Source organism: Cohnella mopanensis (genome assembly GCF_022352055.1).
GTDB classification, from domain to species: domain Bacteria; phylum Bacillota; class Bacilli; order Paenibacillales; family Paenibacillaceae; genus Cohnella; species Cohnella mopanensis.
The window spans coordinates 1-57671 of record NZ_JAKRWM010000023.1 but is presented as its reverse complement, the minus strand read 5'-3'; the positions used below and the strand labels follow the sequence as shown (position 1 = coordinate 57671).

The 57671-nt window shown below is 47.3% G+C and carries 59 protein-coding genes (1 of these 59 running past the window's edge); 30 read left to right on the top strand and 29 right to left on the bottom strand.

All coding sequences use genetic code 11. The features are described 5' to 3' along the window. From L3D05_RS24070 to L3D05_RS24060, 3 genes are all read right to left on the bottom strand, one after another. On the bottom strand, positions 1–580 hold the 5' portion of the coding sequence (locus L3D05_RS24070; protein WP_239618931.1) for an ABC transporter ATP-binding protein. Its footprint begins 113 nt before the window's first position; the window shows 580 of its 693 coding nt (coding positions 1–580); its start codon is at positions 578–580; its stop codon lies off the left edge, out of view. A 115-nt stretch (positions 581–695) separates the two neighbouring features. Next, entirely contained in the window at positions 696–2009 is a 1314-nt protein-coding gene (locus tag L3D05_RS24065) for a sensor histidine kinase (protein ID WP_239618930.1), read from the bottom strand. After that, positions 1997–2686 (bottom strand): response regulator transcription factor, encoded by a 690-nt coding sequence (locus tag L3D05_RS24060; protein WP_239618929.1) that lies wholly within the window; start codon positions 2684–2686, stop codon positions 1997–1999. Before L3D05_RS24060 ends, L3D05_RS24065 begins: the two co-directional genes overlap by 13 nt. Positions 2687–2925: 239 nt before the next feature. Between L3D05_RS24060 and L3D05_RS24055 the strand changes: the two genes are divergently transcribed. Next, a complete protein-coding gene (locus L3D05_RS24055; RefSeq protein ID WP_239618928.1) occupies positions 2926–3180 on the top strand; it encodes a Spo0E family sporulation regulatory protein-aspartic acid phosphatase in 255 nt (84 codons plus the stop codon). On the opposite strand, the gene tadA is transcribed toward L3D05_RS24055, so the two are convergent. Continuing rightward, complete coding sequence (gene tadA, locus L3D05_RS24050) at positions 3112–3567, bottom strand: tRNA adenosine(34) deaminase TadA (RefSeq protein ID WP_239618937.1); 456 nt, start codon at positions 3565–3567, stop codon at positions 3112–3114. The two genes, L3D05_RS24055 and tadA, sit on opposite strands and share 69 nt — an antisense overlap. 241 nt (positions 3568–3808) lie before the next feature. On the opposite strand from tadA, the gene L3D05_RS24045 reads away from it, so the two are divergent. Together L3D05_RS24045 and L3D05_RS24040 are read left to right on the top strand one after the other, a co-directional pair. Further along, positions 3809–4588 carry a glucosaminidase domain-containing protein gene (locus L3D05_RS24045; RefSeq protein WP_239618927.1) on the top strand — a complete coding sequence of 260 codons (780 nt, stop codon included), beginning with the start codon at positions 3809–3811 and terminating at the stop codon, positions 4586–4588. A gap of 22 nt (positions 4589–4610) precedes the next feature. After that, the gene (locus tag L3D05_RS24040) at positions 4611–5273 is read left to right on the top strand and encodes an oxidoreductase (RefSeq protein WP_239618926.1); all 663 of its coding nucleotides are present in this window, start codon (positions 4611–4613) and stop codon (positions 5271–5273) included. Positions 5274–5337: 64 nt separating this feature from the next. Here L3D05_RS24040 and L3D05_RS24035 read toward each other — a convergent pair whose 3' ends face one another. Beyond that, positions 5338–6171, bottom strand: coding sequence for a flagellar motor protein MotB (locus L3D05_RS24035; RefSeq protein ID WP_239618925.1), 834 nt, complete (start codon positions 6169–6171; stop codon positions 5338–5340). Next, positions 6152–6958, bottom strand: coding sequence for a flagellar motor stator protein MotA (motA, locus tag L3D05_RS24030; protein WP_239618924.1), 807 nt, complete (start codon positions 6956–6958; stop codon positions 6152–6154). Before motA ends, L3D05_RS24035 begins: the two co-directional genes overlap by 20 nt. Before the next feature lie 248 nt (positions 6959–7206). Here motA and L3D05_RS24025 point away from each other — a divergent pair, with 248 nt between their 5' ends. Beyond that, on the top strand, positions 7207–7497 hold the full coding sequence (locus L3D05_RS24025) for a 4a-hydroxytetrahydrobiopterin dehydratase (protein WP_239618923.1): 291 nt from the start codon (positions 7207–7209) through the stop codon (positions 7495–7497). A 64-nt stretch (positions 7498–7561) separates the two neighbouring features. Here L3D05_RS24025 and L3D05_RS24020 read toward each other — a convergent pair whose 3' ends face one another. Together L3D05_RS24020 and L3D05_RS24015 are read right to left on the bottom strand one after the other, a co-directional pair. Further along, entirely contained in the window at positions 7562–7765 is a 204-nt protein-coding gene (locus L3D05_RS24020) for a DUF378 domain-containing protein (RefSeq protein ID WP_239618922.1), read from the bottom strand. A gap of 104 nt (positions 7766–7869) precedes the next feature. Beyond that, positions 7870–8358, bottom strand: a complete 489-nt coding sequence (locus tag L3D05_RS24015; RefSeq protein WP_239618921.1) for a GNAT family N-acetyltransferase — start codon at positions 8356–8358, stop codon at positions 7870–7872. A gap of 250 nt (positions 8359–8608) precedes the next feature. On the opposite strand from L3D05_RS24015, the gene L3D05_RS24010 reads away from it, so the two are divergent. The 3 genes from L3D05_RS24010 to L3D05_RS24000 all read left to right on the top strand — a co-directional run bounded on the left by L3D05_RS24010 (position 8609) and on the right by L3D05_RS24000 (position 11491). Then, a complete protein-coding gene (locus L3D05_RS24010; RefSeq protein WP_239618920.1) occupies positions 8609–9247 on the top strand; it encodes a DUF975 family protein in 639 nt (212 codons plus the stop codon). Positions 9248–9381: 134 nt separating this feature from the next. Beyond that, entirely contained in the window at positions 9382–10578 is a 1197-nt protein-coding gene (locus L3D05_RS24005; RefSeq protein WP_239618919.1) for an MFS transporter, read from the top strand. A 58-nt stretch (positions 10579–10636) separates the two neighbouring features. After that, positions 10637–11491: a sulfurtransferase gene (locus L3D05_RS24000; protein ID WP_239618918.1), complete on the top strand. Its 855-nt coding sequence runs from the start codon at positions 10637–10639 to the stop codon at positions 11489–11491. 334 nt (positions 11492–11825) lie between these two features. On the opposite strand, the gene L3D05_RS23995 is transcribed toward L3D05_RS24000, so the two are convergent. Then, complete coding sequence (locus L3D05_RS23995) at positions 11826–12662, bottom strand: methyl-accepting chemotaxis protein (RefSeq protein ID WP_239618917.1); 837 nt, start codon at positions 12660–12662, stop codon at positions 11826–11828. Positions 12663–13292: 630 nt separating this feature from the next. Here L3D05_RS23995 and L3D05_RS23990 point away from each other — a divergent pair. Beyond that, complete coding sequence (locus L3D05_RS23990) at positions 13293–13967, top strand: hypothetical protein (RefSeq protein ID WP_239618916.1); 675 nt, start codon at positions 13293–13295, stop codon at positions 13965–13967. A 192-nt stretch (positions 13968–14159) separates the two neighbouring features. Here the strand turns inward: L3D05_RS23990 and L3D05_RS23985 are convergent, their stop codons facing one another. Further along, entirely contained in the window at positions 14160–15860 is a 1701-nt protein-coding gene (locus tag L3D05_RS23985) for a M20/M25/M40 family metallo-hydrolase (RefSeq protein ID WP_239618915.1), read from the bottom strand. Between the two features lie 389 nt (positions 15861–16249). On the opposite strand from L3D05_RS23985, the gene L3D05_RS23980 reads away from it, so the two are divergent. Both L3D05_RS23980 and yidC read left to right on the top strand, forming a co-directional pair. After that, positions 16250–16519, top strand: a complete 270-nt coding sequence (locus L3D05_RS23980) for a hypothetical protein (RefSeq protein WP_239618914.1) — start codon at positions 16250–16252, stop codon at positions 16517–16519. A 12-nt stretch (positions 16520–16531) separates the two neighbouring features. Further along, positions 16532–17362, top strand: coding sequence for a membrane protein insertase YidC (gene yidC / locus L3D05_RS23975; protein ID WP_239618913.1), 831 nt, complete (start codon positions 16532–16534; stop codon positions 17360–17362). A 181-nt stretch (positions 17363–17543) separates the two neighbouring features. Here the strand turns inward: yidC and L3D05_RS23970 are convergent, their stop codons facing one another. Beyond that, positions 17544–19004 carry a WG repeat-containing protein gene (locus L3D05_RS23970; protein ID WP_239618912.1) on the bottom strand — a complete coding sequence of 487 codons (1461 nt, stop codon included), beginning with the start codon at positions 19002–19004 and terminating at the stop codon, positions 17544–17546. A 96-nt stretch (positions 19005–19100) separates the two neighbouring features. Further along, positions 19101–20165, bottom strand: a complete 1065-nt coding sequence (locus L3D05_RS23965; protein WP_239618911.1) for an iron chelate uptake ABC transporter family permease subunit — start codon at positions 20163–20165, stop codon at positions 19101–19103. 727 nt (positions 20166–20892) lie between these two features. Here L3D05_RS23965 and L3D05_RS23960 point away from each other — a divergent pair. Continuing rightward, positions 20893–21357 carry a GNAT family N-acetyltransferase gene (locus L3D05_RS23960; protein ID WP_239618910.1) on the top strand — a complete coding sequence of 155 codons (465 nt, stop codon included), beginning with the start codon at positions 20893–20895 and terminating at the stop codon, positions 21355–21357. Between the two features lie 42 nt (positions 21358–21399). Here the strand turns inward: L3D05_RS23960 and L3D05_RS23955 are convergent, their stop codons facing one another. Together L3D05_RS23955 and L3D05_RS26835 are read right to left on the bottom strand one after the other, a co-directional pair. Beyond that, the gene (locus L3D05_RS23955; protein WP_239618909.1) at positions 21400–22014 is read right to left on the bottom strand and encodes a hypothetical protein; all 615 of its coding nucleotides are present in this window, start codon (positions 22012–22014) and stop codon (positions 21400–21402) included. A gap of 20 nt (positions 22015–22034) precedes the next feature. Beyond that, positions 22035–22178 (bottom strand): matrixin family metalloprotease, encoded by a 144-nt coding sequence (locus L3D05_RS26835; protein WP_369418006.1) that lies wholly within the window; start codon positions 22176–22178, stop codon positions 22035–22037. A 214-nt stretch (positions 22179–22392) separates the two neighbouring features. Between L3D05_RS26835 and L3D05_RS23950 the strand changes: the two genes are divergently transcribed. The 6 genes from L3D05_RS23950 to L3D05_RS23925 all read left to right on the top strand — a co-directional run bounded on the left by L3D05_RS23950 (position 22393) and on the right by L3D05_RS23925 (position 31141). Further along, positions 22393–24456 carry a beta-galactosidase gene (locus L3D05_RS23950; protein ID WP_239618908.1) on the top strand — a complete coding sequence of 688 codons (2064 nt, stop codon included), beginning with the start codon at positions 22393–22395 and terminating at the stop codon, positions 24454–24456. Between the two features lie 117 nt (positions 24457–24573). Beyond that, positions 24574–25929 (top strand): extracellular solute-binding protein, encoded by a 1356-nt coding sequence (locus L3D05_RS23945; protein ID WP_239618907.1) that lies wholly within the window; start codon positions 24574–24576, stop codon positions 25927–25929. Between the two features lie 71 nt (positions 25930–26000). Continuing rightward, on the top strand, positions 26001–26900 hold the full coding sequence (locus L3D05_RS23940) for a carbohydrate ABC transporter permease (protein ID WP_239618906.1): 900 nt from the start codon (positions 26001–26003) through the stop codon (positions 26898–26900). Beyond that, a complete protein-coding gene (locus L3D05_RS23935; protein WP_239618905.1) occupies positions 26897–27736 on the top strand; it encodes a carbohydrate ABC transporter permease in 840 nt (279 codons plus the stop codon). Before L3D05_RS23940 ends, L3D05_RS23935 begins: the two co-directional genes overlap by 4 nt. Before the next feature lie 52 nt (positions 27737–27788). Further along, complete coding sequence (locus tag L3D05_RS23930; protein WP_239618904.1) at positions 27789–29561, top strand: cache domain-containing sensor histidine kinase; 1773 nt, start codon at positions 27789–27791, stop codon at positions 29559–29561. Then, positions 29543–31141: a response regulator gene (locus L3D05_RS23925; RefSeq protein ID WP_239618903.1), complete on the top strand. Its 1599-nt coding sequence runs from the start codon at positions 29543–29545 to the stop codon at positions 31139–31141. The genes L3D05_RS23930 and L3D05_RS23925 overlap by 19 nt, the downstream gene beginning before the upstream one ends. Positions 31142–31200: 59 nt before the next feature. Here the strand turns inward: L3D05_RS23925 and L3D05_RS23920 are convergent, their stop codons facing one another. The 4 genes from L3D05_RS23920 to L3D05_RS23905 form a co-directional block, all read right to left on the bottom strand. After that, positions 31201–32088, bottom strand: a complete 888-nt coding sequence (locus L3D05_RS23920) for a CPBP family intramembrane glutamic endopeptidase (protein WP_239618902.1) — start codon at positions 32086–32088, stop codon at positions 31201–31203. Between the two features lie 196 nt (positions 32089–32284). Then, complete coding sequence (locus tag L3D05_RS23915) at positions 32285–32971, bottom strand: response regulator (protein ID WP_239618901.1); 687 nt, start codon at positions 32969–32971, stop codon at positions 32285–32287. Beyond that, the gene (locus L3D05_RS23910) at positions 32958–34127 is read right to left on the bottom strand and encodes a sensor histidine kinase (protein WP_239618900.1); all 1170 of its coding nucleotides are present in this window, start codon (positions 34125–34127) and stop codon (positions 32958–32960) included. The genes L3D05_RS23915 and L3D05_RS23910 overlap by 14 nt, the downstream gene beginning before the upstream one ends. Before the next feature lie 221 nt (positions 34128–34348). After that, entirely contained in the window at positions 34349–34981 is a 633-nt protein-coding gene (locus L3D05_RS23905) for an FMN-dependent NADH-azoreductase (RefSeq protein ID WP_239618899.1), read from the bottom strand. Between the two features lie 134 nt (positions 34982–35115). Here L3D05_RS23905 and L3D05_RS23900 point away from each other — a divergent pair, with 134 nt between their 5' ends. Continuing rightward, complete coding sequence (locus L3D05_RS23900; protein ID WP_239618898.1) at positions 35116–35475, top strand: winged helix-turn-helix transcriptional regulator; 360 nt, start codon at positions 35116–35118, stop codon at positions 35473–35475. Positions 35476–35707: 232 nt separating this feature from the next. On the opposite strand, the gene L3D05_RS23895 is transcribed toward L3D05_RS23900, so the two are convergent. Continuing rightward, on the bottom strand, positions 35708–36601 hold the full coding sequence (locus L3D05_RS23895) for a ketopantoate reductase family protein (protein WP_239618897.1): 894 nt from the start codon (positions 36599–36601) through the stop codon (positions 35708–35710). Positions 36602–36761: 160 nt separating this feature from the next. Between L3D05_RS23895 and L3D05_RS23890 the strand changes: the two genes are divergently transcribed. After that, a complete protein-coding gene (locus tag L3D05_RS23890) occupies positions 36762–37349 on the top strand; it encodes a TetR/AcrR family transcriptional regulator (protein WP_239618896.1) in 588 nt (195 codons plus the stop codon). Between the two features lie 156 nt (positions 37350–37505). Here L3D05_RS23890 and L3D05_RS23885 read toward each other — a convergent pair whose 3' ends face one another. Beyond that, positions 37506–37931 carry an exosporium protein C gene (locus L3D05_RS23885; RefSeq protein ID WP_239618895.1) on the bottom strand — a complete coding sequence of 142 codons (426 nt, stop codon included), beginning with the start codon at positions 37929–37931 and terminating at the stop codon, positions 37506–37508. A gap of 155 nt (positions 37932–38086) precedes the next feature. Between L3D05_RS23885 and L3D05_RS23880 the strand changes: the two genes are divergently transcribed. After that, the gene (locus L3D05_RS23880) at positions 38087–38680 is read left to right on the top strand and encodes a hypothetical protein (RefSeq protein ID WP_239618894.1); all 594 of its coding nucleotides are present in this window, start codon (positions 38087–38089) and stop codon (positions 38678–38680) included. Positions 38681–38763: 83 nt separating this feature from the next. Here the strand turns inward: L3D05_RS23880 and L3D05_RS23875 are convergent, their stop codons facing one another. From L3D05_RS23875 to L3D05_RS23855, 5 genes are all read right to left on the bottom strand, one after another. After that, positions 38764–39780 carry a hypothetical protein gene (locus tag L3D05_RS23875; RefSeq protein ID WP_239618893.1) on the bottom strand — a complete coding sequence of 339 codons (1017 nt, stop codon included), beginning with the start codon at positions 39778–39780 and terminating at the stop codon, positions 38764–38766. Positions 39781–39991: 211 nt separating this feature from the next. After that, on the bottom strand, positions 39992–40756 hold the full coding sequence (locus L3D05_RS23870) for an ABC transporter permease (RefSeq protein ID WP_239618892.1): 765 nt from the start codon (positions 40754–40756) through the stop codon (positions 39992–39994). Continuing rightward, positions 40753–41697: an ATP-binding cassette domain-containing protein gene (locus L3D05_RS23865; RefSeq protein WP_239618891.1), complete on the bottom strand. Its 945-nt coding sequence runs from the start codon at positions 41695–41697 to the stop codon at positions 40753–40755. Before L3D05_RS23865 ends, L3D05_RS23870 begins: the two co-directional genes overlap by 4 nt. A gap of 12 nt (positions 41698–41709) precedes the next feature. After that, positions 41710–41949, bottom strand: a complete 240-nt coding sequence (locus L3D05_RS23860) for a DUF1048 domain-containing protein (RefSeq protein WP_369418007.1) — start codon at positions 41947–41949, stop codon at positions 41710–41712. Positions 41950–42056: 107 nt separating this feature from the next. Continuing rightward, positions 42057–42386: a PadR family transcriptional regulator gene (locus L3D05_RS23855; protein WP_239618889.1), complete on the bottom strand. Its 330-nt coding sequence runs from the start codon at positions 42384–42386 to the stop codon at positions 42057–42059. 210 nt (positions 42387–42596) lie between these two features. Here L3D05_RS23855 and L3D05_RS23850 point away from each other — a divergent pair, with 210 nt between their 5' ends. The 3 genes from L3D05_RS23850 to L3D05_RS23840 all read left to right on the top strand — a co-directional run bounded on the left by L3D05_RS23850 (position 42597) and on the right by L3D05_RS23840 (position 46046). Beyond that, complete coding sequence (locus L3D05_RS23850) at positions 42597–43286, top strand: response regulator transcription factor (RefSeq protein WP_239618888.1); 690 nt, start codon at positions 42597–42599, stop codon at positions 43284–43286. Continuing rightward, a complete protein-coding gene (locus tag L3D05_RS23845; protein WP_239618887.1) occupies positions 43283–44710 on the top strand; it encodes a sensor histidine kinase in 1428 nt (475 codons plus the stop codon). Before L3D05_RS23850 ends, L3D05_RS23845 begins: the two co-directional genes overlap by 4 nt. Positions 44711–44825: 115 nt before the next feature. Further along, complete coding sequence (locus tag L3D05_RS23840) at positions 44826–46046, top strand: S-layer homology domain-containing protein (RefSeq protein WP_239618886.1); 1221 nt, start codon at positions 44826–44828, stop codon at positions 46044–46046. A gap of 120 nt (positions 46047–46166) precedes the next feature. Here L3D05_RS23840 and L3D05_RS23835 read toward each other — a convergent pair whose 3' ends face one another. After that, positions 46167–48242 (bottom strand): serine hydrolase domain-containing protein, encoded by a 2076-nt coding sequence (locus L3D05_RS23835; RefSeq protein ID WP_239618885.1) that lies wholly within the window; start codon positions 48240–48242, stop codon positions 46167–46169. Between the two features lie 264 nt (positions 48243–48506). Here L3D05_RS23835 and L3D05_RS23830 point away from each other — a divergent pair, with 264 nt between their 5' ends. From L3D05_RS23830 to L3D05_RS23805, 6 genes are all read left to right on the top strand, one after another. Beyond that, complete coding sequence (locus L3D05_RS23830; RefSeq protein ID WP_239618884.1) at positions 48507–49529, top strand: hypothetical protein; 1023 nt, start codon at positions 48507–48509, stop codon at positions 49527–49529. Beyond that, positions 49489–49890 carry a VOC family protein gene (locus L3D05_RS23825; RefSeq protein ID WP_239618883.1) on the top strand — a complete coding sequence of 134 codons (402 nt, stop codon included), beginning with the start codon at positions 49489–49491 and terminating at the stop codon, positions 49888–49890. Before L3D05_RS23830 ends, L3D05_RS23825 begins: the two co-directional genes overlap by 41 nt. A gap of 119 nt (positions 49891–50009) precedes the next feature. Further along, complete coding sequence (locus L3D05_RS23820) at positions 50010–50582, top strand: TetR/AcrR family transcriptional regulator (RefSeq protein WP_239618882.1); 573 nt, start codon at positions 50010–50012, stop codon at positions 50580–50582. Positions 50583–50600: 18 nt separating this feature from the next. Then, entirely contained in the window at positions 50601–51449 is an 849-nt protein-coding gene (locus tag L3D05_RS23815) for a CPBP family intramembrane glutamic endopeptidase (RefSeq protein ID WP_239618881.1), read from the top strand. Positions 51450–51545: 96 nt separating this feature from the next. Further along, positions 51546–54581 (top strand): MBG domain-containing protein, encoded by a 3036-nt coding sequence (locus L3D05_RS23810; RefSeq protein ID WP_239618880.1) that lies wholly within the window; start codon positions 51546–51548, stop codon positions 54579–54581. 280 nt (positions 54582–54861) lie between these two features. After that, positions 54862–55491 carry a 2OG-Fe(II) oxygenase gene (locus L3D05_RS23805; protein WP_239618879.1) on the top strand — a complete coding sequence of 210 codons (630 nt, stop codon included), beginning with the start codon at positions 54862–54864 and terminating at the stop codon, positions 55489–55491. A 91-nt stretch (positions 55492–55582) separates the two neighbouring features. Here L3D05_RS23805 and L3D05_RS23800 read toward each other — a convergent pair whose 3' ends face one another. The 3 genes from L3D05_RS23800 to L3D05_RS23790 are packed head-to-tail and all read right to left on the bottom strand — an operon-like array spanning position 55583 to position 57043. Then, positions 55583–56311 (bottom strand): DUF4386 domain-containing protein, encoded by a 729-nt coding sequence (locus L3D05_RS23800; protein ID WP_239618878.1) that lies wholly within the window; start codon positions 56309–56311, stop codon positions 55583–55585. A gap of 59 nt (positions 56312–56370) precedes the next feature. Continuing rightward, positions 56371–56595 (bottom strand): helix-turn-helix transcriptional regulator, encoded by a 225-nt coding sequence (locus L3D05_RS23795; RefSeq protein ID WP_239618877.1) that lies wholly within the window; start codon positions 56593–56595, stop codon positions 56371–56373. Position 56596: 1 nt separating this feature from the next. Further along, positions 56597–57043, bottom strand: a complete 447-nt coding sequence (locus L3D05_RS23790) for a hypothetical protein (RefSeq protein ID WP_239618876.1) — start codon at positions 57041–57043, stop codon at positions 56597–56599. A 249-nt stretch (positions 57044–57292) separates the two neighbouring features. On the opposite strand from L3D05_RS23790, the gene L3D05_RS23785 reads away from it, so the two are divergent. After that, positions 57293–57671: hypothetical protein (locus tag L3D05_RS23785; protein ID WP_239618875.1), on the top strand; the 379-nt coding region annotated here is incomplete at its 3' end.

Genomic DNA, 57671 nt, shown 5'->3' with positions numbered 1-57671 from the left:
TCTGATGGTATTGATGGACTGCCAGCTTAAGCAGATCAATGACTTCCCGTCCGTTGGCGCTATCCAGATTACCCGTCGGCTCGTCTGCTAGCACGATAGCCGGGCGGTACGCTAGGGCGCGGCCAATTGCCACCCTTTGCTGCTGTCCTCCGGACAATTCGGAAGGCAGATGCTTTCGGCGCTCATGCAGCCCTAATGTGTGAATAAGGTCGTTGATATAGGCTTTGTCAGGCTGCCGGTGATCGAGCAGTAGCGGGAGCTGGATGTTCTCTTCCACGTTCAAGACGGGAATGAGATTATACGATTGGAATATAAACCCGATCTTCCGTCTACGAAAAACCGCGCGTTCTTTCTCTTTAAGCCCGTACAGATTATCGCCGTCGATGTGGACATATCCGCCGCTTGGCTTGTCGAGGCCGCCTAGTAAGTGAAGCAGTGTACTCTTCCCGGAGCCGCTTGCTCCGACAACCGCGACGAATTGTCCCTGCGGAATCGAGAAAGATACGTCGTGCAGAGCTTTAACCTGCGTCGTTCCTGTTCCGTAAGATTTACTTAATCCGTCAACGCTAATGACGTTCATGTATCATTCTACCTCCGATTATGGGTGTCTTGAGAAGGCATGGGAAATTCGGCCGTTCTCTGTCTCAACGAACCCAGTATATCGCGGCAACCTTACAGGCAAGGGGGGTGCAAGCTTACAGTTCTGTAAGCTCCCCTGATGGGACCGGGAATGGATGCTGAGGCAACGAGAGATGGAACATCATACCCCCGATCGGATTGACGGCGGCGGATAACACTCCGCCGTGCTTCTCGACGATGGATTTGGCCAATGGCAATCCAAGGCCGACTCCGCTTCCTTCTGAAGAGTTGCGATAGAACTTTTTGAAAATATGGGGCAAATGCCGAGGATCGATGCCGTTCCCTTGATCCTTTACTTGCACGCGCACGAACACGGGGGTATTCTCCCAACTAATCGACACGGTGCCGCCGATGGGGCTATGCTCTACGGCATTCTTAAATAAATTCGCCAGTGCCTCCGCCAACCAATGGCTATCATGGGGGACGATCAATCCCCGATCGGAATCCTCTATGCGAAGGGTGACTTTTTTGCTCACTGCTAAGGGGGAGATCAAATGAACTGCATGTTGGATCGTCTCGGCGAGGTTAGTATCCCGCAAGCTCATTTGCAACGCATCCGCCTCTAAGCGGGCAAGCTTGAGCAACGTAAGGGTTAGCCACTCCATACGGTCAAGCTCGCGCTTGCAAGTGCGCAGAAACTCGGCGGCGTGTTCGGCGTCGGCTTGACCGGCCTGCAACAGATCGATGTAGATCATTAATGAAGCGAGAGGAGTCTTGAGCTGATGGGAGATGTCGGCGACCGTATCCTTAAGGAATGCTTTATCCCGATGTAGCTGCTCGATCGTTTCCCTTAGGCGAATTGTCAGCTCCTGGGCGCTGTTAGCTAGAAGTCCAAGCTCCCCTTCGTCATACATTCGATAAGCCATCGGTCGATTATGCTTCACGGTATCCTCCATAGCGACCGCTAAACTACGGATTTCCCCTAGTTGTCGGCGGATTACGCGGAACAGCAGCCAAGTAAGCAGGGCAATAAATGTAGTAGCCGCTCCTATGAGGATCCAGAACGTACGAAACCGGTAATTCCCAAGTACCGGTAGCCAGCTAGTCTCCATTGCAGACGGGGTCATCCCGTAGCGTTCCATGATTCGCCGACCTTCCGCAATGGCTTCCGGAGAGGGCTCGTCCGCCTGGGAAAGCTGCTTTAGCCAATCCGTGGCTAATTCGGGGTGATCTTGAGCTAGGCTCCCCAGCATGGCGGCTTCCTTGTCTAGCCAATCTTGCTTGAGCTTGTCGGCGGAGAAGTAGCTGTATAAGGCAATGAAAATGACGACTGCAATCGCGAGGATGGCTATAGAAAGGGAGAGTCTGCGTATAGATGGATTACGCCATAGCCGGGCGACCTCGAGCTTAGGGTCCGCTATCCGTTCCATCGGTATCCGGCTCCTCTTACGGTAGTGATGAACTGAGGATTGTACGGGTCCTCTTCGATCTTCTCCCGTAACCTGCGTATATTGACGGCAACGGTATTATCGTCAAGCACCTCTGTCCCGTCCGGCCATACTTGGAGAATGATTTGATCCCTAGATAATACGGATCGCGGATGAGTCATGAACAAGGTGAGCAACCTAAACTCCGTGATGCTGAGAAGGATTTCTTGCCCGTTCTTATCCAGACGCATCTCCTCTACATTTAAACTCAAACCGTTGGATGCGAGCATCGTTTTATCATCCGTTTTGCCGGAGGGCGCGCGGCGTCTCAACACGGCATGAACCCGCGACAAAAATTCCCTTAGCCGGAAAGGCTTCGTAATATAATCATCACCGCCAAGATCGAGTCCGCGGACAATGTCGAATTCCTGATCGCTGGCCGTTAGGAATATAATAGGGGTATCTCGATCCTTGCGAACCTCCGTGCAGAAGTCGAATCCGTTCCCGTCGGGAAGCTGCACGTCCAGCAGCAGGAGATGAATATCGGTATGTTGGAGGACAGTTCTAGCGCCAGCCAGATCATGTGCGCTATAGACTTGGAACCCTTCTTGCTGAAGCGTAAACTGAATTCCCCGGTGTAACGATTCGTCGTCTTCGACTAATAGTATTCGCGTGTTCAAGCTGAGAAGCCCCCCTCCGAAAATCGTTCAAATCTGTAAAAATAAGCGCAAAGTATTGGGTCTTAGGAACCAATTTTGTCGGAAAAAAAATTAAAAATGGCGTCTTCTCATCGACATGGTTCTACATAAAAATGGATAATTTTGTCCTATAATGAGAATAGTTCGATTTTCCTATCGTTGTATGACGAAAAATTATGTAAAGAAGGAGCGGTCAGATGACTCACTTGGAGACTTCACAATTGATAAGACGCCTCCAATTGCTACAACGTCGTCTGTGTGAAATGGCTAACGACCTGGGCAATCTGACCGATCCAGAAATCGTGGCGGTTAGTGAGGAAGCGGATCGTCTTATCATTCAGCTACAACGTTTACGTAAAGAAGAGGCCGAGAATCGCAAGATGGCGAATATGTACGATGTTGCCGTTCTATCGGCTTCGCAATCTACGGAAGAAATTAGTAAGCAAAGCGGAGCATTCCTCGTGAAGCACTCCTGATGTCCATGGCGAAACATGGTTGAAGCGGGAATCCTGTAACAAATCCATCAACGTGCCCACGCAGCCTGCTTTCGGATCGGATGCGCCGTATACGACGCGTTCAACCCGTGATTGAAGAATCGCACCCGCACACATCGGACAAGGTTCAAGCGTTACATATAAAGTGCATCCTAGCAATCGCCAAGCTTGCAGAGCTTCACTAGCATTCCGGATGGCAATCAACTCGGCGTGAGCCGTCGGATCATGATCTCTTTCGCGCAGATTATAACCGGTTCCGACAATCGTATCGTTGCGAACGATGACTGCGCCGATAGGTACTTCTCCTAATGATTCGGCGATGCGAGCCTGATGGATGGCTTCTTTCATCCACCGCTCATCTTGTTCCATTGACATTATTTCTACTCCTTACCAGCGAACGTGTATTCGTTGTTAACATGCTGTGCATAAATTTGTGGATAACTACCCAGTTGTCCACAGAGTTATGCACATTTTTTGTTTTGTCGTGGGTACAACTCCATTTAATTGTATCAGGTTGGTAAATAAGGTCAAACCGAGCGAAATGTTGAATAGAGTAGAGAGAAGAGAGCGGACAGACTAGTCACGATTGCGGGGTAAAGGGGCTGTTTAAATGGAAACGGTCGGATCGGCATTTCGAAGGCATCCGGAGCTTGAGCCCACTGGCAAGCTCTCGCTCCTAGGCAAAGCCTGCTGTTCCGCAGAGCGAATGGATGCCTACTTGAGAAGGAGAAATCCGAGAGCTCCGGGGATTGCCGGAATGTACTTAAGCGCAGGGGAACGGTACGGAGTGAGGGGAGACGTCGCCTTCTGCCAGATGATGTACGAGACCAGAGGCTGGACCATTGAGATATCAGGCCCTACGTGGTGGCCACGATCGTTAGCTCAGTGGTCGGGAGAGGATTCGATCGAAGCCCATATGCAGATTCTCTACTCGTTGGCTACGGAGTTGCCTCTTTCGCAGACGTCGGCTGCAGCTCAACTTCCGCTGGAACGGCTAGATCGCTCGGGCTGGCTAGGAAAGGTTCTATGCTGGGAAGACTTGAACAGCAAATGGTCGGCCGCGGGTCATTACCGTTACGGACAAGATATTGTAGCGATATGGCGCAATATGCTGGAGCGGAGAGGGAGAGAGGCTGCAATGCGGGATCAGGCGCAAGAACAGAACGATCCGAAACTTGTAACCGTGAAGATAGGAAGCGCGGGCAGAGGGGACGGGGCCTCTGTTAGCCATGAGCAGCTGGGGTGGCTGCGCAGTCAGCGACTGCTGCCCGTTCCGGCCCCTCATCCCGATCAGAAGGTGACTTGGGGAGAACTCGCCATTGTGTTGCACCGTTGGGAAAACCGTTCGGCAGCTGATACAATAGGAAAGAATAAAGAATCATTATCGTAAAGAAAGAGGGATGGGACGAAGCATGGGTGCTCCATCTAAAACCGCAATCGTCGCTGGCTCTACCGGACTTATTGGATCATGTTTGCTACACCGCTTGCTAGAGGACTCGAGATACGAGAGAGTGATTGCCCTAACCAGGAAAGCTCTTCCGGTTAGCCATCCTAAGCTAAATGTCGTGGCCGTAACGCTTGACTCTTTACCAACAGTTGCACCATCGCTCGAGGCGGATGACTGGTTCTGTGCGCTTGGCACAACCATTAAGAAAGCCGGATCTCAAGAGGCATTTCGCCGAGTGGATTACGATTACCCGTTAGCGCTTGGTGAACAGTCCGCTGCTTCCGGCGCTAAGCAGTTCCTGCTCGTATCGGCGATTGGCGCTTCGGCGACTTCTTCCGTCTTCTACAGTCGGGTTAAGGGAGAGGTTGAAAGGGATTTAGCGCTAGTAGGCGTACCCAAGCTACATCTTTTCCGTCCGTCGCTTCTTCTAGGAGATCGAAAGGAGCGTCGTTGGGTCGAGAAGCTATGGGGCATGCTGATGAAGGGGCTGAATCCCTTACTGGGAGGCTCGTTACGCAAGTATCGGTCGATACAAGCGGACGATGTCGCGGCGGCAATGATTCGCGCGGCGAACCGACCTAGTGAGCTAGGCGTTCATATCTATGAAGGCCAACAATTAAGGGGATAAAAAAGGAACGTCCGAGAGAAGTTAGCGTCTCTGGACGTTCCTTTGTACTATATCAGGGTATAAGCTATTCTGTTTGCTTACCTTCGCCTGCGATCGCATTGAGGGTGATCTCTTTGCTGCTATCTTTAGGCTCCAAGTAATTACGTAGGATTGAAACTTCTACACGGCGGTTCTTAGCTCGACTGGCATCGGACGTGTTGCTCTCCAGAGGACGGAACTCACCGTATCCGATCGCGCTGAAGCGACTTGGATCGAATGCCGTATTCGCCAACAGAATCTTCATGAAGTTGATGGCCCGCTTGGAGCTTAGCTCCCAGTTCGAAGGGAATTCGCTCGTGTTGATCGGTTGGTTATCGGTGTGACCGGTTACCAGAATTTCATAGTCCGGGTACTGCTGCAGCATTTGGCCGATGGCAGCGGCAAGCTTCTGCGAATCTGCCTTGATATTAGCGCTACCGGATGGGAATAATGCATTATCCCGTATGGTGATGAGAAGCTGGGATTGATTCAGCTGAGTCTCAAGCTGTGAGGACAGCCCGTTCTTCTGAATGTATTTGTTAAGTTCTTTCTGGAGCTGCTCCAGATTTTGTTGTTCTTGCTGCTTCAGCTCTTCACGGGTCTTATCTTTCTTGCCCTCATTGTTCCGAGGGAGTTCTTGGGCGGTTTGCTTCTTAATCTTATCGTCTTGCGTAATCGATCCGTTGTCGAGAATTCCAAGTCCGGAGCTGAACGCCGTCTTGAAGGCGCGGCTCATCTCCTCGAATTTGGACGTATTGACCGCGCTGGCCGCGTATAGAACGATAAACAAGGCCAGCAGCAACGTCATGAGATCGGAATAAGGAAGGAGCCAGGATTCGTCCGGGTGCTCCTCATGCGGTTCATGCCGTTTTCTGCTCACGTTGCGCCTCCTCTTTCTCCGCGAACGCCAACCGCTCCGTAGGAGTAAGGAATACTAGAAGCTTCTGTTGAATGGCAATCGTCGATACCCCGGATTGAATCGACAGCAAACCTTCGACCATCATCAACTTGAGGTCGATCTCGCGTTTGGAGAGGCGCTTCAATTTGTTGGCAATCGGATGCCAGAGAACATAACCCGTGAAGATACCGAGCAATGTCGCGATAAAGGCAGCGGCAACGGCATGGGCGAGTTTCTCCATCTCGGCAAGGTTGCCGAGCGCAGCGATAAGTCCGATAACGGCTCCGAGAACCCCGAGAGTCGGAGCGTACATCCCCGCTTGGGAGAATATTTGCGCGCCGCCGCGATGGCGTTCCTCCGTTGCCGAAATATCTTCAAGAAGTACATCTCTTACGAAATCTTGGTCATTACCATCAATGATCATCCGCATACCGGTCTTAAGGAACGCATCCTCAATCTCGTCTACGCGCGCTTCGAGAGCGAGTAAGCCTTCACGGCGGGTAATGGTAGCCCACTCCATGAACATGCCAATGAGTTGTTGGCGCGGAAGCAACTTAGGTTCTACGAAGATCAATTTGAATAGTTTGGGTACTTTGGCGAGATCCGACATGGGAAAGGCCATTAAGACGGACGCGCATGTTCCGACGAGAATGATGACGTAAGCAGCCGGATTGTTCACAAGACTAATAATGGGGGCGCCCTTCAGATACATACCAAAAATGAGCGCTACAAAACCTAGTACTAAACCAATAATCGTTGAATTTTTCATCGTACACCCCGGCATATAGAAGAATGATATGTACGCGACAGGAGATTACCCTCACAACCGACACGATAATAGGTTTATCGACAGAACCCCGCCAAAGCTTTAGAGGTTATCCGGGTTTTTCGTAAATTCATCGATGTAAAATCGCTAGGGTTGGACACAAAGGCCAAAAAGCTGGGATAGAACAGGCAATATATTAGTAAGATTGTGGTAAACTCGGAATGAAAAAGGCTTGGAGGAGGAAGATCAAGTTGAGCAAACTCCCTTTATTAACCGAGGCAGAGCTAGAAGCCGCTCTGTTGGAGCTTACGGATTGGAAAATCGAGGACGACGGAAAGTGGCTCGCACGCAAGCGTCTGTTTCCCACCTTCATGGAAGCTATTGCTTTCGTCAACAAAGTCGCAGCTGTCGCGGAAGACGACAATCATCATCCTTTTATCGGGATTGATTATAGGCGCGTAACGATTCGGCTTACGACGTGGCACTCCGGCGGATTAACCGCGCTCGACTTGGGATCGGCGAAGGCATACGATCGATTATAAAAAAACTACGGGACTTCGTCCGGCCATTCGGCCGGATAAAGTCCCGTAATTGCTGTAACTGACTTTAGTTGTCTCTGGAAACTTTCGGGAGAAGCGCGAGCGCATAGAGCGCGGCGATACCGACGACGGTATAGACGATCCTTGAACCCACCTCATCCGTTCCACCGAAAAGCTCGCTGACAACATCGTACTTGAATAAGCCGACGGATAGCCAGTTCAAACCTCCGAGGATAATGAGAATCAGACTGATGACGTTAAGCGCCTTCATTCAGAAACAGCCTCCTTAATAGGTGATGGCACCCTTTTCTGGTGAAACTGCCCGACAGAAGCATCCTGATTCTTGGTTGTTCACTATAGATGTATGTGAGGGGCTTAACGGTTATGCCACACCATGCAGAACACGCTGACGGTTCCGTGAGAAGCTCTACGGTCGTACTCGTCGGTGACGATGAACCCCGCTTTCTCGTATACGCGTATGGCGCGTTTGTTCCATTTTTCAACCTCCAGATCGATTTCCGCGTCGGGTTGCCGGCGCAACGCTTCTTGAACGACTAATTTCGTAAGAGCGGTTCCCCAGCCTCGATCGCAGCAATCCGGCCGCAAGCCCATTCCGATTCGCAACGTACGGCCCATAGGAAAAATTTGAACATAACCGACTAACTGCCCGTTATCGGTATTTCTCACGGCCAAATATTGCTCTTGGCGGATAAAAGGATCGCCGAACTCCCACCCCGTCTCCACCATCGTCTCCCAGGATAACCAGTGGAAGAGTTCGTATGGAGGGGGATAACGCCAAGTGCAAATCGCTTGGCCATCTATGTCGGTCATGTGCTCCAGACGCAGGTTAATCTCAGCCATCATTAGTTCACGTCCTTCCGTGCATAAATCTTTAGTGGTTCTATTATAAATGTCAGAGAGGGAAGAAGGTATTGTCTGCACGATGATTTAATAAGCCGCGAAGGAGGAGTTAACGAAAGGTAACTAGTGTCGGATATGGGAGTATTATGTTGTTTAATGCAAAAAATAGTTGATAAATATAAAATGTGAATATAAAATTAAATAGGATTTACAAAATTTTCATACCTATTATGAGTAAAGGTGGATTGGGACATTGCCGACAAGTTCTGAAATTCGCGCAAGAGCAAGGGCAAGCCTCGCGGGTAACTGGGGAAGCGCAGTACTTCACTTTCTACTGTTTTATATTATTGTTATTGCAATAGGTTTTCTTTCGCTCATTCCCTTTATTGGCTGGATTGCAAGCTTGCTGGTAACGGGTGCGTTGACTTACGGGCTCATGAGCTACTTTTTGAATTTATCCCGTAATGAGTCGCCTTCAACCAATGATCTGTTTAGCGGGTTTCAAAGATTTGTACCTACGTTTCTTCTGTATCTCCTTATGGCGATTTTTACTTTCTTATGGATGTTACTCCTTATTGTTCCGGGTATTATTGCGGCTTTCCGTTATTCTCAAGCCTATTTCATATTAAAGGATAATCCGGAGATCGGTGCCCTGGAAGCCATTCGTAGAAGCAAGGAGTTGATGGTAGGCCACAAAGGCAGATTGTTCGTGCTAATGCTTACCTTTATCGGATGGTACATATTAGGGAGCCTTGCATTAGGAATAGGTCTGTTGTGGGTAGCTCCTTATTACTACACGGCTCTCGGACATTTCTATAACGATCTGATCAGCCGTTCCATGTCGGTTCCACCTCCGCCTCCGCCGAGCCCTTATGAAGGCGTAATCGTTTAATTCAATCGTTGCGATGGAAAGCCGAGCCCCTAGGGGCTCGGTTTTTGTCATTTTCAAGGGATGAAGCTCCATAGCTTACGTGGTATGATAGTGGGGTTGAAATGTAGGGAAGCGCAAAGGAGTAGTTATACGTTATGGCTCGATTAGTCTTCTTAGGTTGTATTGCTTATTTGATCGTTGGGATCGGGCAGTTGGTAGTAGGTACGGTTATGGAGCCGATGGTCGAGGCTTATGGGATACAGTACGGGGACGGCGGCCAACTGGTCATGAACCAGTTTCTAGGCGGAATGGTCGGCATCACGCTGGCGCCGTGGTTAATGGGTCGAATCGGGAAGAAGGCTCTGCTGCTCACCGCGCTCGCAACAATGGCTGTCGTGGAAGTGGTCTATTCCTTCCAGCCGGAATGGGGAGTTATGCTGGCGATCGGTCCTCTTGCGGGATTCGGCTTCGGTACGACGGAAGCGGTTGTAGGGTCCTTCATTATTGGAGCGGCTCAAGGGAATGCCAACGTGGCGATGAGCCGGGTTGAAGTGTTCTTCGGCGTAGGTGCGCTCTTGATGCCATTCGCAGGGGCGGGTTTGATCGCCTCAGGATTGTGGGTGCATGCGTTCATGGTCGTTGGAATATTGGCGGCGATAACGGTGCTGATGTGGTTCCTATTCTGGCCGAAAATATTGGATCGCCCGCCGGAAAATACGGCGACGGCCGAAGCCCGGTTAACGAAAATGCCTAATCGCGGGCGGGTGATAGCGGTATTGGCCGGCGGATCCTTGTTCTTCGCCGTCTATGTCGGGTTCGAGATGAGCTTCATTCATTATTTGCCATCCTTGCTTGTTCATAATAATGGCTTATCGGATTCGACCGCCTCGCTGTCCTTGAGTCTTTTCTGGGGGGCCATGGTGCTTGGTAGGATGGTATCGGGGCATGCTGCCGACCGTTGGGGCGGAGCTGCTTATATGTTGATTACTTGTATATCCACCGCGGTTATTTTCGTTCTGATGGGCGGACTGGATAGTACGTGGGCGACGTTCATCCTGACTTTCTTGGCAGGCTTAGCAATGTCGGGCATGTTCGCCGTCGCTCTCGTCTTCTTGAACCGGGCGGTGCCCGGCATGACGGAACGGACGACGAGCTTGCTCATGGCGTTCGGAGGAATCGGCGGGGCATTGATGCCGAAGTTGACGGGATGGTTCTTGGACGAGCACGGGACGGACGCTACGCGCTGGTTGTTTGCCGTTTTTGCAGTCGCGATGCTGGCGGTGATCGTGTGGGCGTTGTTGTCGGCTAGGTCGTTGAAGCGGGCGACGGGATCGGCTTCGGCAACTGTTTAGATGGATTTGGATCATTAATAGATGGGATATCTCAATGAAATGAAAGGCGTTGATCTTTATGGACAATATCGTTCCTATGAAATGGTTGCTCGCGCGTTTATACGAATCCGATCTGGTGATCGTGGATTGCAGGTTCCAGTTGGGGAAACCGGACGCCGGGCGCACGGCGTATGAAGAAGGACATATTCCGGGAGCGGTGTACTTGGACTTGGAGAAGGACCTGTCGGCGCCTATAGACGAGCATGGCGGGAGGCACCCGTTGCCGGATGTGGCCGAGCTGGCCGCGCGGCTTGGTCGGGCGGGCATTGGGAATGACTCCCGAGTGGTCGCTTACGATGATCAAGGCGGGGCGATGGCTTCTCGTCTGTGGTGGCTTATGCGGTATTTGGGCCATACTAACGTATCTGTCATGGATAGCGGCTTCTCGGCTTGGCAGAAGGCCGGATGTCCGGTATCGGCCGAGCAGAAGGTGATCATTCCGTCGACCTTCCATGCGAGCGTACAGCACAATATGCTCATAGAGGTGGACGAGGTACGCGAAGCGCTCGGAACAGGGAGCTTCGTCCTGATCGACTCGCGCGAAGCTCCGCGCTATCGCGGGGAAGTAGAGCCGATCGATCGCGTAGCCGGGCATATCCCCGGGGCGATCAACCGTTTCTGGGCGGACGGCCGCCGCGCCGACGGCACTTGGAAGGACGCGGACGAGCAGCGCGAGCGCTTCGCCGGCCTATCGCCCGACGACGAGATCGTCGTCTACTGCGGATCCGGCGTCACCGCGACGCCTAACGTAATGGCTCTTCAGGACGCGGGCTTTACTCGGGTGAAGCTTTATGTGGGCAGCTGGAGCGATTGGATTAGTTATGGGGAGAATGCGGTAGCTGTCGGGGATGAGGAAGAACCGAAAGGCATATAGTAGTACTGTTCGATGAATACATCGCCATGTGGCCCATCGCCCCGGCGGTGTATTTTTCTATACTCGAAGTCAACACGAAGTCAACAACGGCTCCTAAAAACACTTCACAGTGAGCTTACCCGACAGTGCGATCATGCCTGTGCTTATAAATCAGGGCCAATTATGCCCAACTATAGTGGTGTTGTTTCCAGACTGTCGTATGTAAATCAACAATACAAAAGTATAAATGACACGATCAACATAGAATCAACAAGGTATATAAGCCTTTAGCATTTTACATGCCTAGACCCTTTAAAAGTACCCTATAAAACAGATAAATGTGTTTTGCTATTACTTAAACTTTAACCTCGTAGTAGGTAGAGAAAGCGGTACGAATTTTATCTATGTACTGCGGTGCTTTGCTATGTTGTATTTCTATCATTTGTAGCACCGCTCTTGTTAACTCTTCTGTTTTAGTAAATTCGACGCTAAATTGCTCATTATTCTTTGATAGCCCTTTTATCAATTTTGTTCCGGTGAATCCAACTAAAAATCCAAAGTAATATTCTCTTGACAAGCTAAGTGCATGCTTTGAATTTAATTCTTCAATTATGCTTCTTAGAGTTAAATCCTTTTTGGGGCTCCTACTTTGAAAAATTCCAAGTAATAAGCAGAGTAGCCCATCGATTGAACATCGTTGTAGAATCTTCACTATTTCATCGTACGTGATTGTATCGGTATCTGTTGAATTAGGTGATTCTGTTTTAGATATTCCCGATACAACCTGGCTTACTTTGTTGTCCATTTCGGAAACCTGTTGGCTAACCTGTACTATCGAATCAACAGAAGCCGATATCTGGTTCTGCATATCTGAAACCTGGTAACTGACGTGCTTCATAGCCTCTAATGAAATCGACATTTGGCTTTGAACTTCTTGAAACCCCCCAATAGCTTGGTTTAGCTTTTCAGAAGCTTCTGTGATTTTTTGAACCTGATTAATCGATGTTGTACTTTGGTAAAATGTATATATTAAGGCAACAACTGCGAGTATTAAGGAAGTAATTGTTCCTGCAAAACCTAAGTAACTTACAATTTGGCTATTGTCTGAACCATAATAAAATGTAAATAGACCGATTAATAGTAAAACTAAAAAGGCTATAATATAACCATAATCCTTTTCTTTGAGCTTCATTTTGTTCTCCTATATTAGTAATAAATTGTTGTGTTTGGAGTTCAGCAGCATTTTACATGTACAAATTAAATTCTCCTTCCTTCGATCAGATGCGTCCCCAAAAAGTGTCAATATCCGTCACAATAAAGAATATATACGCTATTGAGCCATAAATATCCTGCAACAAAATATCTTAAGAAATATTATAATTGGAGCGATTGGATTAGCTATGAGGGGAATCCGGTGGCTGTGGGGGAAGAGTAAGAACCGAGAAACGAATGCTCGGGTTTAAGTCACAAATGAAGGTCGTACGTTCGAGTCGTACCGGGCGCGTCATATTAAAAAGCGAAGAACCGCGTAATGTCGAGGGTACTGAAGAACTAGAGGTTTTCTGAGTAATGACAATGAAAGAACGAAAAGACGACTCCGAATTCCATTTGGTGGAGCAAGAGTCGTCTTTTCTACGATTGAATTGTCTTTTCGGATCGACGTGGCTTAAATGATAATGCTCCGCCAAACCCTGTCGTCCACGGGATTCTTGAGCATATACAATAAATGGAATTAGTTACTAAAGGACTATTGTAGTCGGAATATTCAGAAGGTATACTTTTTTGTAGATGACTATCACCATGGATTGGAGCATGAGGAAAATTGAAGAAAAAAACATTTGCAGCTGTAATAAGCTTGTCGATGCTAGCGAGCATGGGAACCGGAGCGTTTGCGGCAACTAAGCTGAAAGAGATTAAAGCGTATCTCAATCCGGAAATAAAAGTTCAGGTTGACGGTACATATGTTGATTTGCGTGATGTTAAAGGCAATGCAATCGCACCTATTGTTTATGAAGGTGCTAACTACTTTTCAATACGTGCAATTTCCGATGCGCTTGGTGTTGCTGTTGATTTTGATGGGCCTACTCAAACGATCATACTAGGCGAGAAAGTGGACGGGGTGTCCATTGCGAAAGATTTCGACGATATGTATCATACCAAGGATCCTGCGCAAACAACCTACAAAGGTAAAGACTATAAAGAAGCATATTTCAATACCGGTTCAGGTAATCGCGAAGCCGGCTTCATGCTGTACCCGAAAAAAGAGCATCAAACGTTATACTTGCAAATCGCTGCTGTAGGCGGAGATATTACCAATCTAACCGTTAAAGACAGCGATAACAACTTGATTTTGAAAACCGTTGAGTCGATAAAGCCCGAAGATGGCTTAGTCACGGTTGAAGTCGGAATCGGCGGCGTTAAAGAGCTTTATATTTACGGTGACGCAAAGAAGGACACATCCGTATTCGTTCCGCTGACTACTTCTCACTATAAGTAAATCCAATTCGATAGATAGTCAAAGGGAATCCGACAGCTGGAGCGATTGGATTAGCGACTCAAGCAACCCGATAGCTGTCGGGGATGAGGAACAACCGAGCAAGGCATAGCAGTACTTAAATGACGAATACACCGCCAAGTTGCCAAAAGGCTCTGGCGGTGTGTTTTTTTATGCCCTGAAGTCAACATTGAGTCAACGAGTGTATTGGGCGAGATCCTTCAATATCACCTCATTACCCTGCATCGGCATTCGGCAGAACAGCGGATAAATTAGTGTGCACGGCAGCGCGGCGATCGTGATTAAAACCCCTGCCAGATCCAGTGTCATTAAAACGAGCACAAGATACAGAATCGGCGTGAACAGTAGGATGCCGGGAGTCGCGAACAGTACAGACAACCAGTTCCACGCCCCTTCCCGCGTGACATAGGATACGTTCAGCCCGATCATGCTGAATAGAAGCGGCCAAGTGAATATGTAGCTCCCGCCCGGCAAAAACAGTGAAGTCGCCGTACAAAGGAGCAACCATAGCAGCAGCATGCCGACCCACAGGCTCTCCGTCCGCACATAGCGTGAGCACCACTTGATTAGCAGGAACGTTATCAAAAGCATGAGGAGCAGGAGCCCGATGAAATAGTACGTACCGACGGTGAGGTCCTCTACGATTGAGTTATAATACGACTGCGATACGATCGCCCGCACAATAATCCATACCAATGTGACTGCCCCGAACACAACCGCTAAATTGAGCAGGGACAGGAGGAATCCGCTGACCAAATCCTTCAGACTCAACCTGCGCCGATACAAGCCATGCCATACGGTTATAGCGAATAGCAGTATATCGATCAACATAAGCCCGAACACCCACGACTCAGAATAGCTGACCATTCTCCAGCCGAAGACGTTAAAATAAACCCTGTCTTGTTGTCTCACATCGGTCAGATCCAACTGTCCAAAATGTTGCACCAAGTGTAGCATGTATTCCCCATGATGCTGCAGGCTGGAAAGATCGAGGTTAGCCGGCGTATCAATCTGCTCATGATAAGCATTCAAACCCATGCCGAAGGCAAAATTCATCCCGGATAGCCCGCCTTCGCGGAAGACCGTTAGATCAGTATCATTAGGCATCAATTTATAGACATTATAAATTAGAGAGTAAGCTAGCGGCTGTGGTACCGCCTTCATAAATTCCTGGACCAGCCATCCATTCTGCTCGCTCGTCTCGAACATTAAGGAAGGCCCTTTATTCCCCCGCGCTTCAAAGTTGAATACCACCCCGACATCCCTGGCCCAGGGATGCTCCCTCATGAATGCTGTTGCACCCAGCAGTCCTGGCTCTTCGCCGTCTGTCATGAGAAGCAGGAGATTATTCTTAAGTGGACCCGACACTTGAAGGGCGCGTACCGTCTCCAGCATTGCAGCGATTCCCGCACCGTCATCGGCAGCCCCCGGGCCGCCCGCAACCGAATCATAATGAGCCGCAATCATAACAGCCTTGCTATTGTCTGTGCCTGGAATTCGCGCCATAATGTTCTCGACGGGTACAGTCAACCGGGGACCCCAGTCCATTGTGACCTCCGCTCGCTGCACCTCCGGCTTCAAACCCAGACCCTGTAGCTCCGCAAGCAAGTAATCCCGTACCTGATCATGCGCTGGTGATCCCACCGGATGCGGTTCCATCGCAATGACTTTCACCTTTTCCATAGCGCGGACGGCAGAAAATGCATCGGTAGGAACATCGGAATCTGCGGGTTGTGGTGCTCGAATTTGTAGCAGGCCAATGAGCATTGCACCGAGGAGCAGAGCAAGAATGAAAAATCTTTTCAGCCAACTGGCGGCGCCGGTTCTGGCTATCGACTTGCCTGCAATGGATGATATGGTATGATGGAGAGCCACAAGATCACTCCTTCCCTAAACTTCAATAATACTAGTCACATTATATTTTAAGAGAAGTAATAAAGATGTCAAATCATGTATTAGATAGATGATTTAGAGAAAATTTTAGACATACTCGGACAGTCGAGGTGTGTCGAAGTAATAATTCAATTGGAGTGATTGGATTTCTTACAGCGAGAACCCGATTGCTACTGGCGAGGAATAAGTGTTGGAAAGTGCATAATAGTTTGTGAAGTGAAATACAGAGCACGGCGAGAGGAATGCCGTTGCTCTGTATTTTTTATGGCTTGGTGTTCTGTTTCTTCCGATACTGCGGATTTTTTTTGCATCTGAATCATGATATAATTATCCCAATATTTACAAATCGGCTCAGATGGAGGTGGATTTGGTTGGAGCATATTTTTGACTTTGTTCAATTGGCGCTCTCGATCGGTCTCATCTCTTCTATATTGGTTCTTCCATTCACCTATTTTTCTACTCGAGTGATACGCTGGAGTCATGAAGATGCTGCGACCGGTTCAGCATTGTACGTGTCTGTCAGACAGCCTCAGCTCGACGGTATCCAGCGGTGGATAGCGCGTATCGCCAGACGAAAAGAAGCGCCTGATGAAGATGCCAATAGTCCTTCCCCACATTGGAATTTCCAAACATTCAATTAGGGAGGACAATTTTTGAAAAAGATTTTGATGCTCCAAAAATGGGCAAAGCCTATTCTCATCATGTTAATCGGGATTATTCCGGTAATTCTGCTTAGCGGATGCTCGACAGCATCCCCATCAAACCCGATTAATGCCGATTCGTCAGGGATATTTAACCACTACTTTATTTATCCGTTCTCGATTCTGATCAATTTTTTCGCGAATGCGTTTCACGGAGACTACGGATTATCGATCGTGCTGATGACATTCATCATCAGATTTGCGATCATGCCGCTCATGATGAATCAAACTAAGAAGCAAATGGCAATGAAAGAAAAGATGGCCGTCCTCCAGCCGGAGTTAAGCTTACTTAAGGAGAAGTATAAGAACGACGTCAGCGCGGAGGCAAAAAAGAAACAGCAAGTCGAGATGATGCAGCTTTACCAGAAGCACCAAGTCAATCCCTTAAACATAGGGTGCTTGCCGATGCTTATCCAATGGCCGATCACCCTCGCGTTTTATTACGCCATTCGTCGTACCCCAGAGATCGCAGCTCACGACTTTCTATGGTTTAGCTTGGGGAAAACGGATATGATTTTGCCGCTCATTGCCGCTGCGGTTTATTACGTTCAATTTCGCGTGTCGCAATCCGCTTCAGCGCAGTATCAGCAATATCAAAATAACCAAATGGCTTTCATCGGATTGTTGTCCCCGATCATGATGGGTGTGTTTTCTTTTGCGATGCCGGCGGCGTTGCCGTTATATTGGGCGGTTGGCGGTATATTCATTATCGTGCAAACGATTATACTCAATAAAATGTACGCGAAGCCAATGCAGCAAGCAAAAACCTCTCTGGCGGAGTAGAAGATTCATTAAAAGTGAAACAGTCATATTAAATACTAAATACAGAGCATCTGAGGCGTGACCTCAGCAACTCTGTATTTTTTATGTTGGTTTTTAATTGGTCCGATTCGCAAGCATTTCACTTCATTGAATGCTATTTACACTATTATCTGTACCTTGCGATGGACATGACAGCACAGGGCTACTTCCACGTAAGTTGAAAAGATATTTCGGGATACCTTTCAACATGTGCATATTGTGGCTCAATGAGCATGTCTCCTTCGGGAGACATGAACCCGTATTTCCGCTCCAAGCTTCCTTCGGATTCGTTTACTCCGACAACAACAAGCCCGTTCTCGAGGTAGTCCATAATCGCATATTTCGGCTCGATCACAAAATTCCCTTGCTTATCGATCAGTCCATACTCCTCCCCGCTCCTATCGACGACGGCATAATCGCCCTCGAATGGCTCTGCGAAAACTCTATATTGCGGGTTAATAACCCATTCGCCTTTTGTATTAATATAGCCCATGTGTCCAAAGTCCTCGGATTCATTTACGCTTACATTCGCAAGACCGTCATGGAAATCCCCGGCGAATTCAAATTTAGGCTCAATAGCAACGTTGCCCGTTGCGTCGAAATAGCCATAGGCATTCTCGCCTTCTTGGTTATCGGTGATGAATGCAATGCGTCCATCCTTACATTCTCCAAGAAGTTCATATTCGGGTTGGATAATATATTGACCGTCCTTATTAATGATGCCCCAGCGTTGTTCTCCGTCCTCGTTGGAGAAGGCCACGGTCGCCAGCCCCTCCGAGAAAGGTTTGACTTCGGAATACTGCGGCTCAATGACCCATTTTCCCTGTGTATCTACGAATCCCCACAGTTCTGTATCGTCGTTCACATACTCGGCAGCAGCTAATAATCCGTCCTTGAATTCATGGGAAACGGTGCTGAATCGAGGCTCGATCGCATAACGGCCTTGCTTGTCTATTAAGCCCATTTTTATATCCTGAGGGTGACCCACCCCGACCACCGCTAGATCGCCCACGAAAGGCCCAGCATATAGAAATTCAGGGGCAATGACGTAGTTCCCCTGCGTATCGATATATCCGCTTTTGAAAGTAGGCGTATCCGAATCTCCGTCTATTTTTGTAACGACTGGCGCGATCCCATTCTTGAACGATAAGGCGTAATAGTATTGCGGCTCGATCACATATTGACCGGTCAGATCGATGTAACCCCATTTTTCATCCTCGGTCGTGACTAAAGCTAGACCCTCGCTGAAAGAATACGCATATTGAAATTGCGGCTCGATCACAATCTTTCCGTTAAGCGTGACATAGCCCCATAGCTCTCCGATCTGCACGGGCTCTAAGAAGTTAACGATCTTCCCCTCTTTATATTCGACCAATCCCGATTTGCCTGTCCAAAGCTTCCCTTTCTTGAACACGCCTTGAGCCGATATAGCGCCGTTCTCGTCGTAAAGCGTACCTTTCCCATTGTATTTTCCATCTTTATCGAGTTTGCCTTGATAGATAATGGAACCATTCGAATCCCGTAGAATGGATGTTGCAGATTTATTGGAATTCCAGATCAATATCAATGACACACTTACTATCACAAAAGAAATGACGCTAATCCATGCCCACTTTTTCTTCAATAAGTTCAACTCTCGATAGCACGCAGCAGAATGGTTACAATTCTATCCATTTATCATTCGACATAATTTGCAAGCCCCCCTTTTTATCGATGAGTGTTATCGCTGATCTTCAAGCGGTTGACGAGCATCAGGAGCCAGCTTATCGTCCTTTGCCCTGTTGGCATAACGGATGGCTTCTTTCCATATCAAAATAACAAGAACAGGTGTTCCAATCAGAGCTGTCACAAAATAAAGAGGAGTTTCAAAAGGAGGAGCAATTAATGTAGAAAGTGTATTCATTACGGATACGACAACCCCGCCAATTATAGCTGCTACCGGCATCACAATCCGATAATCCCCTCCGGCAAGCCAACGGGCAAGTGCTGAGGAAACCAAGCCTATCATTGCCCAGTTCCCTAGTGTCATCGCAGATGTTCCTGTAAGAACAATGGCCAAAACTAAGCAGCTACCTATGAGCCATACCGGACTTTTCTGCTGACTGCCATTCATTCGTCCCGATAATCCGAGACTGAGAAATATCCCAATCAGCCCTATAGGAATCAAAACAGAGTTAGTGTTAAAACCTTTTTGAAACATATTCAACGGCACATCTAGCTCCCACAAAGTGGATGAGAAGAAAAGTACTAAGCTAGTAACACCAACTGCCACCAGCCCTCCAGTTAATCTTCGTAACCCAGGTGGCTTTATTGGAAGCACAAGCGAAAAAAAATATGCGAGCAATAACCCGCAGCCTGCGCCCCCTATATAAACAAGTACATACATCCATTCATTACCTTGACTAAATACATCAATAAGGGGGCTTGCAAAAACCATTGCCACGATACTGGCCGGAATTAATCCTAAAGTAGACGGGCACGCTGTTGTCATGCGAGTAACACGTTGCAATAACACACCCGCTGTCGCTAAGGCAGCACCATATAATAGTGAGTTAATAGCAATGGGTAAACGTATTTCCCTAATAAATTTGTCCATATCCGAATCTGGATCGTGATGAAAAATAGCATTAAAGATGTCGGTAAGTGAGAGCGAGATTATGCCACTTTTTAAAATCGCAAATATAAAAGCCCCCACAATCGCAAAACAGCCCATTACAAGCAAAATTACATTTTTGCTCGTAATAAGCCTTGCTCTGCTACTCTCCTGAATAAAACCCTGTTCCATTAAAACGTCCCCCAATATTTGGTATAAATGTTGTATCGGTAAGAGTTCGAAAAAACGTTAGTGGAGTATTTGAATACTTGCTCCAGCGTTAAGTAGTTGGAAATGGATCGTAGACTTTCTCTGAAAAAAACAGGACGGATATTGGTTATTTCTGTGTTTGTTGCTATTTTCATTTCAATTTCGCTTAGAGGTTTAACTAGTTATTACGCAAATCTAACTGCTGAGGGTTTTCGTTTGGAGTGAATTTGGTCTGCATTGCAAACTGCTATGATTATTTATATCCCTTGGTGTTTCTATTTGCAATAATAGTAATAGTTCGTAATAACGTATTATTAATGATTAAAATGTTGTTTGGTCTATCATCCGTTTGCAAACAAGAACCCGACGAAAGCAGTTGCAGGAACCACAGAGCCAGCCACAGTCCGGCAGTCGGGTCAAGTTGTTGTTGAACGCTTGTCGGTTGTGCTTCCGGCCATCCACAAACAGGTGCGGCGCAAGTGAACGAGCACCTTCCGAAGCAATCCGCTTGGCTTTCCTTGGCGTTCCCGGTATCCCCCGGCTTGGCGGCGTTAATCCTGATCATTTATAATAATGATAAATTTTGGAAATCTAATCGGACAAGGAAGGAGAGCGTTTGGAGGAAGATCGAGCTATAGAAACAATGCCTCGCTGAACTAACGGAGAACGAGAGTAAAGAAGTTCTATCCACGAGAGAGGGGAATGCTTTTTGCTGCAGAGATACATTAGATCAGACCAGGATCAATTGGAAGAGTTTATGAAAACTATGTATGTTTCCAGAGGATATGTCTTTGATCCTGAAGGGTCGCATTCAGATATTAGAAGTATTGAACTTCTATATTTTGAGACGGGGGGCGGATTCTGGTTATTGAAGGGAGAACAGAGCGTTATTGGGACTATTGGTTTAAAGGGTATTGATTCTGAAAACAGAATCGGTGAAATAAAGAGGTTCTTCGTCTTACCTGAACATCAAGATAAGGGTTACGGCAAAAGCATGATGAGCCAAATAATAGAATTTGCAAGACAAGCTGGATTAATAAAGCTGAGGTTGGACACTGAGAAACAATCTTATAAAGCGATGTCAGTGTTTCGAAGTTTTGGCTTTTATGAGATACCAAAATACAATGATAATGATATTGCTGAAATATTTATGGAATTATCCATTGTCTCATAAACGAATTCAATCAATATAAGTTCAGCTAACGGGTACGTTAGTTCAATTGTTGTCTTGTTTACCTTTGTTTATTAGTTCTGAAAATTTATCTAATTTAGTCTTTTCATATCCCTTTATTTTTTCAGTATCAGGTGCTTGTTGAATCAGTTCCCCAGTCGATTCATCCACTTTAAATTTTCCTTGATAAACTCCAAGCGGAACATACACTTCTCCTTCTACTTGGGGGCCAACGAATTTATCCAAAAATACTACTGCATGCTCATTTTCACCTAGAACTGGTATTCCATTAAACTTAAAATTAGTTTTAGGAAAAGGCTTTCCTTGTTTGTCGAGTGGTGTGTACTCTCCGCCAGTCTCGATAATTCTAACCGTATCCCCTTTTTGATGGGTTCCCTTATAAGATGACTCGACATCTACAGTAGAGATTGTAAAAGGTAGATCCCCATAAGTAATAGTTTCCTGGTCTTTAACTTTTATCTCAAGGATTTCTTTTGCGTCGCCTGTTAATTCTTCAATCGTATTGTAGTATTTTACAAGAGATGCTGCTCCTCCACTGTTAACACTGGAGTTTGTTTCAACTGCTTGTTGTTTCATCCCGCAACCAGAAATGATGGCTACGAATAACAAACAACTCATCACAATAAATGATTTTCTCACTCAAAACCCTCCTTAAAATGTTAATAAAGTGAACGGATACCTGTAATGTCATCACTGGTTATCAATGAAGGTGATGTTATAAGCCCGATGTTTGCATCCATTAATGCATTATAACCAGTATAATGTGCAAGCCCAAGGGCATGGCACATAAAAGCGGCAGCCAAGGACGATTTCTCGTTCAAGGACTGCCGCTTTATTTTGAATAAATGCGAATCAGGCTTGATCCATCCGAGACTAGACTAGTCTGAAATAAAGTCATGAAATCGCATCAATCAGGTAAAGACATTCCATTTGAGCGGCGGAGGATCGGTGATAATATTAACGAAATCGCTTTCACCAATTCGATCATACTTAAGCATCAGGGGGATGTGTATTTCGATGCCATTACAAGAAGAAACGATCCGGCTCGGCGTATGCTATTATCCGGAACAATGGGAAGAGTCACTATGGGAAGACGACTACCGTCGCATGCGGGAACTTGGCTTCACGGTTATTCGCGTTGCCGAATTTGCCTGGGCGTACATGGAACCGGAAGAAGGCGTATTTCGGTTCGATTTATTTGATAGGGCGCTTGATGCCGCTCACCGCCATGGTCTCCAAGTCATTCTAGGTACGCCAACGGCGACGCCGCCGGCATGGCTGACGCATCGCTATCCTGAAGTTCTGAACGTTAATATGGAGGGTATCCCATACAGACACGGCATGCGGAGGCACTACAATTATAATAGTCAAGTGTATCGGCGGCTTTGCGCCCGGATCACGAGGAACATGGCCGAGCGCTTCAAGGATCATCCGGCGGTCGTCGGCTGGCAGATCGATAATGAGCTAAACTGTGAGATCAACGTCTTCTATTCGGATGCCGACCACGTCGCTTTTCGCGAATGGCTGGAAAACAAGTACGGTTCTTTGGATACTCTCAATCAGGTGTGGGGTACCGTCTTCTGGAGTCAAACGTACACGGCATGGGAACAGGTACATCTGTCGAGGCCGACGCCGACGAATTCGCCGAATCCTCATCAGACGCTGGACGAGAAGCGGTTCATATCCGACAGCGTCATTGGGTTCGCGCGCGTCCAAGCCGATATACTGAGGGAGGTCGTGGGGCAGCAACACTGGATTACGACCAACGGTTTGTTCGGCCATATCGACAATCACCGGTTAACGGAAGAGCTTCTGGATTTCTTCTCCTACGATTCGTATCCGCAGTTCTCTTCGATTAATCCGGATGAAGGCCCCGATCCTTTGCTTGACCGGATGTGGAGCTGGCATCTGAGCGGCGTGCGCTCGATCTCCCCGAACTATGCCATCATGGAGCAGCAATCCGGACCCGGAGGTTGGGTCAACAAGTTCGCCATGCCTGCGCCGAAACCAGGCCAAATGCGGCTATGGACGTACCAGTCGATCGCCCATGGCGCGGACATGCTGCTCTATTTCCGTTGGCGAACGGCGACCTTCGGCACTGAAATCTATTGGCACGGCATCAACGACTATCATAACCAGCCAAACAGAAGAGTCCACGAGGCTGGCCGCATTGGTCAAGAATTGTTGCGGGTCGGCGAAAGGTTGGCGCAAAGCCGCTACGAAGCGGACATCGCCATCGTTAGCGACTACGATAACAGTTGGGACGGCGAGTTCGACGCATGGCATGGCCCTTTAAGCGCGCAAAGCACGAGAGCATGGTTCAAAACACTGCAACGGGAGCACATTGCCGTGGATTCGTTCACGCTGACGAACCGGACGACTCTTGCCAAGCTGCAAGGTTACCGAGTGCTCGTATATCCGCATCCGACGATCTTGACGGAGGCCGTAGCCCTGTTGCTCCGTTCTTACGTCGAGGCGGGAGGCATCGTATTATTCGGAGCGCGGACAGGATACAAGAACGAACATGGACATACCCGGATGATGCCGTTGCCTGGTTTCGCCGCTTCCTTGTGCGGGATTACGGTCGAGGATTTCACGATCATTACGGGGAATGCGTCGGCTCCAGCGTTACGCTGGGTTGAAGATAACGACGAGGATCAACCGTTCGCCGCCACGGCCGACGAATTTAATGATATCTTGCGAGTGGAATCCAATAGCGTGAAAGTGATCGCGAAATATGCTTCCGATTATTACGCCGGCAAACCGGCCTTGACCGTCAACGAGCAGGGCAAAGGTCGCGCGTACTATTACGGCGCCGCTTACAACGAAGCGGTCGTACGCAAGCTATTGCCGGAATTGGGACTGCGGAAGACGGCCGAGGATATCGTACGCGTGCCGGTCGAGGTCGAGCTCGCCGTTCGACGGCATCCAGAGACGGGCGAATCTTTCGTTTTCGCGCTTAACTATTCGGGACAAGCGGTTAACGTACAATTGCAGCGGGGATCGGTCGATGTGCTTACCGGCAATGCCTTAGAGGGAGAGATCGAACTGGAGCCTTATGGCGTACTGGTGCTAGTCTGAGTAACGGTAAAAAGATTCTATCTTTTAGGTAAAGTGCATACATGGTTTATCTCCACGGAAGGATTAAGATAGTTAATGAAAGCGGTTTATTTCACATCATACAGGAGGTCAAAGAAAATGAAGCTTTTCAAAAAAACGGCAATGACGGGTTTGGCAGCAACGCTTTTGTTCACTCTGGCCGCGTGCGGTAGCGGTAATAACAACAATGGGAATTCCGCAAGCGTACAGCCATCGGCAACCGCTGAGAACTCCGCTCCGGCAAGTCCGTCGGATGAAAAAATCAAGATCACGATGTGGTCGCAATTCTCCGATCCGAATTCCAAAGACGGCGGATTTATCGGCTTCTACAAAGCGCTGGAAGCGACGAAAGCCCAGTTTCCTAACGTAGAAATCGAGCATACGGGCATCGGCGGGGAAGCCTATAAAACAAAGATCAAAACGGCTTCCGCGGCGGATGAATTGCCGGACATTTTCTTCTCGTGGGGTGGCGGCTTCGCTCAACCGTTCGTCGCGGGTAACCGCGTCTTGTCCTTGCAAGATTTGGCACAAGACGGCACGATGGATAATCTGGTTCCGGGAACGACCGATAACTTCACGTTCAACGGCAATCTCTACGGCTTGCCGACGAATATCTCAACGGCCAATCTATACGTGAACACGGAATTATTCGCATCGGCGGGTGCGAAAGTTCCGACGACGTGGGAAGAACTGACGGCAGCCATCGATGCGCTGAAAGCCAAGGGCATTACGCCGATCGCGCTAGGCGGCAAAGACCGTTGGCCGGCGATGTTCTGGAATTCCATTCTGGATATTCGGATGGGCGGAACGGCGGCGGTGAACGCGGCTTTGACGAAGACGGGTTCGTTCGATACACCGGAATTCCAAGAGGCCAGCCGGAAATATAAGCAATTGTTTGATACGAAAGCGTTCGGGGCAAATCCGCTCGGCACGTCCTACGACGATTCGATCAATATGTTCCTGACTGGGAAGGCCGCCATGCTGTATATGGGAGCCTGGGTGAACGGTCAGATCGACGCTCCGGATTCGCAAGTGAAAGGCAAGGTCGACGTCGTCAAATTCCCGGAAATTGCGGGAGGTAAAGGTAATGCGGACGAATGGCACGGCGGTTCCGGCGAATCTTTCTTTATTAACGCGAAGGTAGCAAACAAAGAGCGCGTATGGAAAGTCTATAAATTCTTCATGGAAACGATGGCTAAGGAAGTATTCATGGCAGGCTCCGGTTCTTCCGCTTGGAAGGGCGATCTGGGTGACACTTCGAAGGTCGACCCGCTGGCGATCAAGATCGGTCAACTATCCTCCACGGCTACCGGCTTCTCTTACTGGTGGGATCAGATGCTTAACGGCAACGATACGGAATCGATGTTTGCCTCGCTGATGCAGTTCTCCGCGGGCAAAATCACTCCCGAAGAGTTCAACAAAGAGCTTCAATCCAAAATAAACCCCGGCAAATAGAGGGGAGTTCAGATTCGAACGGAAGGGCGGACAGATCGTTTGTCCGCCGTTCGTTTCAAGGAGGGCGAACCATGCAGCAAGTATTCGGCAACAAGAAAGCCATTGCGGTATTCGTGCTTCCTACGTTGATATTGTTCATCGTCGTGGGATTTCTTCCAATTGTTCAATCCGTTTACTACAGCTTGCTGGAATGGGATGGCTTCGGCAAAGGGAAGTTCGTCGGATTCGCGTTATATCAAGATCTCTTTGTCAATGATACCTATGGCATTAAATTCCTGAACTCGGTGTGGAATACGTTTTATTTGGCCATTCTATCGGTTTGCGTGCAACTACCATTTGCTTTCTTCCTCGCGCACGTTCTGGCGAGAGGCATCAAAGGCGAAAAATTTTATCGAACGTTTTTCTTTATTCCGGTCACGATATCTTCGGCCGTCATCGGCCTTTTGTTTCTTTCCGTCTTGAACCCTAACTATGGCGTACTGAATATCGTCTTGGATCAATTAGGTCTCGGCTCATGGAAGCACGATTGGCTGACCGAAGACAAAACGGCCTTATCGAGCATCTTCTTGCCGGCGGTGTGGCAATGGGTCGGCTATTATATGCTTCTCATGTATGCGGCCATCAAAGGCATATCGGAAGATCTGTTCGAAGCCGCCAAGATCGACGGGGCTTCCGGCTGGCGAATGACGTTCTCCATCGTCATTCCATTGATCGCTCCCATCATCAAGGTATGCGTCATCTTCGCCGTCATTGGTTCGCTTAAATTTTTCGACCTGACTTTCATTATGACGAACGGCGCGCCGCAGCCTGCAACCGACGTTCCGAGTACTTTAATGTACAACGCGATCTTCAGAAGAAATATGTACGGTTACGGAAGCGTCATGGCCGTCTTCATGGTACTGGAATGCCTACTCGTATACTTTGCGTTGCAGCGGCTGTTTCGATCGCGTGAAGAGGAGGTGGCGAGATGATCTCCGCCTTAAGAACGAAGTGGAGCAACGTGGTGCTGCAGTTCTTTCTCATCGCTTTCGCAGTCGTACAGCTTTATCCGCTCGTATGGCTTGTGCTGACGTCGTTCAAAACGAACCTTGAAATTACCGGAAGCAACGTGATCGGACTGCCAAGCAAATGGATGTTCGAGAATTACAAATACGTATGGGTCGGCTCCGATCTGGCGAGGAATTTTGCGAACAGCCTCTGGTACACCGCCATTACGGTGGTTGCGTCGGGACTGCTCGCTTCAATGGTATCGTACGCAGTCACGCGCATGAAATGGAAGCTCAGCAAGCTCGTTCTTCTCATCATTATGTCTGGCTTGATGATTCCCGTTCATGCCACTCTGCTGCCTCTGTTCATTATTTTGAGAGATGTCCATTTGCTCAACACACCATGGGCGCTTATCGTTCCGTATACGGTGAATGCGATTCCTACGGCCATGTTTATCTTGGTGGGATTTTTCTCCGCCCTTCCTCGGGAACTGGAAGAGGCCAGCGTCGTGGATGGATGCAGCATTTACCAAGTTTTCTTCAGAATCATGCTGCCGTTGGTCAAGCCCGCCCTAGTCTCCATATCGATCTTTACTTTTCTCTCGGCCTGGAACGAATTGATGTTCGCCAATACGTTCATCAACAAGTCCAGCCTCATGACGATTACCGTGGCCATCAATTCGTTGCGGGGGCTACATACGACGGAATACGGTCCTATCGCCGCGGGCATGGTGATCGCTACCCTTCCGACAATTCTGATGTATATTTTCTTAAGCGATAAAGTCCAGAAGAGTATCGTCGCCGGAGCTATCAAGGGGTAATTCCGTTGTGATAGGATAGGTGAAAGGGCGAAGGAAGAGGCGGGACAACAACATGAGAAAATGGGTTCGCGGATTAACATTCACCAAAATCAGAACGCAGATAATGGCTTATTATATCGTGTTGTTGTCTTTCTCCTTGCTCGTAAGCGGTTTCTTGTACCAACAGTTTAACCGAAGCCTGATCGATAGCAAGATCGCGGAAGTGTCCGAGCAAAGTTTATATGCGATTCAATCCAATATGAATTCCCTCTTCGAGAGCATCTCGAATTATTCCCAGAGGGTCATCGCCAGCAGTACGGTTCAGGAATTACTTCAAGACGATATGACGTACGACAAGTTCGTCTATTCCAATCAGAGAATACAAAAAGAACTCGATTCGATCTTTCTCGCGGAGACCAACGTGGCCTCCGTGAATTTGTTTCGCAACGACGGCTTGTATTACTCTCTCGAATTGCAGAAAGTCGGCCTGAAGAATACCGATATACGAACGTACCCCTGGTACGAAGAAGCGGTGGGCAGAACGGGCGGCCTTCTGTGGCGGATCAATGCGGGCGGGTTACTGAATACCCGCGAGGAAGGCGAGCAGTACCTGAGCTTAATCCGAGTGGTCAACGATCTGAATACAGCCCGACAAATCGGCTTAGTCATCATTAACGTTCCGATATCCAAAATCCACAATCTCAACGATCATTCCTTCGACGGTAAAAAATACGATCTTATGGTGAATAGCCAAGATCTTTCTCTAATCGATTTCTCTAATCCGGGGCTTCGGGAATTTGCCAAGTCTACGGCGTTCGGCTCGCATGCCAACGTCGGTTTTACCCAAACCGTATCCGGCAAAAGATATTTGTTCGACACGATCGAATCGCGCGGATGGCGTTATACGACCGCGCTGTCCATGAGCGACTGGCCGAATCCGTACGGCGCCGTGAACCGGGTGCTGATTCCGATCGCCTTATTCCATTTCGTCTTCCTCTTCTTGGGGTCGACGTGGATCACTCGGTCGATCATCCGTCCGATTCTGAACTTGTTGAAATCGATGCGGAAAGCTGAAGCCGGAGACTATCAGCAAGTCGTACTTCAATCCCGTTCAAGCGAATTCCTGCAGCTTCAAGATCGGTACAACAGCATGATTACTACAATCGAAAGCTCGATGGAGCGGGAGAAGGAGGAGCAGAACCTTCGGCGTAAGCTGGAGCTCGATATACTTCAGCAACAGATCAAGCCGCATTTTCTGTATAACGCGTTGGAGTCCGCCGGTTATTTGGCTTTGGCTGGGAACAAGGAAGAGACGTACGGGTTGATCTCGGCCCTGGGACAATATTATAGGCTCAGCTTGAGCAAAGGCAGCGAGATCGTTACGCTCCGAGAGGAATTCGATATCGCGCGGAATTATTTAAAAATCCAGCATATCCGGTATCCGGGCATGTTTACGGTCGAATACGAGCTTGACGAACGATTGAAAGCTTACCCGATACCGAAGCTAACTCTACAGCCGCTTATCGAGAACGCGCTATACCACGGCATCAGGCCGACGGCGTTATCCGGCATGCTCAATATCTCGGCTAAGCTATCTCACCAAACCGTCGTTCTGACGATCGAGGATGACGGCGTCGGGATCTCGGAAGAGGAGCTGGCGTCCATAAGGGAAGATCAATTGGTTCACAATGCGGCCAGCTTCGGTCTGAGAGGAACCATCACCCGATTTAAGCTTTTTTACGGAGACGACATGTCCTATCAGATTGCCAGTTCGCCCGGAGACGGGACAACGATCATCATTAACCTGCCCTACCTGGAGGATTCCCGATGGATAACAGGAAAATAACGGCAATCGCCGTGGACGACGAGTTAAACATGAGAAAGCTTCTGCAAGTGCTCCTCGATTGGAATTCGCTTGGCTTTGAATTTATCGGAGAAGCGGCCAACGGAAACGAAGCGCTTGATTTAATAGAGGCCGCAAGGCCGGATATCGTCTTCACGGACATCAATATGCCTTATATGGACGGTCTTGAATTAGCCAAGCTGATTAAAGACCGAGATCCGTTCATTAAAGTCGTCATTCTGACGGCGTATCCCGAATTCGAGTACGCGAAGCAAAGCGTCAAGATCGGAGTTCATGATTTTCTATTAAAGCCCGTTCAGACTGACGTTCTGAGGAAGCTTGCCGTTGAATTGAAAGAGAAGATCGAAGGGGAGACGGCGCATTGGAACGAGTATCGTAAAATAAAAACGGAGCTGCTCGAGAATTCGCGCGAACTGAAGGAAAAGTTCCTCTTGAACCTATTGGTGGGCAACTCCAGCCTCGAGCAACTGAATCGCAGATACGAATATTTCTACGGGGCATCGGATCCGCTCTCTTGCTCAGTAGCGGTGATCGACGTAGAAGCGGGCAACGAAGACGCGGATAATAGCATGATCCCAGGATTGGGATGCATGCGGGTCGTGGAGTTCCTCGTTCAGGAGCGCGAAGCGATGGACGTGGTCCTTGACCACGGCGGACGGGTCGTCATCGTGAACCGTGGGGATGCAGCCGATCTGGCGTGCATCGGAGAGCAATCCGTCCGCGCGGTCAGAGAGAAGCTCGGTTATCATGCGACGGTCGGAATCGGAAGCGTTTACTCCTCGCTTATTCGAGTGAAGGACAGTTATAAAGAGGCGTTGGAGGCTCTCCGATACGGTCAGCTATTCGGCGGAGGCCAACTGATCTCGTTCGGAGAGGACATGCGCGTCGTAGATCCTGTCTTGGATCTAAAGCTGAACGAGATCGAAGAGATCGTATTCTTCGTGAAGGCGGGGATCAAGGAACAAGCCGTTCAAGCGATCTACGAACGCTTCCAAACGCAGGCTTCCGCGCGTGGCGAGACGATCGAGCAAGCCTATTCGCTTGGTATCCATTTCGTATCTTCACTGGAACTCGCAATGTCGGAGCTCGGATTTAACCACATACGATCCCAATTGCTCAACGGCGCTTTGTATGTTCAGCTGTTCGGATGCCGCACTTTCAACGAAATTAACCAATTGTTATCCCGCTTGGCCGAAGATGCCGCGGATGACGTGAAGGGGATCCGCAACAAAAGGACGAATCGAATCATTGACGAAGTGATTGCTCACCTTGCCGAAGAATTTGCTAATCCTAAGATTGCTTTAAGCTCCGTCTCGGAACGATTCCACCTCAATGCCAGCTATCTGAGCCGGATATTTAAGGAGGAAACGGGCCAGAGCTTCACCGATTATCTTCTTAAGCTTCGAATGGACGAAGCCCTGAAGCTCCTTAACGGAACGAGCCTGAAAGCCTATCAGATCGCGGAGAAGGTCGGGATTCTAGACCCTTATTATTTCAGTCATCGATTCAAGAAAGCGATTGGGGTTTCCGTTCAGGAGTACAAAAGGAATTCACATAAATAGGTTCGCGCAACGAGACGACGAGACAATCTCCGAGCATTGTCCCCCATCGGGTTCGGATATTATTTTCGATCTTGACGGAGAGAGATGAGATGCCCTTTGCGGCGAGCAAAAATCAGCATAGGGATGGCGATCAACAGACTGATGATTACGGGTATTATCGAAGCTTCAAGGCCAAATTTGCCTCCAGTGAGAAGGGCCGGGCCCGTAACTTCGACCGTGAATAGACCAGGGGAGGGGTGGCCTGAGACGGGAATACCTAAGAGTCCCTCTATTGTATTCCAAAAGAAGTGGAGGCCAATGATAAACCAGACATTGCGCCGCCAAAGAAAGGCTGCACCTAGCAAAACACCAGCTTCAATGATGATAGAGAGGGCTCCCCAGACTGTAGCTCCGGGATTGCCTAGATGGGCGATCCCAAAGAAGAGGGAGGTCAGGGTCAGTGCAATCCAACTTCCGCCCATTTTTTCAATGGCTTGAAAGGCAAGCCCTCGAAAGATCAATTCCTCTACGAAGGCAGCGCCGAGTTGTGTGGTGATAATAGGCCAAACGACAGAGCTGGCATTTTCGGCTGACCACTTGAATGAATACCCATCCAATAAGACGATAAGGGCTGTTGAAACGATGATAAAGATAAGGCCGACGACAGCGCCCCAAATAAATTCCGATACCGCATGCCGTTGGAACAGAAGTTCTGGAACCGGACGCCGCGCAAGAAACTTCATTGTAAGCCAATAAATACCGATTAAAATGGAGCTTCCGACAAGTGTCAGTATGATGGACCCTAGTGCATTTAAATCTTTGGATAACAGGCTGAATGTCACATTGGCGAGGATGATCCCAAGCGCTCCCACGAGCATCCAGATGAGGGGGAATCGAAAGAATGCAACAAATTTAGACTTTCCCTTACTGTTAAGTACCTCATTGCCGGTTGTATTCGTCTCTCTCATTATGAGTTATCGCTCCTTTTCCTTTGACAGGATATCTAGGATCTCTATGTGTATCCCGATATTGCGAAGGATACAAATCAAACTATACGTTAAAAAAGTCACACGTCAGTAGTCCCGTTTAGTCATATCGTGGTCATATGACTTTAGCAAAATAAAAGCCGACACCCGTTACGGTGTCGGCTTTATGGCGCGTTCCTTAAGAATCTAAGATCCCTGTTTCCCTAGCCTTATAGGTAGCTTCTCTTCTTCCTTTTACATTCAATTTCGAATAAATATTGGAGATGTAATTTTTAACCGTACCTTCACTAAGATATAATGCCTTAGCGATATCCTGATTGCGCAGACCTAACGCCAGCTTGTGAAGAACTTCGACTTCGCGGGTGCTAAGACCGAATTCATTGTTTTTCTCAAGCAATTCGGGCCCAAGGGCCCTTGTATCCATAGTCGGTGAAACACCGTTTTTCAGCATGCTTTTAATCATTTTGTCTGCCATTTCTGGCGAAATGAGTGTGCCTCCAGTGTGAACCACCCGTATGCCGGCTATAAGGTTTTTGGGATGGATGGCTTTGAGCAGGTAGCCTTCAGCTCCATGGCTTAACGCTGCCAGAACATACTCAACTTCTTTGTACGAAGTTAGAATAATTATTTTCGTTAACGGGAATCGAAGTTTGATCTTCTCGGTAGCAACAACGCCATCCATAATAGGCATATTTATATCCATGAGGATGATATCCGGTTGGGATTTTTCACAATGGTTAATAGCTTCTTCACCATTCTTAGCCAATCCCACGACCTCGATATCGTCTTCCATCTCTAGCACTATATTTAGACTTTCAAGGATCAATTCCTGATCATCAACTATGAGCACTTTAATTTTCGGCATACAGCTTATCTCCCTTCAGTGGTATTTCGCATCTGACTTCAGCGCCAGTGACCGCTAAGGCGGAGATTAAAAAGGTACCTCCAAGCATCTCAATCCGATTCTTCATTGTTGTCAGGCCGAACCCATACTCTATCTTATCCAAGGGTATTCCATTATTCTGAATGGAAACTCGCAAAGTTGATGGAGAAAAGTGGAGACTGAGCTCAATTTCCGTTGCCTTTCCATGCTTTAGTGCATTCGTAAAAGACTCTTGTATCACCCGAATGATCGATTGCCGCACATCGAAAGGAATGGTCCGTTCTGTTCCCTTCAGCGTGAGACGAATGGCCGTTCCGGTATATTCCCGAAAGTTGTTGATGAGTCTCTCGGCGTGGTTCACTAAACTTATATTCTCTTCCTCCCCCATCTTGTGCACGATGTCCCTCATTTCATCCAAGTTCTGTTCCGTCAGTTCTCTTATACTAATCAATTTCTCCTTGGCTAGATTTGGTCTTTTGTCTAGAAGAGCAATAGCAGCATCGAGACTCATAATAAGGGAAATAAAAGAGTGTCCTAACGTATCATGCATCTCCTTAGACATACGACTTCGTTCCTCCAGCAGAGTCATCCTTTCGATCTCGGCAGCATACTGGGTTAACAATTTATTTTGTTCATCAATTTCTTTAGCTAATTTATTTTTCTCATGATAGGCTTTGGCAATGAAGTTGACCCAAATCCCGATAAAAGAGAAAAGAAAGTTATCTGAGCTTGAACCGAGCGCCAGGTCCCATGTCACTTTTCCGAATAACATGCTGGTAAAGGGTAGTAATAATAGTATCGGCATAGTCCAGGCTGTCTTTCTAGTCAATAAGTAACCAATTGTAAGGCTCGGAATGAGATAATCGACACTCCCCAACTGAACCGCCTGCATGAACGATTTAAAATAATAAGATCCTCCTAGCAATAGTTCAAGTAAGATGAACCATTCCTTGTTCATCCTTAGCTGTGGAAACCAGAATAAACTTGGAATAATAAAGGCCGCTAAGAGCCAAACGATGTTCAAGAGCAATTGAGGCGAATATTCATTCCCCATTAAAATGTGAAATAACAGCAAAATATAATAATAGGATCGGAGCCCAAATATCCCCCAATCCATCATATAAAAAACTCTTTTCATAGGTATCCTTCCTTACTCAAGCTTACTCACGATTTCCTTTATTATACAATAAATTCGAAGCTCACCGAAGGAAGATATTTTATGTGCAAAGTGCACATATCTTCAATGGAAGAAGGTTGCTAATAATGAAAGCAGCAATCGTAGTCGGCAAATCGATAAGCATCTAAATAAAAAGCGAACCCCCTTCTAATGCTAGTGAACAAAAGGGGGTTCGCTCCTCATTAGAAATGATTAGCAACTTCCTTAGCATATGCAATTGCTTTTTCTTTTACAGACAGAGCCTGATCTGATAAAGCGGTTCCTTCCACAAAAATTGCCTCTATCGATTCAACCCCATAGAACTTGAGAATCTTATTCAAATAGCTGTATCCCATCTCAAGTTGGGCAAGCGGACCTTCCGAATAAACGGAACCGCTAGCTTGAATGTGCAAGGCTTTCTTGTCTGGTAATAGGCCCACAGGGCCTTCTTTGGTATATTTGAACGTCTTCCCCGGAATTGATGTAGCATCCGTGTATGCTTTCAACACCGGCGGGATCGAGAAATTCCACATTGGAGATACATATACATACTTATCGGCGGTTACGAATTGATCAACAATCCTCCTAAGACGATCTACTTTTGATTTCTCAGTATCAGATAATTGATCGAACGATGAACCAGACCGAAGCTTTTCCCAACCGCGTAGAACATCAGCATCGAATGGCGGAATATTCTCTTTGTACAGATCCAAATGAACAACTTCATCTGCCGGATTTGCTTCGCAGTATGCTTCAATAAATGCTTTGCCTACCGCGAGGCTATAGGATGCTTGATGATCAAGGGGATGCGCGGTGATGTACAGTACAGTTGCCATTAATCAATCTTCCCTTCTGTAATCAGATTCAATTACACTTCCTAAGGTGATCATAAAATACACACTTACTTTTGTTAAGTAGGCACAATAATGTGCTATAGTATTAAAAAAGGTACTTTAAGGGAGATTGCGGTATGCAGAAGAACCCTGGCCAATGTCAGTTCGTTGTGGCAATGGATTCGATAGTCGGCAAATGGAAACCGACTATCCTCTATCATCTGCTTCAAGGTAAACCTTTGCGGTTCAATGATCTGCGAAGATTGCTACCCGATATTACTCAAAGGATGCTCACACTCTGTCTGCGTGAATTGGAGGAGGAAGAGATCGTTAAGCGAGTCGTTTATCCGCAAATTCCGCCGAAGGTGGAATATTCCATCACGGAATACGGCGAGAGCTTGTCTCCGATTTTGGAGTTCTTACATCAGTGGGGAGTGGCCCATGTTGAGCGAAAGCGGCTCAAAAAGGCGAAAAGTGAACAAACAGAAACGGACTAGCATTGTAGCCTTTGATGAGTCTTTCTTAGGGTGAATCTAGAACTGTCCATGATTTATATTGTTTGAGACATCAAGTGACAATAGTAAATTTATTGTCCAATAGAGGGGCTTTTCCGCACAAAGGAAAAGCCCTCTTCGCTGTTTGTTCAGCAGAAGGGGCTACGCGTAATCGGAGACAAGTAGAAGCCGGTAATGTATTGGCCATCGGATGCTAAAGAATCGAGCCACTATGTTATCGCTGAGTAGATATCAATTCATGAAACATCTTATCTAATAATAATATTTCCGCTTTTTGGCTGATGGCATGGTTCCCAAGCTTCACATCAATGATAAAGTCATGGCTCAGCATCTGACGATAACGGGAAATAATATCGTTCTCAGGCAATTCTCCCATTGCCTTCGTTTCTGGTGGGATTACCGGAATTCCGGCTTGCTCTACCAGGTGAATGTTCTGTTTAATATCTGCGGCAATCTTGCTTAGAATCTTTACACTTCTTGCTGTCTCAATATCCACCATTCCGTCATTCGTGTAGAAATGCTTGTTGACGATAGCCAACGCAATATGCGAAATATGGAATGCCAGAATGTCTTTTTGGATTTCATATTGCAAATTGACCGATTCGAATAGTTGGGCAAGCTCTTTCACTCTTTCAGTCGTTCGTCCATTTATTTCGCCAAAAATGGTCCCTTGATGTTTTTCGGAACCAAATTGGGCGTATAGAACATCCTCTTTGATGTCTCCGCCCGCACCCGGGAATCCTGGGAGTAGCCGGTCTCCCACGATTTCAAGCCAACTGTCATATCCTATGGTGTTGGTCAAGGTGACAATGGTTTTGCTCTTATTGTTCTTGATCGCAGTCAGGGAAGATTCGGCCTGATCATATCGTACGGGAACAAAGATAAAATCATAAATGTCGTCGTTCTCAAGCTTGTCAATCGTCTTGACCGATATTTGCTTAATCGTTCCATTGTCGTTGTATGACAGTCCGTTCCTTTTAAGTGCCTCCAGCCTCTTTCCTCGTGCCAGTAAGGTTACGTCAAGTCCGTATTGTGCAAATCGGAGTGCGTATACACTGCCAACCACGCCGGCGCCAAATATCAGAAGTCGATAGGGCTTGGTGTTCAATAGAATCCTTCCTTTCATATAAATGGTCACAAATTGCTTAAACAACACCTGTTAGATAAGATGATAATGCTGCATGCTTGTGATCTCAACCGGCAGAGTTAGTTAAAAGTTGCTTAGGCAACACATTGTCATAATTGATGTTTATCAAGGAGATATTGAAATGGTAAATCAGGAAGACCCGAGGGTGTTGCGCACACGACAGTTAATTAAAGCAGCGTTCAGGGATTTGTTGCGGAGAAAAGGATTCGATGCCATCACCATCAAGGATATCGCGCAGAAAGCAACCATTAACCGAGCCACTTTTTATGCCCATTTTGAAGATAAATATGCTTTGCTTGACGAAGTCACCGAACAGGCGTTCCATGAGATGATTCCGGAACAAGTGGCGAATGCACGGGAGTTTACGGATGAAATATGTGACCAGCTGATCTTGCAGACGCACCGATACATCCTGGATTTTTATCAGACCTGCAGAATGGATTCCAAGTCGATGGCTACGCTTGTCGATGAGAAAATAAAGAAAATGCTGCTTCACACCATAGAAAGCATTTTTCTAAAAGGAGCTACGCATCTTGGCGTGAACAGGCATTCTATTAAAGTCATGGCGGCCATGACAGGTTCGGCGATCTATGGCGCTGCGCAGTGTTGGTTAAATGTCGAAGAAATAGATCGAACCGATGGACTTGTAGACATCGTTCGTCCTTATGTCATGAACGGTCTGGGGTTGTATCGCGATGGCGATAAATAAGGACCGAAATGTGGATAGCAGTTTATGTAGTTTAATACAGAGCGCGCTAGGAGAATGCCGTCGCTCTGTATTTTTAATACTCGAGGTCAACACGGAGTCAACATAAATCCCCAATAGATACTTACAGATTACAAATTAGGCTTTTGCAGGCAGGTGTTAGGTGCGCGTCATAACGGCCAACCCGCTAAACGATATCGGCCCAACAATATCGGCTCTTGTATTTGCAGCGCGATTTTCTGCGGTGACTGTGTAAACATGGGTGCCCGATCTTACATTTCTATCTTCGGCCTGGAATGTAATGACATAATTTTGTTCAGAACCGACAGATTCGATACCTTGCAGTGTGTTGAAAATCTCTTTTCCATCGCGGAAAATTCTAAAGAGAATTTGCGCAACGCCAGTGACGCCTCGAACTCCCACGCTTGCTACCAAATCTACCCGGTTAGGTTGGGCATTCACCGGAATTCGCAGAGTGATTGTTGCAAGCAAAGATCTTGCCGGTGAACGTCGGATGCTAAAAGAAGTTGCTAGGTTGAATCTGCTTCTCGGCTGAACGGCTGCTTTATCGAGAATACGTGCCATAATATCACCTCCTTTTGTCAGATATCATTAAGATATGCTGGACAAGAAGAGGTGACTGGACAATACATTATAGTGCTTTAAATTGTGCAAATGACAGCTGGAGCCACTGCATTAGCTATGAGGAGAATCCGGTGGCGACGGGGAGGGGAAGAATAATGAATAAAAATAGTGTGATTGCTGGTTGTCTCTTCCTTTCGCTTGTAGTAAACGCATTTTTGCTGAAAATGTATTTTGACGCTAAGCATAACCAGGTTACGCTTGAAAAAGGAATTATAATGAATGAATTTATTGAAAGGGAAAAGGGGCTAAGAAATTTCAGAGCATTTGTCGGCGAATTAGCAGCAAAATATGATGAACACGTCCCTATTAGTAAAGAACAATCTAGTCTTTATTGGTTATTGGCATTCCGTGAAGAATCGATAATTATGAAAGTCACATACGAGATACAAGCAGACTACGAACCTTACAATGATTATTTAGGATTCATTCAACAATTTGATAAAGAGTACATGGCAATTGGAAATCACTTTAAATCCAGGTTGCCGTTAATGACTAAGGAACAATTAGCAGCTTTTGCTTCTCGTTTAGATGGAACTTATGATTTGTTTATGAATCAAGCGTTACGAGATTGGAGAATCAGTAGAACGGGTAAAAAGGTAGATGTTCGATTCGAACCGCGCAAAGAAATACTTAATCAGGTGATACAAGAGCTAATATCGATTCGTGAAGAACTTGAAGCTCTTGAGTAAGCTATGCGGGGAATCCGATTGCGGCAGAAGTTACATAAACGAACCCGACCTGTTTCTTGGGCCGGGTTCACTTTGTATATGGGTTATCTCTCCAGATCAGCTAGCACCATCTCAAGGATAGAGTTGGTATCATCCTGGAGACTGCCGTTCAAATGTTCCTGAATGTAGGGGACTGCCGGATAGCCGAGCTCTACTAATTGCTCATAGGCTTCGTAATCGGTTTTCCAGAAACTACGCATACTACCCTCACCGAATTCTCCCTGTTCGATAACGGTGATCCAATGCTGAACTTGCTCGTGAAGTTGCTTCTGCTTTACTGCTGGAATCGCGGACTTATACGCCAAGTCTTTATCTTTCACTTGAGGCATAGCGTAGTACAATTGATCTTCACTTACGCATCTCCGAATCAATTGGCTAGTGGTTAAGTAATCGCCACCGACGCCATCCGCCGCGGATACGTATGCAATAAAATCATCGGTTCGATTCAATCGCTTTAAATCGTTATGTAGGCGATGAATGACATCTATAGCAATCAGGAAGAGCTGGGAGTCGACGATGTTCTTCTCAAAAATATAATTCTGATCTATATCCAGATAATCAGGTTCTTTCAGACTGATGCAATAGAAAATACTCAACCACTTTTGAAGACGTTCTGGCATTTCTTCATACATAAAGGAGTAGTCGCCTTCACCGTACTTAAATTGACTGTAGAGCTGCTCCCGGCTCTGATTGTAGTGGTCATAACCTTTTTCAAGATATTGCCTTTGGTATTTGATATAGGCTTCATCCACGCTTTGGTTTAACGAGGACAGATTGTTGATGTAAATGACATAGCTGCCGTGATATGTATCGGTATAAATGGAAAAGGTGTAGACATCATTGTTGTTTCCGTTTTGGATATAATCATCTAAAGCAGATTTACAAAATTCGTAAAGTGCGTCCTCCACGTCTTTGGATCCGACTAAGATTCCGTTTTCGGGTTTGTGTGTGCCTACTTCTACAATTTCCTTATCGGGTGTACAGAGTAGATAGGTCTCGCTACCTTCCAACTCACGTCTCCCACGGATCAACTTGCCAATATGCACATCATAAGAACTCATCTCTATACGCATCCCCTTAGATTAATTATTCTAAATTATTCCACACAATCAACTAATCTCCTTCTGGGCATGTGGTTCTCCAAAAAGCTTGAGTATGCCTGTGCTCACAAAAAGCCGGTATGCCCCTCTTTCGAGGTGCTACCGGCCACTTTTGTATATGACTAATTTATTTTTCACCAATATCTCTCCTATTGCGGGTCTTCTCTTACGTTTATTTCATCCTCCGTTTATACACCCTCATGGCGGAAGCGCAGAAGATACCGAGTATTGCCAAACACCATAAAACCGCCGCAAGCGTAGTTTTATCTGCCGATCCTCCGAGTAAAAGAGAACGAATGCTCTCGATAAGCGGCGTCATGGGCTGATATTCCGCGAATACGCGGATAACCGCGGGCATGCTGTCGGTGGGGGCAAAGGCTGAGCTTACGAATAATAGCAACAACAGGATGTAAGAAAACACTCCGGCTCCCTCGTAGGATTTGGCAAGCAAGCCGAAGGTGACGGCGATCCAAGTGAACGCAAGAATGCTAAGCAACAGAATGACAATGGCTAATACCCAACCCAACACGTCCGCTTGCGGCCGAAAGCCCATGCCGAAGGCAACGAGGAAAATGGCAAGCAACGAAACGACGTTGAAAACGAGCGATGCCACCACGTGACCTCCAAGGATGGAGGCTTTGGCGATCGGCATGGAGTGGAAACGCTCGAATACGCCTTTCGTGAGATCGTTATTGATACGGAGGGAGGAATAGGCCACACCGCTGGCAATGCAAAAGAGCAATATTCCCGGCAAAATGTAATTGATATAGCTTACATCGCCGGTGTTCATAGCTCCGCCAAAGATATAAACGAAGAGCAGCATCACCATGATCGGCATGGCGATGACGGTAATAATCGTGTCGATGCTGCGCGTGGAGTGGCGAATGACGCGTCCGCTCATGACGGCGGTGTCGCCTAGAAAATGAATGAGCTTCATTTGGAGCCCTCCTTTTTGCTGGTGACGATTGCGAGAAACACATCTTCAAGCGTAGGCAGCTTCTGGGCAAACTCGGCAATTTCTATGTCGGCTTCCGCCGCTTTCGTTAGCAATCGCAGCATCTGTCTTGTACTTCCGTCTGTAATGACGGAGAGCGTGAGATTGTTTGAATCTGCGGTCGCGTTGAATTCTTTGAACAGTTCGCGTGCTTGATTTAGCGTTGATTCATTGTCGAATCGAAGTTCGATATGACCCCGAGGCAATCTATTTTTAAGTTCCGCCGGACTCCCGGTAGCCACGATATGACCTTCGTGCAAGATCGCGATTTGATCGGCTAGATGATCGGCTTCCTCTAAATACTGCGTGGTTAGAAAGACGGTGACACCCGATCTCGCCAAATCCTTGATCATATCCCACATAGCAATACGGGCTTGCGGGTCAAGACCGGTGGTCGGCTCGTCGAGAAAGATGACCGACGGGTTGCCTAATAAGCTCATGGCCAAATCCAAGCGCCGACACATACCTCCGGAATAAGTGGAGATTCGGCGATCGGCGGCATCGAGCAAGTCAAAGCGGCGTAACAACTCCTCGGCTTGTTTGTCGGGGTCGGGCAAATGGCGGAGTTTGGCCATCATCCGCAGATTCTCGCGCCCGGTCAGGATGTAGTCTGCGGTTACGCTTTGTCCTGTCAGGCTGATCTCCTTGCGTATGTGCTCGGGCTGTTTGGTTACGTCATCGCCATTAATCTTCGCGCTTCCGCTGTCGGGTTGGAGCAAGGTGGCAAGAATTTTGATCATTGTGGTTTTACCCGCGCCGTTGGATCCGAGAAGGGCGAAGGTTGAACCCTTCTGCACGGTGAAGTTCACTCCGCGCAGAACCTCTACGTTCTTATAGGATTTTTTGAGGCCTATTACCTCAATGGCCCAATCGTTTGATTTCATCCCGATCTCCTCCTATCTTCCAAGCTTTTTATGAATGGACTCGTTCATTTTGGCTCTCATTTTCCCGGTCCAGGTCTGAGCGGAAACGCCTTCGAGCAAACCGTCGCAGAACGCCATAACGTCGTTTCCCACAAGCTCCAGAACATCCCGTCCTTCAGCGGCTGCCAACTCGAACATGTCGAGCATTTCGGGGAACAGGTTGATGACGCCAGGATCGGAAGACGCGAAATTGAGCATGTATCGAGATGCGATATTGTAAACTTTCGTGGTAATCGTTCGGGAGCGCTTTTGAACGTCTTACGCATTCTTTGTACGCCTTTTTTTGCTGCCGCAAATCTTTTAACGAAGCGGAAATGGTCTTAAACATGGCTATCCTCCTTTAGTTGAGCAAGTCTTGACGAAACATATCCCCACTTCTCCCAGAACAGGGACAGTTCGTGCCGCCCGGCTTCATTCAGACTATAAAATTTCCTTGGCGGTCCTTTTTCGGACGGTTTTTTCTCGATGTCGACGAGTTTATTTTTTTCTAGCCGTATCAAGATGGTGTAGACCGTTCCTTCGACAACATCTTCAAAACCGAGCGAATTTAGCGTTTTTACGATTTCATACCCATAAGTTTCTTTCCGGCCGATGATTTCAAGTACGCAGCCTTCCAAAACTCCTTTCAGCAATTCCGTAAGGTTTTCCATTGAAGTCCTCCATGCTACTTTGTATAACTTAGTACCACTATATAGTATCACCGAGTAGCTGAGATGTAAATAGGAGGAAAAAGCGGTGCTGAAAATAATTTCGATAGCTCCACCAATAGATTTCCACTATCTTCATGTTCATTTTTGATATTATGATGAAAAAGAGGTCAACTGAAGAGACGATTGTTCTTACGGAGAGTGGGAGAGAAAATGATCCAAATTCTAATTGTCGATGACGAGCCGGAAATTCGCTCGCTAATTCGCATTCACCTGGAGCGGGCGGGCTTGCAAATCATCGAAGCCGAGTCGGGGCGACAGGCGATTGGGCTGATACAAGAGCGTCCCATTGAATTAATGATTTTGGACTTAATGATGGATGATGGTAATGGCTTCGAGGTGCTTCAGTACTTGCGCAAAACGAGTTCAAAGACGCTCGTTATCGCGCTTAGCGCCAGAAGAGAGGTGCAGGATAAGGTGGACACACTCGGTTTAGGAGCTGACGATTATATCACAAAGCCATTTAGTCCAATGGAGCTGGTTGCCCGAGTTCAAGCCCAATTAAGGAGGTATAGTTCCCATGACTCCCATCCGTCCAAGGTCGTTCGATTAAACAACCTTGTTCTCGATGTGGACAATTTAGTTCTGCATAATGGCGGGATTCAGCACTTATTAACCGAGATTGAATGCCAGCTTCTGCAATTATTTATGACAAATCCCGATCGCACGCTGACCAGAAGACACATCTACCAACATATCTGGAAACATGACAATATTGACAACAATAACTTGAGTGTTTTTATTAACCGACTCCGCACTATGCTTGGAGACTCTGCTGATTCCCCGATTCACCTTCATACCATGCGGGGTATCGGATATCGGTTTTCAGGAGATGGACGATGAAAAATCGTACAAAGCTATGGGTCATTATGCTGATCAGCGCCGTGAGCAGCTTGGTTCTGTTTATTTTGCTTTCTATAGTTGTGGGTTCGATTTGGGCTAAGGGCTACAATTTAGAAAAGTTGAACTCCATTTCGCGTGAGACACTGAATCTAATCGAGCAGCAAAGCGCTTTGGACGCAAATAACATTCATCCACTACTGGATTCGGTTCATAGCCGGAATCCGGATTTGCGCTTGGAATGGATCGCTCCTGACGGGACGGTAATCTATGATACTTTAGGCGAAACGGGGCGTTACGACTTCAAGCAACTGGTGGATCGTATGGTAAATATGCCAAACAACCTTTGGGGTACCGACGAGCCTGTATCACTCGTTTATTCCCTTGACCAATATGGGCAGTCCTATTATTTACTCTTAAGTTTGCCAAGCGAAGCGATGCAAGAAGGGCAGTACTTCTTCTATGCGCGCACGAATAAGGTTATTTACACTTTAATCTTGCCATTCCTATTATCCGCCCTGGTGCCGTATTTGCTATCTCTATGGTTTTTCTCTTCTATTAATCGGCGCATCGGCAAGCTGAACAAGGCGCTCAATCATGTCAATTTTCAAAGCGACGTTATTGTGCTGGATGACAAATCGAAGGATGAGATCGGCCAGCTTACTCGGCATTACAATGAGATGGCGCATCGGATTCACAGCCAGACCGGTCAAATCAAGCAATTCGATAACCGGCGCAAGCTGCTGCTCTCCAATCTTTCCCACGATCTGCGAACACCGCTGACCCTAATTCTGGGCTATGCCGAAACGATTCGCGCAGGTGCCTATAAAGACGAGGACGAACTTCAGAGCGGTGCGAAAATCATTCTACAGCGATCCCGCTACATGGACAATCTACTGGATCAACTGCTCGACATCTCGCGACAGGATGAGGATTTACTCGAACTTCGATTCACTTTGCACAACTTGTCCGACATGATGCGACAGATCGTCGCTGATTACCTGTTGATTCTGGATGGTCAGGACTTCACAGTCGAAGTGGACATACCCGATAGGGACGTGAAGATTGCTCTCAATGCTCCTCTTATCGAACGAGCCTTCCGCAACTTGCTGGACAATGCTATTCGATATGGGAGTGAAGGACATTTCCTCGGAATCGGATTAACGGAAGAAGAGGAAGAAGTGTACATTACGATCAAAGATAGAGGCAGGGGAATCGCGCCTGAGGATCAAGGGCGTATCTTTGAACGATTCTATCGTGTTGATGGAGGAAGAAGAAGCGATGGATTCGGCTTCGGACTGTCAATCGTCCGAGAGATCGTAGAATCTCATCACGGAAGTGTACAATTGAGCAGCACTCCGTATAGGGAAACCTTGTTCCAAGTGAGTCTTCCAAAAAAGCAGTCGGGCTACCGGAATGATGATTAAGGGGAAATCCATTAATATTTCATTAAGATTATAAGATTTAAAATGATGCTAGGATAATAACTGTCGGGTTGTAAGCAACATAAATTATTACTAAAAGGTAGGTTGAGTATTGACCATGAAGAAGAAATCTCTTATCCGGTCTATGGTATTGGCGCTTGGTTTGACCTCCGTCATGCCGTTTGGCGGCAGCGTGATTTCAGCGAAGACGTCGGCCGATTTCACCGACCTAAAAGACTTGGACGCAGCGACGAAGGCCAAGATTGATGCGTTGATATCAGCAGGCGTCTTTGACGGTGTATCCGATAGTGATTTCGGATTGAAAGAAGAGATGAATCGCGCCCAATTCGCGAAGGTGTCAGCGCTAATTTTTGGCTTAAAAGTCGACACAGATCTCAAGGAATCATCCTTCAAAGACGTAAAAGCCAACGATGCTGCGACCGGCGATGCGTTACCCTTTATCGAAGCGTTGAAGAAAGCAGGAATAACGGATGGCGTGGGCGACGATAACTACGACCCTGCAGCCAAGGTGACCAAGGAGCAATTAGCCACATTTTTAGTTAAGGGATTGGGCTTGAGTAAGGGAGCGGCGACCCCGGCCCCAGCTGTTGACGATACCGTTTCCGACTGGGCTAAAGGTTACGTCGGGTTGGCTCTCCAGCTTAATTTACTAAATAACGCTCCGAATGGTACGTTCGGTGGAAAAATACCAGCAGATCGAGAAGAGCTCGCTGTTGGAGCCTTCGCATCCGCTAAAAAGTTCGAAGAGTCCCAACCTCTCGATGTGACAGGAGCGCGCTTTGAGGCAGGCGACAAGTTGAATCTGAAGTTGACTGTACGGATCGATCCAAAGTCCTTCGACCTGTCCCAGATTAAAATCAACGGCGTGCCGCTAGATCCGAAGCTAGATAGCTTCGAGCTGTCCGAGGACTTGAAGACGATCATTATCAAGTTGCATAAGGCTTTGCCATTCGATCCGTCCAATATGCCGTTAGTCGATATCAGCGACCTGATGACGCTATATGGCAATTTGGTGCAGAACAAGGAGGGTAACCCGATCCCAGTTACGGTAAGCGAATCGCTAGTTACCAAACCTGAGACGACTACACCATCGACATCGGAGCCTGCGACGAACCCGAATCCGAACACGGAATCGAACCCGAATCCGAACACGGAATCGAACCCAAACACGAATCCGAATCCGAACACGAATCCGAACACGAATCCGAACACGAACCCGAACCCGAACCCGAACCCGAACCCGAACCCGAACCCGAACCCGAACCCGAACCCGAACCCGAATCCGAATCCGAACACGAATCCAAATGATGGCAATTAATCTGACGATTAAGGCTTAAAGAAATATAACAGTATGCAGGTATTGAATACATCGCCAATTGAGGTAAGCATCTAGAATAAGGGAGCCCTCCGAGCTAGTCGGAGGGCTCCCTTTCGTTCCTTATTTCAATGTAATTTCGAACTTCGATTCGGCTTTGCCCGCGAACATGATGGTGCCGTTCTTGGGCAGCACGGTCGTATTGTCCGGGCTGACGACGCCGAAATCCACGATCATTCCGTTCTCGTCGTATACGGCATAAGAGCCTTCGGAAGGCGGTTCGACTTTCATCGTTTTGCCGGCGGCTCGGTCGGGGATAGAGTACCACTTCGCATAACCGCTAGCCGGAATCGTCACCGAGGAGCTCTTGCCCCAATAGATCGGCTTTAAGGCATCCCCGCTCACAAGCAGGCTGCCCCCGAGCTGAAGATACTCGATGCCGTCCTGCTTATAGAAATTGAGTTCATCAGAGTCCCTGCCGCCCATCGTCGGAATCTGAAGGTCGGTGGCCGCCGTATTCGGTCCCGTTATTTTTTTGTCCAATACGTAACCAGGCGCTTCTTTGAACAATTGAATTTGTACGGATGAGGTCAGCATAAAGGCGACGGAAGTATATTTTTCGTTGATCGGATAATAACGTTTGCCGTCACGCTCCGTCCAAGCGGCCAATGTCTCCTTGGAGACGTCATTGGGCTCGAGTTTCTCGGCGGCGTACTGCGACAAGGCGATCTGGCCGAGTCCGGGTAGCGCGATATATTGTCGAATCCAAATGTAGGTGCGGTCGTTCTGCTCCTTAACCAGGTTGATCTTCACGTTTCCGTCCGCGCTCATGAACGAGCCGTCCGCCGAATACGTGTACTTCTCGGCTGGATAATTCGGCACTTGCGGAGTGGTAATCGACATATCTCCGCCCGCGGAGATGTCGACCTTAATCAACTGATTCGTTGAGCCGTAGATCCCCGTAGACCCGAGCAATTCCTTCGGCATGTCGGCTTTAACCGGCTTTCCGTACGATTTCTCGGCCTTGATCTCGTCGATCTCGCCTTTCTCCTTCAATGCATGAAGCAGAATCTCCTTTGCTAGCAGCCCATTGATCGTGCTGGAGCCTCCTGAAGAAAGAACGGCAACCGCCATGTTCTTGCCGGGTAGAACGACTAGCGATGCATGATACAGAATCGTATCTCCGCCCTTGGTAAGCGCCTGAATGCCGTAGTCCCCAAACGGGAACAGGTCGACGCTGTCCCATCCCAATCCATAATTGACAGAGGTATCGGCGTCCTTAGGCCAGAGGCCTTTTTTGTACTCCGCTTGAGCCATCGCGTCTACCGAATGGGATGATAGGATGCCTTCGGTTTGTTTCGTGAAAATCTGCGAGAATCGAACCAAGTCCTCCGCAGTGGAATAGATTCCACCCGTTCCAATGGCGTTAACCGTCTCGTTCGGCAGTTGATTGCGAAAGCCGGGAAGGTAAAGTCCCGCCATCGCGGAGACGTTCAGACGATCCTGAGACGTTTGCGTGTTCGACATACCCAGCGGTTCGGTAAAAGACTGATGAATATAGGACGTGAAGTCCATGCCGCTGACTCTCTCAACCATAATCTCTGCTAGAGTAAAACAATCATTGCAATAGACCGAATAAGCCCCCGGGTCGGCTTTCAATTTCTGTTCGGCCAGCTGTTTCAGCAACGTATCGTGCACGTAAGTATCGTTATCCGCGAACAAAAATGCACTCGTCAGCGACGACCCGGCGAAACCAGCGGAATGGTTCAGCAGCATGCGAGGCGTAATTTTCTTGTAGCGTTCGTCTAGCATCGTAAAATCCGTTACGTATTTTACGACGGGCTGATCCAGATCGATCTTGCCCGCATCCACTAGCTTCATCACGGCTGCAGTGGTGAACATTTTGCTTGTCGAGCCGATCCCGTACATCGTGTTCGCGGTTAACGGCTTCTTCTCGGCTTTATCGTTCATTCCGGATTGACCGGAGACGACGATCTTTCCTTGATCGATCAGCGCGTATTGAACGCTTGTCGTGCCGTATTGTCCAGTCAGTAGTGCCGCTTTCTCGGATGCGGCCTTAAGCGTATCCTCGTAAGCCGGAGTCTTCTCGCTTGCGATGGCCGCCATTACGCCTGATGGAACGAGCATCGATAACGTCAGCGTCAGAGCAAATAGCCAAAACGATTTTCTTTTTTTCATGGTTACCTCCTTAGGGTCAGTCTAAATCTATTACGGGAAAAGCACCCCTTAAGTTCCTTAATTTTCTAACAAATCGTGCAGGCAAGTCGATCACCTACAAGGGAGCAAGCGACAGTTGGAGCGCAGTCCGCAAGGTCAACCCGGTAGCTTTTATGGAAAATGATATTGATCAAATGCAAATCTCATATATAATAATCCATAAATATCCAACTCAGTGAGGGAACAAAGTTTGTTTTATAGAAGATACTCAAGGAGATGATTCCATTGAATCCAACTCTTTCAGCAGACCTTGAAAGAATTCTAAAAAAGCTAGGGAATTCCGATTTAGTTTCTAAGTTAGTTAACGAAATATCGGGTAGCGACTTAAACACGCTTCTTCTGAAAGTATTCAATGAGAGATCAAAATTAATGTCTCCAAGCGAGCTACTTAATAGATATAAAGAAAACCGCTTCGTTCAACCAGCGATGGCAGATGTACTTCAGTTAAAGCAGTTGGAATTGGATATCTTGAAAATTGCTTTAAATCATAGGGCTTCTCCATTGCAGCTTTCCCCTGTTGCACCATTAGGTTGTACTTCTGTAGTAGGCAAGGTCGATCAAAACAAGGTCATTTCATCTTTAAGAGGAACGGAAGTCGTGTCAGACGCAACTAATTTAATGGCATTACACATCAGTGAATTAATCCAAACAAAAAAGAATTCAAGAGAGGATTTCATACGTATCTGCACGACACATAGACATATACGGGCACAATTTTTTGGAAATGCTCCTGGAATGTTACCTCACTTTCATTTGTTTTGTACGGTGACTTCGGGAATTGACCAAGGGGCGTATTCCTTTGAAAAAGAATCGTTTTGGGAACAAATTAGGATGTACCAAAGTATATTCAAGACGCTATTTGGTTCCGATATCGAGATAATATTCAGTGAACGTGAAGGCTACAAGGATAGTGCAGGCTTGTTATCAAGAGTCATTAACCATGGGAATGAGTTTGATATTGCGATTAGCATAAGCACTTCGAACAAGGAAAATCAGTATTACAAAGGGTTTCAATTTACAATTAAGACTGTGATCAATGGAATAGAGCATTATATTGGTGATGGTGGCTTTGTAGACTGGACACAAAAGTTACTAGGAAACAAGAAAGAGCGATTGCTAATTAGTGCAATTGGATTAGATAGACTCCTCTTGGGGCTTGGAGTCGACAGCGAAAGTAAGCGAGAGAAGTATAAAGGAGAGTTTCCAGATGAGAGTTCAATTAGAAGGAATTACAGTATTGTCGAATGATGTTTCCCGATTGGCGAGATTTTATCGTGATGTGCTTGGATTTAAGATCGTTATCGAGGAAAGCCATTATGTTGAATTTGTTAATGACGGAATTCGCCTCGCGATTTGTTCCAAGCCATTAATGGCCGACAATACGAACAGGCATTATTCCTTTATAGAAGAACGTAAGGGGCAAGCTTTTGAACTTAATTTTCAATGCGAATCTCCGGAAGCTGTCCGCAATATTTATGATGAGTATGTGTCGAAGGGAGCCACGTCGATTACGGAGCCGAAGTCAATGCCTTGGGGGCACACAACGGGATTTTTTGCGGACCCCGATGGTAATATTCATTCTCTCTTCGCGGTTAATCCACTAACATAAAATCCAATTCATACTATTTTGTCGTAAGGGATTCAAAATTTATCTATCCCAGGTTGACAAAGGGATATTTTTCCGCATAATATTGAGCATATGCTTAATGTTATGGGGAGAGAAAAGTTATGCCGACGAAGAAAGAGCAACAGGAGTATCGTCGCCAACAAATCCTAAGGGTTGCTCTGGAGCTGTTTGTTAGACGAGGTTTCTATGGTGTGTCCACCCGCGAAATTTCGAAAGCCGCAGGTATTAGCTCAGGCTTGATGTTTCATTATTTTGATTCCAAGGAGCATCTATATGAGGAACTAATCGCGATCGGCTGCGAGAAAATGAACGTGGATTTTGGGAGTGCCCTGGCAAATCCGCTCCTTTTTATAAACGAATTTACACACGAGATATTTAAGATGTTGGAGCAGAACCCGGACTCGGCCAAAATGTTTGTCTTGATGAGTAACGCGTATTTTCATCTGGATATCTCCGAGAAGGCGAATGCGATGCTGGCACGGCATCACATTATTGAACAGAGCGTGGCGATGATCGTGAAAGGACAGGAGATGGGACAATTCAAGCAAGGCAGTCCCCTTGCGTTGTCCGTGACCTTATATTCCGCTATCCAAGGCATTGCGCAAGAAGTGGCTTTGCATCCGGCCGTGCCGCTGCCCAATCCGGATTGGATTATCGATATGATAAAAAAGTGACCATTGAGGAGGAGGATTATGATTCCTGTTTCTAAACGCAATCTTGTCCTATTCGGTCTGATCGTACTGGTTAGCGGATGGATCGGTATAGTTGTGGATCGTGTGCTGAAGGATCAGCCAGAAGGAAATACGCTTGGTATGGGCCTATGGCTTGTAATGCCGCTGCTGACAGTGCTCGTATTGCGCTCCTTTGCAGGGGACGGGTGGAAGGACACCGGATTTCAACCTCGCTTTAAGGGTAACCTCATGTGGTATTTGGTTGCTCTGATCGTTTTTCCGCTTATTACAGCGGTCGTGCTGCTGGCGGGCGCTTTGCTGGGCTGGATAGATCTGTCCAACCTTCAGGCTTCTCCTTCATTGATGGGCGTAGTGATGGGGCTACTGTTAGGCCAATTCGTCAAAAACATATTCGAGGAAGCCGTGTGGCGTGGGTATTTAACCTCAAAGCTAGTACAGCTAAAGATGAAGGATTGGCATATTTACGCGATAGCGGGGATAATTTGGGGCTCGTGGCACATTCCTTATTATTTGTTTTTTTTGCCAACATCGGATATGTACAGCGTCCTGCCTGTCGATAAGCTGACCTTTGCTGTCGTTGCGATAGCGAACATGATTGGCTGGTCCGTCATGTTTGTTGAACTGTTCAGAGTGACGGGTTCCATCTGGCCGTGCATTCTGATGCACTCCGTGGAGGATTCGCTGATCAATCCTTTAGTGATTGACGGATACATAGCGATTTCTTCGGGAAAGGAGTGGCTAGTATCCCCTATTGCAGGCATACTGACGACTTTGCTATATGTGGGGGTTGGGCTTGCGATACGTGCCGTCAGGTATAAAAGAGATAGTTATAATCGCAATTCCTCATAAAATTACATCGTAAATTGTATACCCAAGGATACTATCCTACCCCCAACGGAATTGATAAAGTGAAAGATGAGATCAATAGTTGGGAGAATCGCGCGAATGAGCATGAAAAGAACGCTTCCTTGGATTTTCGGTAGACAAAACATCATCTTCTTCTTTCTTAGATTGGTAATTCTGATAGCTGGAATGGTCGCGTTCCAATCCGTACAAACGGCGTGGGCGCAGGAAACCCTCGATCAGGCCAACGATGGAAATAGCAATGCGGGTACAGCTGCTACTCTAGCAGGGCAGAGCTTTACGGCCGGTATGTCCGGTTGGCTTCATAACATCGAACTACAACTGTATCTCAATAGTGAATCGCAACAAAGACCGAAGGCGGAGATTCTTGAGGGAGAAGGAATGCATGGACGAGTACTGGCAACGGCAGACATTCCCTATTCCTCGGGCAACTCCGGATGGCAGCGAATCACGTTCGTAGAGGGAGTTCAAATCCAAGCGGGCAATAAATACACGATCCGCCTGAAGGGGAACGATCAGGGAGGCTATGTGGCTCTAAATTGGTCAGCCATATCCAATAACCCCTATGTGGCCGGCGTTCACTATATATCGGACTTTATTCTCGATTACGATACGATTTTTCGAACCTACGTATCGAATGAACGCCTAGACTATAAATCCTCGAACTTAACTTTGAACGTATCGCCCGCCCGATATGGTCAACAAACGAGTCTTTCAGCGTCCTTAACAAGCAATGGTCAACCCCTAGCGAATTTTAGCGTTACTTTTTGGCTGAACGGAGATTCCGTGGGTACGGCCGTAACCGATCAATCCGGGATTGCCAAGCTTGCATACACGGTCGATAAAAGGCCGGGAAACTATACGCTTAACGCGACTTCTTCCGCTCAAAATAATGTCGTTAGCGCGACTAACGTCGCAACTTTATCCATTTTAAAGGGTGAGTTAACCGTAAGCGCCGACGATGCCAATCGCGAGTACGGCGCATCCGACCCTGTATTCACGGCTAGCTTTTCGGGACTTGCTCCGAATGACTTACCGGGAAGGTTGGGAAATCTCTGGTTTACGACGAATTCGACAATCGGTAGCCCGGTGGGGATCTATTCTCTTGAAGTATCTGGATTATCAACTACGGATTACGACGTTTCATACGAATCGGCAAAGTTAAGGATAACTAAGGCTCCCCTGATCGTAACGCCGACGGATGTTTCTCGGGAGTATGGCGCAACGAATCCCGGGCTGACCGGAACGGTATCCGGAGTGAAAAACAGTGATAATCTTCCTATTGTCTATACGACGACGGCGGCTACATATAGCAATGTAGGCCAATATCCGATATCGGCCACTCTCGGCGATCCGGATAATAAATTAGGGAACTATAATGCGACTTTCAACCAGGGGGCATTAAACGTAACGGCAAAGCCGTTGATCGTAACGCCGGATTCTTACTTTCGTTGGACCGGAGACCCGAACCCCGAGCTGTCGGGGACGGTTACCGGACTAGTCGGCGATGACGAGATCGAGTCTGCGTTCCTGGTAACCGCGGACGAATTGAGCGAACCTGGGGATTATCCGATTACAGTGGAATGGAACGATCCGTTGAATCGACTCCCTAACTATAACGTTATACAGAACGGCGGTATCCTTAGGGTGTACCATGCCCCCCTCATTCTCTTCGGCAGCGGCGAGGATGCAGATAGGGTAACGCAGGATCTTACCCTGCCCGATAAAGACTCGGAGGGTTTTGACATAGACTGGTCTTCCACCAATGACCGTATCGTAGATCCGCGGAACGGTAAAGTGGTTCCCCCTACATACGATACGGGGGATATGGAAGTCGTACTGAAAGCCGCCGTGTCTCGTTACGGAAGGGAAGATAGCCGATCATTCCGCCTTAAAGTGCTAGCATCGGCGCTTACCGATAAAGAATCCGTAGAACGGGCTCGCGACGCTCTGGAGATTCAATATGGCGGGGATGACCGTGCGGATTCCGTTACCTTGCCGTTAGGATTGAATGATCCGGCTTTATTCGAGACGAGGACGACTTGGACTTCGTCTCGTCCGGACGTGATCGATCCGGCGACGGGGAAAGTCGTTCGTCCTTCCTATCCAAGCGGTAATGCACGCGTCTTGCTCGAAGCGCATATCACGAAAGGAACAGAGCTTGCGATCCAAACGTTTGACCTTACGGTATTGCGATTGCCTCTCGTTCAGCAACCTGGCAGCGGCAGCGGCGGCGGTTCTTCGCTCTCGGGGAACGCAACGTTGAAATCGCTAGACCTGCGTGTCGGTAAGCAAGTACTCGAATTGAATCCGAAGTTCAGCGCGGACGTGGTCACGTATACCGCGGAGACGAAAGTCGGGCAGATCGCGATCGCCGTAAGTGTCGACCATGCGGGCGCGGAAGTTACGATGAGGATGAACGGCAGATCGTTAAGTAATGCCGAAACGACTGATCTGAATGTCGGCGATAATCGGTTAGAAATAACGGTAAAATCCGAGAATGGAACGAAGAAAACGTATACGGTCCTCTTGCATTACGTACCGGAAGTAAAGGAAGTACCGGAATTACCGAAGGAGCCGACCGAGGAACTTTTACCGTTCGCAGATATAACCGGACATTGGGCGGAGCTCCAGATTAGGCAAGCGGTTGCCCGGAAATACGTAAGCGGCTATTCGGATGGGACGTTCAAGCCGAACGGCGCTGTTACCCGAGCCGAATTCGTCGTGATGCTGATGAATGCTTTGAAACCTAATCGAAGCGATACGGAACTGAACTTTACCGATCAGCATGAGATTCAAACATGGTCGCGAAGTGCGATAGCAATGGCGGTACAAGAGGGGATCGTACAAGGTTACCCGGATGGCAGCTTCGGACCGAATGAAAGCATAAACCGCGCGGAGATGACCAAGATCATCGCTAATGCGCTCAAATTGCCAACGAACTTGTCGTCAACCGATTTCTCCGACAATTCGGACATCCCTCAATGGGCAATAGGCGCCGTTAACGTCCTCCACTCGAATAATATCATCAAGGGGCGCGCCGGCAATCTTTTTGCCCCCCACGAGCCCTTGACCCGTGCGGAAGCCGTTATCTTGATCATGAGATTAACAGATTAACCGCTGGATGCACTATTGCTGCATGCGGGGAATCCGATGCTGGATGGTTTACATTGAATATCAGCGAACGGCGAGAAAAAGACCCCGGCAGGGGTCTTTTTGATATGCTTTCGTTATGTTCTAGGAGTCGACTGTTCTTCCCCGTGAAGCTCGTTCAAATGAGCAATTGGCCGTATGTGAATAAGGAAGGAATTTCAGGTTTTACGAAGAATTATATAAACAAACCGATAAAATGAAAATTCGATTACTTCCTCAGTAGTCAATAAAGTGGGATGCAAAGATGACCAATAGAGAGCAATCGATTATTAATTCTTCAGGAAACAAAATTATTACAACGGATAAAGTGATTACGATAGTCGGTAAAATAGATGAACCGCTTATTTTGATATTGGATAACGTATTAAGCTCCTCGGAATGCGAAGCTCTGATTGATCTAGCAAAAGGTAGAATGCAGAGGGCTAAAATCGGCAAATCTCATCTCGTAAGCGATATTAGAACGAACAGCAGCATGTTCTTCGAGGAAAGCGAGAATGAATTGATTCATACAATCGAAACTAGAATAGCCGATCTGATGAATATACCGGTTTCACATGCTGAACCGTTACAAATTCTACATTATAATGCCGGGGATCAGTATCAGCCCCATTTTGACTATTTTACGTCCGCAGATGTGGCCAACAATCGGATTAGTACGCTGGTGATGTACCTAAATGACGTAGAAGAAGGCGGCGAGACGCATTTTCCTTCGCTTCATTTTTCGGTAATGCCCAAAAAAGGCAGTGCCGTCTATTTTGAATATTTTTATAACGATAACAGCTTGAATGCACTCACGCTACATGCAGGGAATCCCGTCGCAGTCGGGGAAAAATGGGTCGCGACGCAGTGGATGAGAAGACAAAGGCTTCGTTAGATATAGTGTTGTAAATTCAAAATACAGAGCATGGGGGGAACGACCTCCGATGCTCTGTATTTTTTGTATGCTCTTTAAGAAACCGCCTTATTTAGCTATGAGCCAATATCGTCGTCGCATTCTTTTTGGCAGACATGGAGGCAAGCGCAGATTCATTGAATCCCTTAAAGATGAGCCACACCGCGAGGGTCATTTCATTAGCTGCAACGGGTAGCGCCAAAATACCACCCCAAACGGATACTTGTTGAATGACACCGAACATGACTAACAAGGCTTCAATAAAAACAAGTGTTGCCCCTGTCATACCCAAGATAGGTATAAATTTCGGTATGAGCTTGGATTTATAAAAGATATAACTATACATCATCGTGTTGATGCCCAGCATGAGGGCAGGCCCTAGCAGAAAGGTCCAGTCATGTACTGCTTTCAATAAAGCGCCTGAAGCTTGATAATAGGCGGCGTCCGGGGTGCCTGCTGCTACAAATTCCCGGCTTAAGGTCAATAGGGACAGTACGCTGATGATGCCGACAGTGATGATAACCGCTTCGAGAAATCTGAAGCAAACATGCCAAAGAGCTATCGTTTCATTATATTTTCTCAGAATCGGAAACATTGTAGTCGCGGTACCAACCGCCGAAACGACGAGGATTAACTCCATAAGCGCTCCCAGTATCACCTGGTTGGCGTGTTCGGAACCTTTAATCAGGTAATCGGGACCTTTAAGGATAGGATCATACAAACTAAGGCCTATTATCGAAGTGACGGCTGCAAGAATAAACAGAACCCCCACGATTTTTGCAGCTACTTTGTTTGAATTCATTTTTTTATCTCCTTCTTTAATAAATTCAAAGTCAGTAAACGCAATGATAATCCTAGTTCTTACTCCTTCGTGTTATCCCCGTAAAAGAATACCTCTTCCAAAGGCATGTTGAAGGCATGAGCGATGCGAAAAGCTAGCTCCAACGAAGGGGAGTAGTTTCCCTTCTCAAGCGCAACGATGGTTTGCCGGGTTACGCCCACCTTGTCAGCCAATTGCTGCTGCGTCATTTCGTCATGGTTGAATCGTAATTTGCGGATGTGATTGCCGACAAGATTTTTCCCCATCTTAGACTCCTCTCCGATAGTGATAAAGTTTCGTAACGGAGCCGGTCACATCGGAAATGAATCCCGAGACAATCAACGTGACGAACATCACCTGCACAGGCTGTTCGATGACCAGCGATCCCATGGCGAGAAGAAAACCGAGGATAAATACGAAGAATCCGTTTCGGTTCGCCTTTAATTCGATGTGTTTATCCAGTTCGTCCGCGAACGCCGGCTCCTTCTCTCCAGTCGTAATCCGAAAAACGATGTTGAAAACGATGCTGATCACGATATGTGCGAAGATGGAAACCAAAGTCAGGACGAGGACGAAGGAGCCCCAATAGTGAAAAGCTTCCGTCGACTCCAGTCCTTCCTCCGGATACCGCACGTACTTGTACGCGCAAAAAGAAACGAAAATGAGGATGGCGCTAATAATCGATACGATGCTCTTCTTTTCTTGATAGGTCATGCCGCACACCTCCTATAGGATGAAATTTCCAAGTTAGGTTTGATATACATAATGTATATAAAACCATTCATAGTGTCAAGTTTATTTTACATTAAAGGCCGAAATATCCCCGAAATAGGCGGTGCTCTGGCCGCTCTGATAGCACAGGTTACTGTTGCGGAGCGATTTAAGGATCAAATAGGTTGTAATACTATTTATATTTTCTACCATTTAGTATAATCAATAGATAGATTAGAAAGGGGTATCCTCATGGAAAAATACAGAAGCAAATTATCCATCATGATTATGATTGCGCTGATTTGTCAATTAGGGATAAACGCATTCCTGACTGAACCAGCCCACGCAGCTGCTAATGCAATCCCCGTTCTTACGGCTAGCGGCGGTTCGAGCGCATTTGTGTCAGGCAATAATGTGACCTCTACGCCTGTCGTCATTGATTCCGGAATTACGGTATCCGATCTGGACAATACCACCTTAGCCAGCGCGACAGTTGCTATTACCGGCAACTTACATTCGGGAGAAGATGTGCTGGGCTTCATCAACGACGGTGTGACAAATGGAAATATCACGGCAAGCTACAACGCCCTTACCGGCGTGATGACGCTGACTTCTTCAGGTGCTAGCGCAA

Excerpts from the sequence above, each read along its gene's own strand:
- L3D05_RS24065 (WP_239618930.1), bottom strand. The coding sequence starts at position 2,009 with ATGGAACGGATAGCGGACCCTAAGCTCGAGGTCGCCCGGCTATGGCGT.
- tadA (WP_239618937.1), bottom strand. The coding sequence starts at position 3,567 with ATGGAACAAGATGAGCGGTGGATGAAAGAAGCCATCCATCAGGCTCGC.
- L3D05_RS24045 (WP_239618927.1), top strand. The coding sequence starts at position 3,809 with ATGGAAACGGTCGGATCGGCATTTCGAAGGCATCCGGAGCTTGAGCCC.
- L3D05_RS24040 (WP_239618926.1), top strand. The coding sequence starts at position 4,611 with ATGGGTGCTCCATCTAAAACCGCAATCGTCGCTGGCTCTACCGGACTT.
- motA (WP_239618924.1), bottom strand. The coding sequence starts at position 6,958 with ATGAAAAATTCAACGATTATTGGTTTAGTACTAGGTTTTGTAGCGCTC.
- L3D05_RS24020 (WP_239618922.1), bottom strand. The coding sequence starts at position 7,765 with ATGAAGGCGCTTAACGTCATCAGTCTGATTCTCATTATCCTCGGAGGT.
- L3D05_RS24015 (WP_239618921.1), bottom strand. The coding sequence starts at position 8,358 with ATGATGGCTGAGATTAACCTGCGTCTGGAGCACATGACCGACATAGAT.
- L3D05_RS24005 (WP_239618919.1), top strand. The coding sequence starts at position 9,382 with ATGGCTCGATTAGTCTTCTTAGGTTGTATTGCTTATTTGATCGTTGGG.
- L3D05_RS24000 (WP_239618918.1), top strand. The coding sequence starts at position 10,637 with ATGGACAATATCGTTCCTATGAAATGGTTGCTCGCGCGTTTATACGAA.
- L3D05_RS23995 (WP_239618917.1), bottom strand. The coding sequence starts at position 12,662 with ATGAAGCTCAAAGAAAAGGATTATGGTTATATTATAGCCTTTTTAGTT.
- L3D05_RS23965 (WP_239618911.1), bottom strand. The coding sequence starts at position 20,165 with ATGGAACAGGGTTTTATTCAGGAGAGTAGCAGAGCAAGGCTTATTACG.
- L3D05_RS23950 (WP_239618908.1), top strand. The coding sequence starts at position 22,393 with ATGCCATTACAAGAAGAAACGATCCGGCTCGGCGTATGCTATTATCCG.
- L3D05_RS23945 (WP_239618907.1), top strand. The coding sequence starts at position 24,574 with ATGAAGCTTTTCAAAAAAACGGCAATGACGGGTTTGGCAGCAACGCTT.
- L3D05_RS23940 (WP_239618906.1), top strand. The coding sequence starts at position 26,001 with ATGCAGCAAGTATTCGGCAACAAGAAAGCCATTGCGGTATTCGTGCTT.
- L3D05_RS23935 (WP_239618905.1), top strand. The coding sequence starts at position 26,897 with ATGATCTCCGCCTTAAGAACGAAGTGGAGCAACGTGGTGCTGCAGTTC.
- L3D05_RS23930 (WP_239618904.1), top strand. The coding sequence starts at position 27,789 with ATGAGAAAATGGGTTCGCGGATTAACATTCACCAAAATCAGAACGCAG.
- L3D05_RS23925 (WP_239618903.1), top strand. The coding sequence starts at position 29,543 with ATGGATAACAGGAAAATAACGGCAATCGCCGTGGACGACGAGTTAAAC.
- L3D05_RS23920 (WP_239618902.1), bottom strand. The coding sequence starts at position 32,088 with ATGAGAGAGACGAATACAACCGGCAATGAGGTACTTAACAGTAAGGGA.
- L3D05_RS23915 (WP_239618901.1), bottom strand. The coding sequence starts at position 32,971 with ATGCCGAAAATTAAAGTGCTCATAGTTGATGATCAGGAATTGATCCTT.
- L3D05_RS23910 (WP_239618900.1), bottom strand. The coding sequence starts at position 34,127 with ATGAAAAGAGTTTTTTATATGATGGATTGGGGGATATTTGGGCTCCGA.
- L3D05_RS23905 (WP_239618899.1), bottom strand. The coding sequence starts at position 34,981 with ATGGCAACTGTACTGTACATCACCGCGCATCCCCTTGATCATCAAGCA.
- L3D05_RS23900 (WP_239618898.1), top strand. The coding sequence starts at position 35,116 with ATGCAGAAGAACCCTGGCCAATGTCAGTTCGTTGTGGCAATGGATTCG.
- L3D05_RS23890 (WP_239618896.1), top strand. The coding sequence starts at position 36,762 with ATGGTAAATCAGGAAGACCCGAGGGTGTTGCGCACACGACAGTTAATT.
- L3D05_RS23885 (WP_239618895.1), bottom strand. The coding sequence starts at position 37,931 with ATGGCACGTATTCTCGATAAAGCAGCCGTTCAGCCGAGAAGCAGATTC.
- L3D05_RS23880 (WP_239618894.1), top strand. The coding sequence starts at position 38,087 with ATGAATAAAAATAGTGTGATTGCTGGTTGTCTCTTCCTTTCGCTTGTA.
- L3D05_RS23875 (WP_239618893.1), bottom strand. The coding sequence starts at position 39,780 with ATGAGTTCTTATGATGTGCATATTGGCAAGTTGATCCGTGGGAGACGT.
- L3D05_RS23870 (WP_239618892.1), bottom strand. The coding sequence starts at position 40,756 with ATGAAGCTCATTCATTTTCTAGGCGACACCGCCGTCATGAGCGGACGC.
- L3D05_RS23865 (WP_239618891.1), bottom strand. The coding sequence starts at position 41,697 with ATGAAATCAAACGATTGGGCCATTGAGGTAATAGGCCTCAAAAAATCC.
- L3D05_RS23855 (WP_239618889.1), bottom strand. The coding sequence starts at position 42,386 with ATGGAAAACCTTACGGAATTGCTGAAAGGAGTTTTGGAAGGCTGCGTA.
- L3D05_RS23850 (WP_239618888.1), top strand. The coding sequence starts at position 42,597 with ATGATCCAAATTCTAATTGTCGATGACGAGCCGGAAATTCGCTCGCTA.
- L3D05_RS23845 (WP_239618887.1), top strand. The coding sequence starts at position 43,283 with ATGAAAAATCGTACAAAGCTATGGGTCATTATGCTGATCAGCGCCGTG.
- L3D05_RS23840 (WP_239618886.1), top strand. The coding sequence starts at position 44,826 with ATGAAGAAGAAATCTCTTATCCGGTCTATGGTATTGGCGCTTGGTTTG.
- L3D05_RS23835 (WP_239618885.1), bottom strand. The coding sequence starts at position 48,242 with ATGAAAAAAAGAAAATCGTTTTGGCTATTTGCTCTGACGCTGACGTTA.
- L3D05_RS23825 (WP_239618883.1), top strand. The coding sequence starts at position 49,489 with ATGAGAGTTCAATTAGAAGGAATTACAGTATTGTCGAATGATGTTTCC.
- L3D05_RS23820 (WP_239618882.1), top strand. The coding sequence starts at position 50,010 with ATGCCGACGAAGAAAGAGCAACAGGAGTATCGTCGCCAACAAATCCTA.
- L3D05_RS23815 (WP_239618881.1), top strand. The coding sequence starts at position 50,601 with ATGATTCCTGTTTCTAAACGCAATCTTGTCCTATTCGGTCTGATCGTA.
- L3D05_RS23810 (WP_239618880.1), top strand. The coding sequence starts at position 51,546 with ATGAGCATGAAAAGAACGCTTCCTTGGATTTTCGGTAGACAAAACATC.
- L3D05_RS23805 (WP_239618879.1), top strand. The coding sequence starts at position 54,862 with ATGACCAATAGAGAGCAATCGATTATTAATTCTTCAGGAAACAAAATT.
- L3D05_RS23800 (WP_239618878.1), bottom strand. The coding sequence starts at position 56,311 with ATGAATTCAAACAAAGTAGCTGCAAAAATCGTGGGGGTTCTGTTTATT.
- L3D05_RS23795 (WP_239618877.1), bottom strand. The coding sequence starts at position 56,595 with ATGGGGAAAAATCTTGTCGGCAATCACATCCGCAAATTACGATTCAAC.
- L3D05_RS23790 (WP_239618876.1), bottom strand. The coding sequence starts at position 57,043 with ATGACCTATCAAGAAAAGAAGAGCATCGTATCGATTATTAGCGCCATC.